The sequence below is a fragment of the Sphingobium mellinum genome (genome assembly GCF_037860795.1).
GTDB classification, from domain to species: Bacteria; Pseudomonadota; Alphaproteobacteria; order Sphingomonadales; family Sphingomonadaceae; genus Sphingobium; species Sphingobium mellinum.
The window spans coordinates 112,018-168,985 of the sequence record NZ_JBANRK010000004.1; the positions used below are offsets into that span (position 1 = coordinate 112,018).

A 56,968-nucleotide genomic window follows, 5' to 3' on the forward strand; every position below is an offset into this window, starting at 1 on the left:
CGAACACCACCGAATGGATCGCGCCGATGCGGGCGCAGGCGAGCAGAGCGAAAGCGGCCTCCGGGATCATCGGCAAGTAGATGGTGATCCGGTCGCCCTTCCTCGCTCCGGCAGATTTCAGGACGTTGGCGAAGCGGCAGACTTCCTCATGCACCTGCCTGTAGCTGTAGCGGCGCGGTTCTTCATCCGGCGAATCCGGTTCCCAGATAATCGCCGTCTGGTCGCCGCGCGTTTCCAGATGCCTGTCGATGCAGTTGGCGCTTACGTTGAGCACGCCGTCGGCGAACCACTTCACCCCGAAATCGGCCTCATGGAAGCTGCTTTCATTCGTCCGGGTCGGGAACTTCTGCCAATCCAGCCGCTGCGCGCGCTCCAGCCAGTAGGCGTCCGCATCGTCGATCGAGCGCCGGTAATTTTCCGCCCGCCCCTCCCGGTCCAACAGCGCGGACGCCGCCCAGTCAGAAGGAACCGGGAAAAAATCGTCGGACATTTGGAGCATCCTTTCCTGTGCGAAGTCTTCGCTTTGCGCGCGTTGTAGAGGCTCGGGGCGACCGCCGGAAGCCCGATCCTGCGACGGCCGCCACAGTTTCCGCCGATATCGTCGGGAGATTAAGCACCATCATCCCATTTGCCGCTTTTCGACGGCCTCCGCTGGCCGTAACAGGAAGGTATATGTGGCGACTTTTCCAATTTCCGCTCTGTCCCTTTTCCCGCAAGGTCCGTCTGCTGCTCGGCGAAAAGGGGGTGGGCTACGACCTCGTGCGCGAATCGCCGTGGGAAGCGCGCGACGAATTTCTCGACCTCAATCCCGCCGGCACCACGCCGGTGATGGTGGATGAGGAAAAAGGCGTCACCCTGATCGACAGTCAGGCGATCTGCGAATATTTCGAGGAAACGGTCGAAAAATTCCCGCTCATTTCCGGCACCGCTTTCGGGCGGGCGGAAGTACGGCGGCTGACGGCGTTTTTCGATCAGAATTTCTACGGCGACGTGGTTGGGCCGTTGCTGCACGAGCGAATGAAGAAGCGCCTGATCGAACGCGCGCCGCCGGATGCCCGCGTCCTGCGCGAAGCGATGAAACGGGCCAATGTCCATATGGACTATATGGACTATCTGCTCGACCATCGCAGCTGGATGGCGGGCGGTACGCTGAGCCTGGCCGATATCGCGGCCGCCGCGCATCTCTCCGTCGCGGACTATCTGGGCGGCATCGACTGGGCGGGGCATGAGACGGTGAAGCGCTGGTATGCCGGCTTCAAGTCGCGCCCGTCCTTCCGGCCGTTGCTGTCAGAGAGGATGGAGGTGATCACCCCTCCGCCGCATTATGAAAAGCCCGATTTCTGACGGCGGATATGCCGACTTTCCTCAGGCCGTTTCCCTTCGGAAGCGACTTGTCGTCAATCCTCTTCCGCCGCCAGATAGACCCTGTTGCGGCCATGTTCCTTGGCCAGATACAAAGCCCGGTCCGCCGCCTTCAGCGCGGCGCGGGGGTCATCATAGACAAGCACATTGGCGACGCCCGCTGAAAAGCTGACGCGCTCCATCCGTTCGCCATTGGTGCGGTTAACCAGGCTGCGCGTCGAAAGATCCGCACGGACGCCGTCGACCGCCTCGCAGGCTTCGGCGGCCGTCTTGCCGCGAAACAGCATGACAAATTCCTCGCCGCCATGACGGGCGACGTGGCACTGGTCGTCGCTGACCTTGGCCAGCATGCCGGCAACGAACTTCAGGACCCGATCCCCCGTGTCGTGGCCATGCGTGTCGTTGATCAGCTTGAAATGATCGATGTCGCAAAAAGCCACGGCAAGCGACTGTCCTTCCTTTCGGGCCAGCGCTACCTCGTCGCGCAGCGTCCCTTCGAACGCGCGACGGTTGGGCAGACCCGTCAGATGGTCATGTTCGGCCGCCCGCCGGGCGGTGGCCAGGCTGGATCTGAGTGCATGGTTCTGCTTCTGGTTCTGCCGCAGCTGGGTCTCGACCTGGCGGGTTTTTTCCACCATTGACCGTGTGAGGGCGACCAGCCGCGTCAGCACCGGCTCACTGTCGGCACCGGCGGCCAGGCCTTTGACTTCTTCCTGCAGGGCGGCGCCATAATATTTCGCCGAATTGCGTGACTCGGTCATCAGGCCGGTGAATTCGGACAGATTCTGTTCGACCTTGTCGAGCATCGTCGCCAGCGCCTCGGGCGTCACCTCGTCAGATCGCTGCTCGGCGATGATGGCCTCGACCGTGCCGTTGTTGAGCTTGCCCCGCTCGGCCAGGACAGCGGCGATCGCCTTTTCCACGCCGATATGGGCGCCCGCGAGATAGTCGTGCGCCACGCCGAAGTTGAGCGGTGTCAGGTCCAGATCATGGGCAAAGAGGAAATCGCCGATGTCATTGTACAGCTTGCGGCGACGATTGACCTCGCGATGGGCGACGCTGCCCGCGCGGGGGCGTTGCGGCCCGGCCTCCTCGCCATGTTTTTCGTCGGTGTCCTTGCCGGACAGGCCCCTGGCCCAGCGGGTCAGCCGGTCGGTCAGGCCATGTTGCGCGTTCGCGGATGATGATGCCCCAGTCATAACCCGGTATAACGGCGCGACCCAATCTCGGTTAAGAGGCTGATGAGCAAAAAAAGACAAGCTGCTCTGACGCTTGCCTTATTGGCGCATTACAGGTCGGCGGCGATCAGCCAATCCCGGAAAATTCGCACTGCCCGGGTCTGCAGAGCGCGCGGTCGGCAAACAAAGAAGTAGCGGTAAGGGCTTGCCACCTTGGTCTCCGGAAACAGGCGCACCAGCCGTGCATCCTCGGCATCCTTGAAATGGCTGGCGTGCATCACCGCCACGCCCAGGCCCTGAGCCGCTGCTTCGAGGATCAACTGGCCCGAGTCATAATTGTCGATCGCAAGCGGCTGAAGGTCGGGAACGCCCACCGCTTCCTTAAAGGCGTCGAAAGCCTGCCCCATGTCGCGGTGAAGCAATATGGTGTGATGGGCAAGGTCCACGGGCGACGTGAGCGCATGCGGTGGCTCCAGCAGCGCCTTGCGTCCGATCAGATACACCTCGTCCTGGTCGAGCTCGTGGACATATAGCGCCGGGTCGACATCCTTCGCGAGCACGATCGCGGCATCCAGGCCTTCCCCCAACCGCGCCACCGCATAAGGGGTTGTTTCGATATCAATATGAAGCTGGGGATGCCGCTGACGCAGCGCACCCAAATGAGGGAATAGTCGCTGCATCGCAAACAGGGGCATCACCGCCAGGCGCAGGCGGAGCTGGTTGCCACCACTCTGTATGTTCTCCAGCGCCTGGCTAAGCGAATCAAGCGCGGGCGCGATCTCGTCAAGCAGGCGTTGCCCGTCTGCATTGATTTCCAGCGCCTGGTGTTTGCGGTCGAACAGCGGCTTGCCGATGAACCGTTCCAGCGCCTGAACACGGCGGCTGAGCGCCGGCGTTGAAAGCGCGAGTTCTTCCGCCGCCGCCTTGACTGATCCAAGACGCGCCACCTGAACAAATGCCTCAAGGGCGGTAAGAGGGGGCAATCTGCGCATGACAGTCAGTGTCGATCAGCAGGTCCGGCGCAAAACATCATCATTGGCAACCCCTTGGCATCGGGCATTTCCTGCCCTCTGTTTACGCATCAGGACAATATATCAACTGACAAGATGCAAAAAATGCAACTCACTGGATTTTTTTTGCAGTTGCGAAGATACATGCTGCTGTGCACATAGGGAAGGCCTTTCAGGCATCCTCTCCTAAAACTTTCATGGGCTGGCCCTTTGGGTCGGCCCTTTTTTTGTTTCCGGCAACGACATGTTTCGAGCCCTTTCCATGCGCTCCAACGTTTCCTATCTCGTTATGCGGTGACGAGAATGGGGATGGCGATGGCAGAACAAGAAAGAGCGGGGCGCAGGATTCAGGTCGCGAATGCACGGCCGGAGGATGCCGGGCGCGGTTTGGCGCGGCTACCTCTCCAGGTGATGGCGGAGATGACTCTCGCCGAGGGCGACGTCATCGAGATTGTCGGGAAGCGCTCCACCCCCGCACGCGTCGTGCGCCCCTACAAGGAAGATGAAGGCCTGGACGTATTGAGGCTGGATGGCCTGCAGCGCGCCAATGCAGGCGCAGGCTCTGGCGACTTCGTCCACATACAAAAGGTTGATCCGCGTCAGGCGCAACGGGTCATCTTCGCGCCCGCACAAAATAATCTGCGTCTTCAGGGCAATCCCGAGGCGCTCAAGCGCGTATTCTTCCAGCGTCCGCTCGCGGCCGGCGATGTTGTCGCGACGGCCGGCCAGCAGCAGGTGCCGCCCAGCGACATGCCCGCGCAGTTGCGGCAGATGCTGGCTGCGCCCGCCTATGCGCTGCAGGAGATTCGGCTAGTGGTGGTGTCGACCGTGCCCAAGGGCATCGTCCTGATCGACGCCGACACCGAAATCGAATTGCGCGCGGAATATGAGGAGCCGCGGGAGTCCCGCCGCGCCGATGTCACCTATGATGATGTGGGGGGCATGGCGGAAGCTATCGACCAGCTGCGGGAGATGGTTGAACTGCCGTTGCGCTATCCCGAATTGTTCGAGCGGCTGGGCGTTGATCCGCCCAAGGGCGTGTTGCTCCACGGTCCGCCGGGAACCGGCAAGACGCGCCTTGCCCGTGCGGTCGCCAATGAATCGGAAGCGGAATTCTTCCTGATCAACGGGCCTGAGATCATGGGATCGGCCTATGGCGAATCGGAAAAGCAGCTGCGCGAGATTTTCGAGGCGGCGGCGAAGTCCGCGCCGTCCATCCTCTTCATCGACGAGATCGATTCGATCGCGCCCAAGCGGGGGCAGGTGACGGGCGAGACGGAAAAGCGCCTGGTCGCCCAGCTGCTGACGCTGATGGATGGACTGGAGCCGCGCACGAACCTGGTCGTGATTGCCGCCACCAACCGTCCCGAAGCAATCGATGAGGCGCTGCGCCGGCCCGGCCGCTTCGACCGGGAGATCGTCGTGGGCGTTCCCGACGAACGCGGTCGGCGCGAGATATTGGGTATCCACACGCGGGGCATGCCGACCGCGGAGGGCGTGGACCTGGGTGAACTCGCGCGGATGACCTACGGTTTCGTTGGCGCCGACCTTGCCGCGCTGACCCGCGAGGCGGCGATCGAGACGGTTCGTCGCTTCATGCCGCGCCTCAATCTGGAAGAAGGGACGATACCGTCCGACGTGCTGGAGGAACTGTCCGTCACGCGGGAGGACTTCATGGCCGCGATCAAGCGCGTCCAGCCTTCTGCCATGCGGGAGGTGATGGTGCAGGCGCCGAACGTCGGCTGGGCCGATATCGGCGGCCTGGACGACGCACAGATGCGCCTCAAGGAAGGGGTGGAACTGCCGCTCAAGGACCCGGACGCCTTCCGTCGCATCGGCATCCGGCCAGCCAAGGGTTTCCTGCTCTATGGTCCGCCGGGCACCGGAAAGACGCTGCTTGCGAAGGCCGTCGCGCGCGAGGCGCAGGCCAATTTCATCGCCACCAAGTCGTCGGACCTGCTGAGCAAATGGTATGGGGAGAGCGAGCAGCAGATCGCCCGCCTCTTCGCCCGCGCGAGGCAGGTTGCTCCCACGGTCGTCTTCATCGACGAACTGGACAGCCTCGTGCCGGCGCGTGGCGGTGGCCTGGGTGAACCGGCGGTGACGGAGCGGGTTGTGAACACGATCCTTGCCGAGATGGACGGGCTGGAGGAACTGCAATCGGTGGTCGTGATCGGCGCTACCAATCGGCCGACGCTGATCGATCCGGCGTTGCTGCGGCCGGGGCGTTTCGACGAACTGATCTATGTCCCAGTTCCGGATCGCGCGGGGCGGCTGCGCATCCTGAAGATCCATACCGGCAGGATGCCTCTGGCGGATGACGTCGACCTCGACATCCTGTCGGAGCGGACCGAACGGTTCACCGGCGCGGACCTTGAGGACCTGGTGCGCCGCGCCGGCCTGATCGCGCTGCGCCAGTCGCTGTCCGTCGAAAAGGTCAACCAGGCGCATTTCGAGACCGCTCTGGAGGAAACTCGCGCATCCGTCACGCCGGAGATGGAGCGTGAATATGAGCAGATCCAGGCGCAACTGAAGCAGAGCGCCATGCGCATGGATCCGATCGGCTTCGTGTCGCCCGGCATGTTGCGGGCGCGCGAGCGCGAATCCTGACGAAGGCTGGCGAACAGGCGGATGAACCCATCCGCCTGTTCGTGCGTTCGTTTGCCGGATCGAGCCTTTGGCGTTCGGTCCTTTTTGCAAAGCGGCTTGCAAGGCGGGCGGTTATTTGCAACGCCCGCAGATCAAGGCAAACAGGCGAGAGTTGATGGCCTCCATTCCCGTGAAGAAGACTGAACAAGGCCGGCGTGATAAGGATCGGTCGGCGTCATTCCTGACCCAGTGGACCATGTTCTTCCGCCAGTTCGTCAAGCATCCGGGGATGATCGGATCGGTCATCCCATCCTCGACCAGCCTGGTTGAGAGCATGCTCGACGGTGTGGATTGGCATAATACGCGCCTGTTCGTGGAATATGGCCCGGGCGTTGGCACCTTCACTCGGCCCGTTCTCGACCGGTTGCATCCGGATGCGACCCTGCTCGCCATTGACCTCAATCTTGATTTCGTCGCGTTTCTCGAAGCGCAGATCGATGATCCACGGCTTAAGGTGGTGAACGGGTCGGCGGCGGATGTGCGGCGGTTCATCGCCGAAGCGGGGCACAGGCAGGCGGATTATGTCCTGTCCGGCATTCCCTTTTCCACCCTGCCCGACGGCGTTGGCGAGCATATCTGCGGCGAGACGCGCGCGGCGCTGCGCCCCGACGGCGCTTTCCTTGTCTATCAATATTCCGCCTATGTGCGCCAGTTTCTGCTGGGCAATTTCGATGCTGTCGACCAGCGCATGGAGTGGCGCAATATCCCGCCTTGCCGCATCTTTCGCGCGGTAAAAAGGGAATCGCTGGCGCAGGCGGCCTGATCGGAGGGTTCCAACGCCAGCCGAACCGATCTGGCCGTTTCGCTGTGCATCCCTTTCATGCTAAAGGCGCGGGCGAAAGGCATTGATCCCATGAACGACCTGGCCCAGACCCCCGAAATGCTGATCGCTACGCTGGGCGCCCGCGGCCGCGCGGCCGCGCTGGTGCTGGCAACCGCGAGCGACGCGCAAAAGATTGACGCGCTGCATCGGGCGGCGCAGGCCCTGCGGGATCAGGCGCCGCAGATCATCGCCGCCAACGCGCGCGACATGGAAAATGCGGCCGCCAACGGGTTGTCGCCAGCCTTGCTCGACAGGCTGCGGCTGGACGAGGACCGGGTGCTCGCCACGGCGGCAGGCGTCGACCAGGTCGCGACGCTCGACAATCCGCTGGGCAGCGTGATCGACCGGCAGGTCCGCCCCAATGGCATGGAACTGTCGCGCGTGCGCGTGCCCTTGGGCGTGATCGGCATCATCTATGAAAGCCGTCCCAATGTGACCGCCGACGCCGCCGCCCTTTGCCTGCGCGCCGGCAATGCCGTGATCCTGCGCGGCGGCAGCGAGGCCAGGGAAAGCAATCGCGCGATCCACGCCGCCATGGTCGAAGGAATCGTCGCAGCCGGCCTGCCGGCCGATGTCGTGCAACTGGTCCCCACGACGGACCGCGCCGCGGTGGGCGCGCTGCTCAAGGCGGCCGAATATATCGACCTCATCGTGCCGCGGGGCGGCAAGAGCCTGGTCGCGCGCGTACAGGAAGAAGCGCGCGTTCCCGTGCTCGCCCATCTGGACGGAATCAACCACAGCTATGTCGACGGCGCGGCCGATTCCGACATGGCGCGCAAGCTGGTGGTCAACGCCAAGATGCGCCGCACCGGCATTTGCGGCGCCACCGAAACGGTGCTGATCGACCGGGGCTTTTCGGACGCGCCCGCGATCGTGAAGGCTCTGCTCGACGCGAAGTGCGAAGTCCGCGGCGACGACGCGGTGCAGGCGATGGACGCGCGCGTAAAGCCGGCCAGCGAGGAAGACTGGGATACCGAATATCTCGATGCCATCGTCTCGGTCCGCCAGGTCGACGGCATCGACGAAGCGCTGGCGCACATCGCAGCCCACGCCAGCCACCATACCGACGCGATTATCACCGAGGATGCGGAAAAGGCCGAGCGGTTCCTGAACGCGGTCGACAGCGCCATCGTCATGTGGAACGCCTCCACCCAGTTTGCGGACGGCGGGGAATTCGGCCTGGGGGCAGAGATTGGCATTTCCACCGGCCGGCTTCATGCGCGGGGGCCGGTCGCTCTTGAAGGCCTCACCACCTACAAGTGGCTCGTGCGCGGAACAGGCCAGACCCGGCCCTGATACAGGGCGAACGGGGAGGTGAGGGGGCTTAGCCTTTCACCGCCCCGTCGATCGCCTTCAGCTTCTCCAGCAAGGGGCCGACCCACTCCACCGGCAGCATCACCGGCCCGTCCGACGGCGCCCGGTCGGGATCGTCATGCGCCTCGGCAAAGATTGCGGCCACGCCCGCGGCCACCGCGCTGCGCGCCAACAGCGGGGCAAATTCGCGTTGCCCGCCAGAGGCTGACCCGAGCCCACCGGGTTGCTGCACCGAATGGGTGGCGTCGAACACGACCGGATAGCCGGACTGCGCCATCACCGGCAACGACCGCATGTCGCTGACCAATGTGTTGTAGCCGAAGCTGGCGCCGCGCTCGGTCAGCAATATGCGCTCATTGTCCGTGGAGGCGACCTTCTGCGCCACCGCCGCCATGTCCCAAGGCGCAAGGAACTGGCCCTTCTTCACATTGACGGCCGCGCCGGTTCGCCCTGCCGCGACCAGCAAATCAGTCTGGCGGCACAGAAAGGCCGGGATCTGCAATATGTCCACGGCCTGGGCCGCCGCCGTGACCTGCCCGGCCTCATGCACGTCGGTCAGGACAGGGCAGCCGAACGCCGCCCTTATTTCGGCCAGGATCTTCAGTCCCGCATCGATACCGATGCCCCGCTGCCCGGACACCGACGTCCGATTGGCCTTGTCGAAGGAAGATTTGAAGATGAAGGGCACGCCGGCCAGGGCCGCCATCTCCGACAGCCGCTCCGCCATCATGAAGGCGTGATCGCGGCTTTCGATCTGGCAGGGGCCGGAAATCAGCACGAAGGGCAGGTCGTTGCCGATCGTCACAGGAGCGGATTTCGGTCCGACGGTAACATGCTTGTGGGTCATGCCGCTCACTTCGGCGCTTTCGCGAAGCAGCGCAAGAGTTGTCCCCGCTACAGTCCCTTGCCGGGATGATAATTCCAGCCGCCACCGGTGACGGCCGGGTTCGAACCGAACCGACCAGCCGTCTGACGATACAGCCGAGGACGGGAATGAAGCTGATGTCTGAAGAGGTCCTGACCGCATCGCGCCCGATCCATAAACCGTAACCTTCGCGCCACGGTCAGGGCGCAAACCATCCTATTGCCTGTTCAGACCCGATTCTATCCTGTCCTACATCCGTCCGACCTGCCTATCCTCGCCCCGTATTTGAAATGTCGGAACCTTCAGGCAGACGGCTACGCGCGCCCGTGCACGCGCGCGCATATGGTGTGAACTTCGGCGCAAAATGGCGGAAAATGGCATCATTCCTTCACCCGCCCCACCATCGCCTGTCCTACAGCCTTCTGCCGTACATAGCGGCGCTTGAGCATCACGCTCGCTGTCAGCAGCGGCACGGCGGCGATCACGCCCATCGCGCCCAGCATGGGCGGCCACAATCCGAACAGGCTGTGGACATTCAGCGCGGAAGGCGCCAGCAGCAGTAGAAACCCTGCTGTCAGCAGCCACAACCCCCAGCGGCGCGGTCGCACCGCGATCATGCGCATCTCGTGGCGGTGAGCCTTGCGGCCGTCCTTCGTCGTCAGATCATGATGCTTCATCGCCGCTCATCAAGCGGAAAAGCCGCTGCTTTGTCCAGCCGTGGAAACGGGTTTCGCCGGGGCGCATAATCGGCTACACGGCTTTGCATCCCCGGGGGACCGCTCACAAGCGGTTGAGAGGCGGCTGACGTGGCCGCGACCCGCTGAACCTGATCCGGATAAGACCGGCGTAGGGAGGGACGGCTTGTGCAGGCAAACCGGGCCCCATCCTCCGCCACCGCGCCAAGAGGAGGACGGAACTGCCATGACCACCATTTCCGTCCTGACCCTGCGCCTTGCCGAAGCGATCGGCCTCTACATGATCGTCATCGGTATTGGCGGCCTCACTGCGGCCGACCGTTGGCGGGCGATGATGGACGATCTGGAACGCTCGCCGGGCCTTGTCATGGGGATGGGCTTTGCCGTCTTTGCCGTAGGCACCGCACTGGTCCTTGTCCACAGCATCTGGACGGACCCGCTCGCCATCGTCATCAGCCTGATCGCTTATGTCGCGCTGATCGAAGGCGCGCTGCTGCTCGCCGTTCCAGGTCCGCTGATCAAGATCGGCCATTGGTCGCTCCACTTCACCCGCGCCTGGGCGATCCTCTCGATCCTGCTCGGCATCCTCCTCTTCCTCGCCGGCCTTACCGGCCGCGCTACCGTCATCGCCTGAAAGGAAAGCATATGGCCGACATTCCCGCCCGCACCGAAATGCGCGTCACCACAGGCCCCATCCGGGGATCGCGCAAGATCCATGTCGGGCCGCTCAAAGTGGCCATGCGCGAAATCGATCTGGAACCCGGCAGCGGCGAACCGTCGGTGCGCGTCTATGATACCTCCGGCCCCTATTCGGACCCCGATGCCCGCATCGACATCATGGCCGGCCTGCCGGCGCTGCGCCGCGACTGGATCATTGGCCGCGGTGATGTCGAAGAATATGACGCGCGCACTATCAAGCCTGAGGATAACGGCCTGAAAGGCCCCGACCGTTCGGCCGGCGTCCAGCCCTTTCCCAACACGGTCAACCGGCCGCTTCGCGCCAGGTCGGGCATGAACGTGTCGCAGATGCATTATGCCCGTCGAGGCATCATCACGCCCGAAATGGAATATGTGGCAGAGCGCGAAAATCTGGGCCGCGCTCGCCTCGCGGAATATGTGCGCGACGGACAGGACTGGGGCGCATCGATCCCCGACTATGTGACACCGGAATTCGTTCGCGACGAAGTGGCCCGGGGCCGCGCGATCATTCCGTCAAACATCAACCATCCCGAAACCGAGCCGATGGCGATCGGCCGCAATTTCCTGGTCAAGATCAACGCGAATATCGGCAACAGCGCCGTCGCCTCCGACGTGGCGAGCGAAGTCGACAAGCTCGTCTGGTCGATCCGCTGGGGCGCGGACACAGTGATGGACCTGTCCACGGGGCGGAACATCCACGACACCCGCGAATGGATCATGCGCAATTCGCCGGTGCCGATCGGCACGGTCCCCATCTATCAGGCACTCGAAAAGGTTGGCGGCATTGCCGAAGAACTGACCTGGGACATCTTCCGCGACACCCTCATCGAACAGGCAGAACAGGGCGTCGACTATTTCACCATCCATGCCGGCGTGCGCCTGCCCTACATCCCTATGACGGCGAAGCGGGTCACCGGCATCGTGTCGCGCGGTGGGTCGATCATGGCGAAATGGTGCCTCGCGCACCACAAGGAGTCGTTCCTCTACGAGCATTTCGACGAGATCACCGAGATCATGAAGGCCTATGACATCGCCTATTCACTGGGCGACGGCCTGCGCCCCGGCTCGATCGCGGACGCCAATGACGAGGCGCAGTTCGCCGAGCTCTATACGCTGGGCGAACTGACCAAGCGCGCCTGGGAACAGGATGTACAGGTCATGATCGAGGGGCCGGGCCATGTGCCCATGCACAAGATCAAGCAGAATATGGACAAGCAACTTGAGGCGTGCGGCGAGGCGCCCTTCTATACGCTCGGGCCGCTGACCACCGACATCGCGCCGGGCTATGACCATATCACCAGCGGCATCGGCGCGGCGATGATCGGCTGGTATGGCACGGCGATGCTTTGCTACGTCACGCCCAAGGAGCATCTGGGCCTGCCCGACCGGGACGACGTGAAGGTCGGGGTCGTCACCTACAAGCTCGCCGCCCATGCCGCCGACCTTGCAAAGGGGCATCCGGCGGCGAAGGTGCGGGACGATGCGCTGAGCCGTGCCCGCTTCGAATTCCGCTGGCGCGATCAGTTCAACCTGTCGCTCGATCCGGACACGGCGGAAAAATATCACGATCAGACGCTGCCGGCCGAAGGCGCCAAGACCGCGCATTTCTGCTCGATGTGCGGCCCCAAATTCTGCTCGATGAAGATCACGCAGGAAGTGCGCGACTTCGCGGCCAAGCAGAACCAGCCGGCCGACAGCTTCATTGCGGCGGAGGATGCCGAACAAGGGATGGCCCAGATGAGCGAAATATTCCGGCAGACCGGCAGCGAGCTATATATGGGTGCTGACGGGCGAGAGCGTGACTGAAAAGGTGAGGGGCCACCGATGCTTCGGGTATCGGCCTGGCCCTGTCCGCGTCAGCCGGTCTGTCATTCAATGGATCGCCGACGCCTGCTCGGCCTCCAGACCATGCTGCCATCCACCACCCAGCGCCTTGAACAGGTCCACCCGCGCTGAGGCGAGCCGCTGCACGGAACCGGCATAGGCGCTGCGGGCGGAAAGCATGTCGGCCTGGGCAATGAGCAGGTCCAGATAGCCGATGGACCCCGCGCGGTATCGCAGGTCGGCGAGCCTGTATGCCTCGCCGGCGCGCAGCTGCGCCTCGCGCAGCGACCCGAGCCGATCCTGCTCGGTGGCGACGATCGTCAGAGCCTGCTCGACTTCCTTGAGCGCATTGAGCACGCGCCCGTCGAACGTCGCCAGCGACGCGTCGCCCTGCGCTTGTGCCTGGCGTATTCGCGCGCGCGCGACCGCGATATTGGGGAAGCTCCACGAGATGAGCGGCCCCAACGAGAAGGAGAAGGAATCTCCGCCCCTCAGCATATCGTTGCGGAAGAAGTTGCCCGACCCGCCCAGACTGACCTTGGGGTACAGATCCGCCGTCGCAACACCGATCCGCGCCGTATCGGCCGCGAGTTGCCGTTCCGCCTGACGAAGATCCGGCCGACGCCGGAGCAAGGTGGCGCCGTCTCCGACCGGCAGGATCGCCGCCGGTTCGGGCGCCTGCGAACAGGTGCGGGCAGCCTCGGGAATATCGCCCGGCGTCGTGCCGATCAGCGCCGCCAGTTCGAACAGCGCGACCTGGCGCTGGCCTTCAAGGGCCGGGATAGCCGATCGCGCCGTCGCCGCCGCCGCGCCCGCCCGTTCCACGTCGAGCTTGCCGACCGATCCGGCCCGTTCCTGCGCCGTGACGAGCCGCAAACTGTCGCTGCTGGTTTGGAAGGATTGCCGCGCGACATCGATCGCATAGGCATAGGCGCACGCATTGACATAGGCGCGCGTCGTTTCGGCCGCGACGGTCACGCGCACCGCATCGCGCGCCGCTTCGACGGCTTCGGTGTCCGCTCGCGCAGCTGCGATGGCGCGGCTGACGCGGCCGAACAGATCGACCTCCCACGCGAGCGATAGCCCACCCGATTGCGACCATTGCGCGTCGCCCTGATTGCCCGCAACGCCCGTCTGTCCCGTCCCCTGGACCCCATCGCCATAAGTGACGCCACCATTGAGCGTGGTGGACGGCAATCGCGCGGTCCGGGCTTCGCCGAGCACCGCACGCGCCCGCGCGAGGTTCGCGGCAGCGACGCGCAGATCGGCATTGGCGACCAAGGCGCGCTCGACCAAAGCGTCCAGCGCGGGGTCGCGGTACAGGCGCCACCAGTCGTCGGGCAGTTGAGCCGCCGGGTCGAAGCCGGCGCCCTTCGTCACGAACGGCGTGGCCGTGGCTGGAGCCATCTTGGGCGGTTGATAATCGGGGCCAACGGCGCAGGCGGAGGCCAGCAGCGGCGCGATCAAGCCTAGGACTGCGAACTTACGCATGAGCCAGCCCTCCTTCGGCTGTGGGCCGGTCGGTGGGCGGTGGCTGGTTTTGCGGCTTCGAGCGGTGGTCGCCGGCGAGCAGGGTGTAGACGGTCGGCAGCACGAATAGGGTGAACAGGGTGCCGACCAGCATGCCCATCACAACGACGATGCCGATCGCGAAGCGGCTGTTCGCGCCTGCGCCCGCCGCGAACAGGAGCGGCACGAGACCCGCGACCATGGCGGCGGTCGTCATGAGCACCGGACGCATGCGGACCGCGGCGGCGTGACGGATCGCTTCCGCCCGGCCCCATCCCTGCGTGTGCTGCATTTCGTTGGCGAACGAGACCATCAGGATGCCATGCTTCGAGATCAGGCCGATGAGCGTGACGAGGCCGATCTGAGTATAGATGTTGAGGGTCGTGAAGCCCAGATACAGCGGCACCAGTGCGCCGCAGACCGCCAGCGGCACCGTCACGAGGATCACCAGCGGATCGCGGAAGCTCTCAAACTGTGCGGCGAGCACCAGAAAGATCACGATCAGCGCGAAGGCGAAGGATATCGTCAGTTGATTGCCTTCGTGCACATATTGCCGGCTGTTCGACAGCCAGTCGACCGTCGTCCCCGGCGGCAGGGGCTGGCTTTTGAGGAAGTCGACGGCCTGGCCCATGGTAACGCCGGGCAGCAGCACCGCCGAAAGCGTGGCCGAGTTCATCTGGTTGAACTGCGGCAGCCGGTTGGGCTGCGACCGGATTTCGACTTTCGCGACCGTGGACAGCGGGACAAGCTTGCCCGACGCGGCCTTGACGTAGAATTCGCCCAGACTGTCTGGGGTGATGCGCTTGCCTTGCGGCACCTGGGCGATGACGTCGTAGGAGCGATCATGCCAGTTGAAGCGGTTGACGTAGTTTTCGCCGACCAGCACGGCCAGCGTGTCGGCGATCTCGGCCATGGTCACGCCCATCTCACCGGCCTTGGCCTGATCGATGCTGATGTGGGCTTCCGGGCTGTCGAAGGCGAGGTCGCTGTCGACGAAGGCGAACAGGCCGCTGCCCCAAGCAGCGCCCTTGATGGCTTCCAGGCTTTTATAGATTTCGGGAAAATCGTCGGCCGATCGGATCACCATCTGGACCGGCAGGCCGCCGCTGCCGGCGGGAAGCGGGCTGGCCTGAAAGGCGGTCGCGTAGACGCCGGTGACAGCGCCGGTGCGGCCCGTCAGTTCCGCCTGAATCTGGTCCGCATTGCGGGTGCGATCGGCCCAGTCCTTCATCACGATGACGCCGAAGCCACCATTGGCGCCCTGTTCGCCACCGGTTCCGAAGAAGCTGGCGGCATATTCAGGAAATTGGTGGAAGATTCTCTCGACCTCGGCGTTGAATCGTGCCGTGTAGCTGGCGTTCGCATATTGCGGCGCCTTGGTCTGGACGAGAACGTAACCCATGTCCTCCTGGGGCGCCAACTCGCTCTTGGAGCCGGCAAACAGCACCCCGATCGCTACGAGGACCGTGATGCCGACGATCAGCACGGCCGTGCGCGCCGCCAAGGTCTTGTCGAGCAGCCGGACATAGGTTTCGGTCGCCCGGTGCATCGTGCGCTCGACGGCCTGGGCCAGTTTTCCTTCGCCAATCTTGGGCTTGAGCAACATGCCGCTCATCATCGGCGACAGGGTGAGCGCTATCACGCCCGATACGATCACGGACCCGGCGAGTGTGAAGGCGAACTCGCGGAACAACGCCCCCGTAAGCCCTCCCATCAGGCCGATCGGTGCGTAGACGGCAGCCAGCGTGATGGTCATGGCGATCACCGGCCCGATGATCTCTCGCGCGCCGACCAGCGCCGCATCGAGCGGCGACAGGCCGTCTTCGATGTGGCGGTGGATATTTTCCACCACGACGATGGCGTCATCGACGACGAGGCCGATCGCCAGCACCATGGCGAGCAGGGTGAGCAGGTTGAGCGAAAAGCCAAAGGCCAGCATCAGCGCCGCCGTGCCGAGCAGCGACAGGGGAATCGTGACCACCGGAATGATGACGGCCCTGAAGGTGCCCAGAAACAGGAAGATCACGAAGATCACGATCAGGATCGCCTCGATCAGCGTATGTTCGACTTCCTGAATGGATGCATCGACGAACTGCGCGACGTCGAACCCGCTCGAAACCTTGAGGCCGGGGGGCGCCACGCGCTGAATGTCGGGGATCAGCGCCTTGACCGCGCGCACGATCTCCAGCGGATTGCCATCGGGCGTGGGGGATATGGCGATTGAAACGCCGGGCCGGCCCGATGAAAGGGCGCTGCCATCATAATTCTGGCCACCCAGCTCGACGGTCGCGACATCGCCGATGCGCACCACATTGTCCCGGCCGGTCTTGAGCACCATCTGGCGGAATGAATCGACGCTGCGCAGATCGGTGCCGGCCGTGATGTTGATCGCGGTGCTTTCGCTCTTGAGCTGTCCGGGCGCCGCCTGGACATTGTTCGCCCGCAGCGCATTGGCAAGGTCGCTTGCGGTCAGGCCGCGCGCGGCGAGCTTCACCGGATCGACCCAGATGCGCATCGCTAGCGGCGCGCCGCCCGTGATCGCCGCCGAAGCGACGCCGGGAACGGAGGTGATGAGAGGCTGGGCGACCCGCGTCGCGAAGTCGGCCATTTGCGACGCGGATAGCGTGTCGCTGGCGAAGGATACATATTGTATCGCCGACGCGCCGTCGGTGATCTTGGAGATCACCGGATCAGTGGTCCCCGCGGGCAGGCGGTATTTGACCTGCTGGACCTTCGCGAGGACCTCCGTCATCGAACGGTCGGCATTGGCGTTGAGGACCAGCTTGGCCCGGATCTGGCTCTTGCCCTGGCTGGAGGTCGAGGTCAGATATTCGATGCCGTTCGCCGTGGCTATCGCCTGCGAGATCGGCGTGGTGACGAAGCCGTGCATCACCTCTTGTGAAGCGCCCGGCAACGACGTGTCGATCGTGATCGTCGCGCTTTCCATGCCGGGATATTGGCGGATCGGCAGGTTGAACAGCGCGCTCAGGCCGGCGAGCAGGATCAGCAGGCTGACCACGATCGCGAGGATCGGCCGGCGAATGAAAAGGTCGGTGAACGCCATATCAGCGAACCCCTGCCGGGACGGCCCGGACGACCTTGACCGTGGTGCCTGGCTGCACGCGCAACTGGCCATCCGCGACGACGACGTCACCGGAGCGGAGGCCCTTGTCGATCACGACATCGTTACCGACGCGGCGGCCGGCCTGGACCGGCACGATCTCCGCCTTGCCGCCTGTGCGGGCGTTTTTGCCCCGGATGACGATCACGCTGTCGCCCTGCGCCGAGGCTTGGATCGCGGTTGCCGGCACGACGAGAACAGCTTGCTGCGGTGGCAGCGTGAGTCCAGCCGTCACATACATGCCGGGGCGCAGCGTCCGATCACTATTCGGCAGGATCGCCTGCACGGTGACGTTGCGCGTATCCGCGCCGACCTGTGGCTCGATGGCATTGACTCGCGCGGTGAAAGTGCGGCCCGGAAAAGCATCGCTGGTGACGGATACGGTCGATCCCGGCTTCAGACGCGCAAGTTCCTGCTGGGGAATCGCGAACTCGACATAGAGAGAGTCGAGCGCCGTCAGCGTTGCGACGGGATCACCGGGGTTGATAAACTGCCCCAGATTGACGCGGCGGATGCCGATCTCGCCCGAAAAGGGCGCGCGGACCTGCTTCTGGATCATGCGCGCATCGATTTGCCGCACCGCAGCTATCGCCTGGTCGCGCTCGGCTCGCCGCTGTTGCAGCAATTCGCGCGGCTCGGCCCCCGTCGGGGCAAGTTGCTCCGAGCGGGCCAGTTGTATGCCGCTGAACGCCGCCTTGGCTTTTGCGGCCTCGCGATCGGCGCGTTCGGGCCCATCGAACAACTGCACGAGAAGCGCCCCGGCCCGCACGTTGGAACCGGCCGAGAAGTTTATGGCCGACACCCGGCCCGCGACCTCGCTCGAGAGCGTTACCTCGCGAACCGCCGCAAGTGTGCCGACGGCGTTCAAAGACAGGGGCATGTCGCGCGGAGCAACGACCGCAACGGCGACCGGGACGGCCTGCTGTTGCCAATGCTGGGCTTGGCCGCTTTTCACCGTGCGCCAGAGAAACAGGCCACCCAGTATCGCTGCCAGAACGATGACGGTGAGAATGATGGTTTGACCTTGCGGGCGCGAGGTCGGAAGCGGAGGAGGGATATCGTGAAGCGAGTCCGTCATGCTTCGGCCTTCCCGCCTAGCGTGCTGACGACGGGTTTGGATGGTGCGGAGCCGTTCAGATCCACCTTCAAGATCCCCCTTTTTTAGAACTCTCAGCCACACTTGCGCATGCGGACAAGTTTGGATATTTTCCAACTCATGGCTTTGAAAACCAAACCGTCAAATATGTCAAGCTCCACGTTGGAATATTCAGGCTGGTCAACGCGGACGCCCGGCGACCGCATATTGATGGCTCTCAAATTGCAGGGTCGCCTCTCATCGGCTGCGATCGGCAAGAAGCTCGGGATCACCGGCGAAGCGGCTCGCCAGCAACTGATGCGCCTGGCGGAGCAGAAGCTCGTCGTTGCAACAAGCGAGGCCAGAGGCGTTGGTCGGCCGCAACAATGTTGGGACCTGACCGCCGCGGCGCAGTCGCGGTTTCCCGACACTTGCGCCAGCCTGACGGAGCAGCTGCTCGATATCATCCGCACCCACATGGGCGAGTCGGCGCTCGACATGATCATCAATGTCCGTGAGAGCGGGACGCAGCGCCGATATCTGGAGGCGCTGGGCGGCAAGCATCTGCTGCGCGACCGGGTAGCCGCTCTGGCCGCATTGCGCTCCGAGGAAGGCTATATGGCTGATTGGCGGGAGGAAGACGACGGGTCATTCCTGTTGATCGAGAACCATTGCCCGATCAGCCCGGTGGCAGCAGCTTGCGGTCGTTTCTGCAGCGCCGAACTGGAAATGTTCGGAACCGCACTCGGTCCTACCGTGTCGATCCATCGCGCGGAGCACATCATCCAGGGTGGCCGCAGATGTACTTACGTCATCCGGGAGGCGGATCTTTCCGCTGAGCAAGAGCCAGAATGAAAAAGCCCCAAAGGGCACCGGCTATGTGGGCAAGGTCAACAATGGGTCGGTTGTCGTGAGCGCTGGCCGGGCGCTAAAAATCCGGGGGTCATGATGGGGTCTGCCTTCAGGCATCGCGCTCTTGGATCGGTTCACGGCATCGGGTTTCTGCGTAGAATTCCCCATTATGAGGGGGAAGGCACCTGATATTCTGCGGAACCTTCAGCGAGCGGGGACGTCAAATCGACTGTTGGTTCTCATGAACCACCGCCGAAGACATCGATATGTTGATCTACAAGTCTCCGAGGAAAATCGTTATTCGGCGCGGCCTGCCCAACCGGGAAGGTAGGCCGCCTCCCTCGATCGCGCGAGGTTCAGCGCGGTGCCAAGGCAAGCATCGAGACCATCGCGCAGACGGGCGGGCCTTATCCGCTGCCGGAGAAAATTGGCCCAGAGAAATTCAGCGTACAGGATGTCGACCTTGGCGTAGCCCCCCGCGCGCCGTAGCTCTCCGGCAAGTGAGCGATAGGGATCGTCGGCGAGCTTGCCGATATGTTTGGGAAGCGCGTCATAGCCCTGCCGCCGCCCCTTTTCGTCAAAGGGATGGAGCCAGTTGCGATTGTCCATATAGGTCAGGAAAGCGGTGCTGCTCAGATGCCCCAGGTCGGCAACTACGCTGACCAGCACATGGATCACGCCCTCTTCATGCAGGGCGCGGGCGAGGTGATGGTGATCGACCATCCAGCGTCTGTCCTTGGGACCGATAACGACCGGGATCATGTGCCGTCCCAGGAAATCTGGCCGGTCGCGATCCGCGCGGACGCTCCATTCATGGCGTTTGCGCGCCACCTCGATCAGGCCCACGGTCATCTGTGTCGGACGCAGTTCGGCCAGCTCGACCGAATGAAGCAGGGGTTCCGGACTGTCATGCGACATCATTGTTTCTCCTGTCCCAGAGCCTTCACCGCATCATCGACGCTGTAGCTGCTTCGCGCGATCAGATTGCCCACGCCCGCAGTCTGCATCAGGTCGCGTACATGATCGCGAACCCGCGCCAGTTGTAAGCCGATGCCGCGCGCCTTCATCAGCGTGTCGAATTCGATCAGCGCGTCCAAGGCTGTGCTGTCCAGGTCGAAGCTCTCCTCAAGGCTTAGGACAAGTGCGCGTCGCTCGGGCTGCGCGGCCAGAATTTCCGCCACGCGGCCGAGTACGCGTTCGGCATTGGCGAAAAACAGCGGCTCGGCGGGGCGCACGATCATGATGCCAGGCGGACTGGCCGCGTCGGGATGACGGAGGAGGTCGACATAATCATGGCCCGACCCGAGTTGGCCCAGTTGGCTCAGCTGCGGCGCTGCCAGACGCCGGATCAGCAGCACCAGGGACAGCGCAATGGCCAAAAGCATTCCATCGAGCACACCCAGCACCAGAACGCCTACCGCCGCGCCCAGTGCCGAAACACTATCCCGGCGGATGCGCCAGAGGCGGAGCAGCGGCGTCGGATCGAGTGCATGGAGCAACGCAACCACGACTACCGCCGCCAGCACCGGTTGCGGCAGGCGTGCGACAAGTGGCATGGCAAGGAACACCAGCGCAGCAAGTGCGCCGGCCGCAGCCAGTCCGGTCCAGCGATTTTGTGCCCCAGCCGCTTCGGCGGCCGACCCGGCGGAAAAGCCTGCCCCCACGGGCATGCCCTGCACCAGGGCGGCAGAGATATTGGCCAGCCCCAGAGCAGCCATTTCGCGATTGGGTTCCACCCTGTCGCCATGGCGCAGGGCGAGGGTGCGCATCGTGCCCCAGCTTTCGGCGAAGAGGATGAGGACGATGGGAATTGCGAGCTGGATCATCCGGGACAGCTGGTCCCAGCTCGGCAGGACGATGCCCTCCCAATGCGGTATCAGGTCGATCATGCCCACGCTCGCCACCCCCCGGGCGGGCAGATCGAGCCACGCTGAGGCGCCGATTCCACCGACAAGGACAATGAAAGCGCCCGGCAGGGATGGCATGCGTCGTAGCAGTAGCAGCGCTGCCAGAGCGGCTAGCGCCGTAATGATGCTGGCGATGTCCCAGTGCGCGACGGAAGCGAACAGGGCCAGCAGCAGCGCGCCGACGCTTGACTGATGAATCGGCAGGCCGACAATGACCGGCAACTGTTTGATGATGATCGTGATCGCGAGACCAAAGGCGAAGCCCCGGAGCACCGGCCGCGATATGAAGCTGGCGAGGCCGCCCAGCCGTGCTCCCGCCAGAAGGCAGAAGATAGCGCCGACCATGGCAACGACGAGCGTCGTGGCGACGGAATGGACGCCCGCCTGCGGGGGAAGGGCTGAAAGCGCCGCCGCGAGGATCGCGGCCGAGGACGAGGTGGGGGAAATGATGGCAAAGCGGCTGCGTCCCAGAACCACATAAGCGGTCGCACCGGCGATAGCTGCCAGTATCGCGCGTTGTGGAGGCAAGCCCGCTATGCCGGCATAGGCGATCGCTTCAGGCAGCATGAGCCCCGCGAGCGACAGCCCGACGATGGCATCACGTCCCTGCATGTTCGGACATCCTCTGCAACGCGGTCCCCTGGCGTAACGGTATTTCTCGCAAGCAATGCGTCGGGCCGCAAGAGCCGCAGTTAAATCTGGGCGGAGGGCAATGGCGGGAAACGCCAGTGCAGGATCGTCTCGATCGACCAGAATGCGCCTTCTGCCTCCACCAGATGGTCGGCATGGGACAGGAGCAGGATGGCGTTGCGCGCGGCAATGCCGAGCAGCGTCACAAACCCGACCAATGCGCCGAGAGACAGTGTTCCCCGTCAGTGCGATCCGGTAAAGTGCATGCCTTCGGTCACGCGCACGATCATGGCTAGCCAAAAAAACGTATTCCAACATGGACACCAGCCAGGATTTGGGCGCGGAAATGCTAAAGGCCTGTTCCAACCAGACTATCGAGCACATCAAATGGCGTGACGCGAACCCTGACGCTCCTGTGCTCGATTTGAGTTTTCGCGAAGTGACCCAGGACGGCCCTGGCACGGTACAGAAAATCTACGACTTCCTCGGGATGGATTTCTCCGAGGCCTCGCGGGCAAATATCCAGGCGTGGGAAGATCGCAATCCGAGGGACAAGCACGGCAGGACTTGCTATTCTCCAGACGAGATCGGCATGAGTGACGAGGAAATCCGGGCGGCCTTTTCGCCTATGGAATGATCGTCGCAAGTTATTGCCGATGGATCATATTTTAGAAAAGAGCGCATCATGCTAGAGTTCTGGTTGCGATATGATCTGCGGAGTCCCCCCTTCGGGGTCGGCTCCACCGATCTGGCGCGTGCCGCCATCGAACAGGTGGAATGGGGCGACAGGCACGGCTTTCACAAGGTGGAGCTGACCGAGCATCACGGCACGCCCGACAATGTCAATCCATCGCCACTCATCATCGCCGCGGCGATGGCGAGCCGTACCTCGGTCATCCGGTTTCAGCCCTCCGCGATCATCCTGCCACTCCATGATCCGATCCGGATCGCCGAAGATTGCATCATGGTGGACATCGTCAGCAACGGACGCCTAGATGTGACGCTGGGGCTTGGCTACATGCCGTCGGAATTTGAGATGTTCGGTGTGCGCCTGAAAGATCGTGGTGACCTTATGGACCGCAAGTTGGATGCGCTTGGACGCGCCCTGAAGGGCGACACGTTCGAATATGACGGACGGAATATCCATGTTACACCACGGCCGGTGCAGGAAGGCGGTCCGAAACTGTTCATTGGCGGCGGGGTTCTGGCCACGGCGCGACGGGCTGCTAGATTCGGCGATGGTTATTATCCAATGACCTATCGGACCGACTTCGTGGAGGAATATCATCGCGCCTGCGCCGAGTTCGGCAAGGCGCCGGGCCGGGTGATCCATGGCGCAGGATCGACAGTCCTGCACATTGCCGAGGATCCCGACGAAGCTTGGGCCACGCTCGCACCTTATGCGCTTCACGAAACGAATTCCTATGCGGAAAACGCGGCGAAAACCGGTCAGACACTTCATCAGAAAGCCGCCGGATCGGCGGAGGCGCTTCGCAAATCTGGCAATTATATGGTCCTGACCCCCGACGAAGGCCTGACCTATTGCCGCGAACAACGCGACCTTGGCCGCCATATCGCATTAAATCCGCTGATCTCAGGCATCGATCCCACATTTTCTTGGCAGAGCCTCGAACTGATTGCGAACAGGATCATTCCTGCGCTCAAGGCAGACGATGCTGTCGGCTGATAACCGACGGCCGGGCGGACCTGATGGTTTGTTCACCGATGGCATCACGGATATGATCCGGTTGGATCTTCTACGCAATAAGTGGCAAGGTTCGCTCCAATTGAAGGTAAGCGGGATCGAGCGTGCTCTTCCATGCACGGCCGGTCTAATTGATCATCCTTATGGCCCGTGCAGCTACGGCCAGAATGCAAACGGTTCGGAGATCCTTGAAAGATCGGTTCCCATGTACCGACGTCAGCCCCAATGCGTCCCCGAGTTGGGACTCTGTTGCCTCTAGATGAAGGGCGCGGAACTGCGCCACGTCACGAGTACAGGGCGCCCGAAGGCGAAATCAGCTACCTTGTCAGACTGTTTGGTGCGGTCGAGAAGACTCGAACTTCCACGGCCTTTCGGCCACAACGACCTCAACGTTGCGCGTCTACCAGTTCCGCCACGACCGCACATTCAAAGGGGAACCGGCGGGGCCGGCACCTGGCAGGAGCCGGCCCTTAGCAAAGGCTTTGTTCCCATGCAACAACCTATCGTGATGCGCGTTCCTTTTGCGGGAAGACGATAGCGGGTCGTCCGACCGCGAAAGGAGTGGGCTGCGATGTCGGCGCGATTCTGGTTGTTCAGTCTGGCAAGCGCCGGCGCGGCCCTGGTCAGCGGACTGGGACTTGGCCTGTATGCCACTACGCCGCCACGCGACGCCACGCCCGACGCGGAAATATCATTCCCGGCTACGCGCGACAGCGGCGCGCCAGGCTATTCGGCCGATCTCAACGGACCCACTGAGGTCAGCTGCAACGGGTGCGGCCCTACGCTGGCACAGCGGCAGATGGCATCGATGATGGGGGGATGGGACGGGCATGATGACCCGGTGGTGAAGGAGTATATGGCTCAGGGGAAGAACAGCCCGGAAGACCTGCTGCCCGATGACTATGCCACGCCAGTTCCGCCACCAAGGCATTTGTCACCGAATGTCGAGCGGTTCGCGGCGGGCGATGCAGCGGCGCCGGAGCCTGTCCAATTGGCCCATGCTCCAGGTGGGGTAATTGACGATGTCGTCCTTCCGGCCGGAGGCTCATATTGACAAGTCGGACCGGTAGAGGCGGCGAGACTTCTCTCGCCGCCTACTGACACAGCTTATTCCGCCGCCACCATTTGCGCGGACGCATGGCTCAGCGGATGAGCCAGGCGGTCGACCATTTCCTTCGGGCAGACCTGCCAAAAATAGCGGCGCCAGCGATCCCAGTCGTCAAGGATGGTATTCGACCATTTGCTGTCGGTGGAAACGGCATGTTCGGCGATCAGCGCCTTGAGCTGCGCCTCCCAATGGGCGCTTTCTAGCCGCTGCCAGATGATGCTTTCCGGATTGGCCCGTTGCGGGAAGCTGCCATCCTCGTCAAGGATGAACGCCATGCCCCCGGTCATGCCCGCGCCAAAATTGGCGCCGGTCCGGCCGAGGATGACGGCTGTGCCGCCTGTCATATATTCACAGCCATTGGCGCCGCAGCCTTCGACCACGACCTGCGCGCCGGAGTTGCGAACGGCGAACCGCTCGCCCGCCTGGCCCGCCGCGAACAGCTTGCCTGCCGTCGCGCCATAGAGGACGGTGTTCCCGATGATCGTGTTGTCCTTGCTCGTCAGCGGCGAGGAAACGGTCGTGCGTACGACGATCTTGCCGCCCGACAGTCCCTTGCCGACATAGTCATTGGCGTCCCCGAAGACTTCCAGTGTGATGCCCTTGCACAGGAAGGCGCCCAGCGACTGGCCCGCCGAGCCGCGTAAGCGTACGGTCAGGTGTCCTTCCGCCAGCGTCGACATGCCGAAGCGATCGGTGACGGCCGCCGAAAGGCGGGTCCCGACGGCGCGATGCGTATTGCGGACCGTGTAGGTCAGCTGCATCTTCTCGCCCCGCTCGAAGACGGCCCTGGCATCGCGCATCATCTGCGCGTCGAGGCTGTCGGGCACCTCGTTGCGCCACGCGTCCAGGCTGAAACGGCGCTGATTATCGGGCGCGTCCACCTTCGCAAGGATGGGGTTGAGATCGAGGTCGTCCAGATGTTCGGCACCGCGATTGATCTGCCGCAGCAATTCTGTCCGCCCGATCACCTCGTCCAGGCTGCGATAGCCCAGGCGAGCCAGAATCTCGCGCACTTCCTCGGCGATGAAGGTCATGAGGTTGATGACCTTCTCGGGCGTGCCCGTAAACTTCTGGCGCAGACGCTCATCCTGCACGCAGATGCCGACAGGGCAGGTGTTCGAATGGCACTGGCGCACCATGATACAGCCCATCGCCACCAGCGACAGCGTGCCGATTCCATATTCTTCCGCGCCCAGGATCGCGGCGATCACGATGTCGCGCCCGGTCTTGAGCCCACCGTCGGTGCGCAGCTTGACGCGATGGCGCAGGCCGTTGAGCGTCAGCACCTGATTGGCTTCGGAAAGCCCCATTTCCCAGGGTGTGCCGGCATATTTGATAGACGTCTGGGGCGATGCGCCGGTGCCGCCGACATGGCCGGCAACCAGGATGACGTCGGCATGGGCCTTGGCCACGCCGGCCGCCACTGTGCCGATCCCGGCCTGACTGACCAGCTTTACGCAGACGCGCGCGCGGGGGTTGATCTGCTTGCAGTCGTAGATGAGCTGCGCGAGATCCTCGATCGAATAGATGTCGTGGTGCGGCGGCGGCGAGATCAGCGTCACTCCGGGCGTCGAATGGCGCAGCTTGGCGATGAACTCCGTCACCTTGAAGCCGGGCAATTGGCCGCCCTCGCCGGGCTTCGCGCCTTGCGCGACCTTGATCTCGATCTCCTCGGCCGACCCCAGATATTCGGCATGGACGCCAAAGCGGCCCGACGCGATCTGTTTGATGACCGAATTGGCATTGTCGCCATTCTCATAGGGCTTGAAGCGCGCGGCATCTTCGCCACCCTCGCCAGACACGGCCTTGGCGCCGATGCGGTTCATCGCGATCGCCAGCGTCTCATGCGCTTCGGGGCTGAGCGCGCCGAGCGACATGCCCGGCGTCACGAAGCGCTTACGGATCTCGGTGGTCGCCTCGACCTCGTCGATCGGCACTGCTTCGCGCGCGAAGTTGAACTCCAGAAGGTCGCGCAGATAGACCGGCGGCAGGTCACGCACGCCGCGCGAGAACTGCAGATAGGTCGAATAGCTGTCGGTCGCGACCGAAGTCTGGAGGAGGTGCATGAGCTGCGCGGAATAGGCATGGCTCTCCCCCCCATTACGCTGGCGGTAGAAGCCACCGATGGGCAGGCGCGCGGCCGACGCGTCATAGGCCGCGTCATGGCGCAGCTTCGCGCTGTAGTGCAGGGAGGCATAGCCTTCGCCCGAAATCTTCGCGGGCATGCCGGGGAAGAGGTCGTTCACCAGTGCGCGGGACAGTCCCACCGCTTCGAAATTATAGCCTCCCCGATAGGAGCTGACGACCGCGATGCCCATCTTGGACATGATCTTCAGCAGGCCTTCGTTGATCGCGGTGCGGAACCGCTCGAAACACTGGTCCAGTGCCAGATCGCCGAACAGGCCGCGTGCGTGGCGGTCAGCGATGCTCGCTTCGGCCAGATAGGCGTTCACGGTCGTGGCGCCGACGCCGATCAGCACCGCGAAATAATGCGTGTCGAGCGCTTCGGCGCAGCGCACGTTGATGGAGGCATAGCTGCGCAGGCCCTTGCGGACGAGATGCGTATGCACCGCCGCCGCGGCCAGCACGCCGGCAATCGCGATCCGGTCCTCGCCGACATGCTCGTCGGTCAGGAAGATTTCGGTGCGGCCTTCGCGCACTGCCTGCTCAGCTTCTTCACGGATGCGAGTGATCGCGGCGCGCAACTGTTCCTGGCCGCCTTCCGCCGGGAAGGTACAGTTGATTTCCGCGACGGCGGGGCCGAAATGGGCCTTGAGCCGCGCCCATTCCGACGATGTGAGCACCGGCGATTCGAGCACCAGAACATGGCTGTTCTGCGCGTCCTGCTCCAATATGTTGTGCAGGTTGGAAAATCGGGTGCGCAGGCTCATCACATGCCGTTCACGCAGTGAGTCGATCGGCGGGTTCGTGACCTGGCTGAAATTCTGGCGGAAGAAATGGCTCACGGTGCGCGGCTTGTCGGAAATGACGGCCAACGGGGTGTCGTCGCCCATGGAGCCGACAGCTTCCTTGGCATCTTCCACCATCGGGCTGAGGATAAGCTCCATATCCTCCAGCGTCATGTTGGCGGCGACCTGGCGGCGCGTCAGCTCTGCCTTGTCCCATGCCGGCAAGGCACTGCTGGCCTGGGGCAGGTCCTGAACCGTCATGAAATCCTTGATCAGCTCGGCATAGGGTCGCTCGCCCGCGATGCGATCCTTGATCGCGCGGTCGTCGTAGATTTCGCCTTCGTACAGATCGACAGCGATCATCTGGCCCGGACCCATGCGACCCTTCCTGACGATCGTGGTCTCCGGGACGACGACCATGCCGGTTTCCGATCCGACGATCAGCAGGTTGTCGCCGGTCAGGGTGTAGCGCAGCGGACGCAGGGCATTCCGGTCGACGCCGGCCACGACCCAGCGGCCGTCCGTCATCGCAAGTGCGGCCGGGCCGTCCCACGGTTCCATCACGGAGGCGAGATATTCATACATGTCGACATGGGCCTGCGGCGTTTCGTTTGCCGCCTGTGATGCCTCTGGCACCAGCATCAGCTTCGCGGTCGGCGCGTCGCGGCCAGACCGGCAGATCGCCTCGAACACGGCGTCAAGCGCGGCGGTGTCGGACGCGCCCGCCGGGATCACAGGCTTGATGTCCTCCGAATAATCGCCAAAGGCCAGCGAGGCCATCTTGATCTCGTGGCTCTTCATCCAGTTCTTGTTGCCCCGGATGGTATTGATCTCACCATTATGCGCGAGCGTGCGGAAGGGCTGTGCCAGCCACCATTGCGGGAAGGTGTTGGTCGAATAGCGCTGGTGGAAGATGGCGACGCGGCTCTCGAACCTGTCATCCTGAAGGTCGGGATAAAAGACCGACAGCGATTCGGCCAGGAACAGGCCCTTGTAGATGATCGAACGGCACGACAGCGAGCAGATGTAGAAATCCTGGATCTGCGCGGCGATCACCTTCTTTTCGATCCGGCGGCGGATGAGATAAAGGTCCTTTTCGAACTCGGCCTGATCGCGCTCCTCCGGCATTGGCCCGGCGATCATGATCTGCTCGATCTCGGGGCGCGTACGCTGCGCCTTCTCGCCGATGACGGAGACGTCGACCGGCACCTGCCGCCAGCCATAGATGGTGTAGCCCGCGTCGATGATCTCGCTCTCGACGATGGTGCGGCAGGTTTCCTGCGCCGAAAGATCTGTGCGCGGCAGGAAGATCATGCCGACGGCAAGGCGATTGGGCAGCGGCTTGTGGCCCGAATCAGCGATGGCGTCGTCAAAGAAGCGCACCGGCAGGTCGACATGGATTCCCGCGCCGTCACCGGTCTTGCCGTCGGCATCGACCGCGCCACGATGCCACACCGCCTTGAGCGCATCGATCGCGCTGGCGACGACGCGGCGGCTCGGGCGGCCATCGGTCGCGGCGACCAAGCCTACGCCACAGGCGTCGCCTTCCATTTCGGGGTGATACATGCCCTCGGCGGCAAGGCGCGCGCGCTCTTGGGGGCTCGCCATATAAGATGTGCTGGCCATGAATGCCTCCTCGTCGTTCCGTTCGGGTCGAGCTTGCCGAGAATGCCTGCGCCCCGTTCTCGACAAGCTCGAACTGAACGGGTGGGAATGGGCCGGTGTCCTAGGCGGCGACCTGCTGGCCTGCCGCTGCCTTGGCCTTCGCTTTCAAATAGCGGTGCATATGTTCGGTCACGTCGCGGCCGTCGCGGATCGCCCAGACGACCAGCGAAGCGCCGCGGACGATGTCGCCGGCGGCGAACACGCCGTCCACTGACGTCATCATCGTCTTGTGATCGACCCGCAGGGTGCCCCAGCGCGTGACGGACAGATCTTCCGCGCCGAACAGCCTGGGCAGTTCCTCCGGATCATAGCCCAGCGCCTTGATGACCAGGTCTGCCTCCAGCGTGAATTCGCTGCCCGGATCGGATTCGGGCGCGCGGCGACCAGACGCGTCGGGCTGACCCAGGCGCATCTTCGTGACCTTGACGCCCGTCACCTGTTCCGTGCCGTCGAAGGCAATGGGCGCGGAGAGCCAGACGAACTCGACGCCTTCCTCCTCGGCATTGGCGACTTCTCGCTGCGAACCTGGCATATTTTCCCGGTCGCGGCGGTAGAGGCACTTCACCGAAGTCGCGCCCTGGCGGATGGCGGTGCGGACGCAGTCCATCGCCGTGTCGCCGCCGCCGATGACGACGACTTTCTTGCCATTGGCGTGCAGCGACCCGTCCTCATGCTCGGGCACGACATCCCCGAAACCAGCCTTGTTTGAAGCCGTGAGGAAATCCAGCGCCTTGACCACGCCCCTGGCGCCGACCCCAGGGGCCTTGATGTCGCGCGGCTTGTAGACGCCGGTCGCTATCAGGACAGCGTCATGCCTCGCGCGCAGATCATCCAGGCTGGCGTCACGGCCGATCTCGAAATTGTCATGGAAGATGATGCCGCCGTCCTTGAGCCGCTGGACACGGCGCATGACGATATCCTTTTCCAGTTTGAAGCCGGGTATGCCGTAGGTCAGCAACCCGCCCGCGCGATCATGCCGGTCATAGACATGGACGTCATAGCCCGCCACGCGGAGATATTCCGCGGTTGTCAGGCCCGCTGGTCCCGACCCGATGACGCCGACTGACTGGCCGCGCGGCTGGCCGGGCACCAGCGGTTCCACCCAGCCTTCGCTCCAGGCGGTGTCGGTGATGAACTTTTCGACGCTGCCGATGGTGACGGCGCCGTGGCCGGAAAATTCGATGACGCAGTTGCCCTCGCACAAGCGGTCCTGCGGGCAGATGCGGCCGCAGATTTCCGGCATCGTGCTGGTCAGGTTCGACAGTTCATAGGCTTCGCGCAGCCGGCCCTCCGCCGTCAGGCGCAGCCAGTCCGGGATATGGTTGTGGAGCGGGCAATGGGTCGAGCAATAGGGCACGCCGCACTGCGAGCAGCGCGAGGCCTGCTCCTCCGCCCTTTCCAGCAGGAAGCTGCGGCTGATTTCGAGAAAGTCGTCAGCGCGATCGTCGGCGGCCCGCTTGTCCGGATAGGCCTGGCCGGTCCCCACGAATTTCAGCATCGGATTGTCAGCCATGAACGAACTCCCCAATTGAAGAGGAAATTTCCATAGCAGAAAAACCGGCCGAGTCACGGGGATTCGGACAGATAGGTTATATAGGGTGACCTATATTCGGACTATTTTTGCAACGCCTTGGCGATAGCGGCAGCAAAAGGGCGAAATAAAGGGCCGATACGGCCTTATCTCAGCGAAAGCCACAGTAGGGCGCCGAGTCCCGCGACGATTCGATACCAGGCGAAGGGCACGAAGCCGTGCCTGGAGACGAGACCCACGAACCATCGAATCACGATCAGCGCGACGATGAATGCGACGACGAACCCCAGCGCGATGCTGCTCCACCCGACCGTTGCGGAGGTGATCTGGTCACCCTTCTTCAGAAGCTCCAGCGTCGTCGCGCCCAGCATGGTCGGGATCGCGAGGAAGAAGCTGAACTCGGCGGCGGTGCGCCGTTCCACCCCCAACGTCAGCGCGCCCATGATTGTCGCGCCCGAGCGGCTGACGCCCGGAATCATGGCAAGGCATTGGATCAGGCCGATGCCGATGGCGCGGAAGAGCGGGATGTCGGCAATGCCATGGAAGCGGTTTTCCTTGACCATGCGCTCGACCGCCAGGATCGCCACACCGCCCACGATCAGCGCCCAGGCCACGACCTTGGGCGCGCCAAGCAGCTCCTCAATATATTTGTGCAGCGCGAGGCCAATGACAGCCGCCGGAATGAAGGCGACAAGGAGATTGCGCAGGAAGCGCCAGCTCGTCGGCTCGTTTCGCAGCAGCCCCATGCCGACCGCCCAGAAGGTCCGCCAGTAGAGCACCACCACCGCCAGGATCGCGCCCAGCTGGATGACGACGTTGAACATCGACCAGGTGGCCGCATCATAGCCGAGCAGTTCGCTCGCGAGGATCAGGTGGCCGGTCGACGATACAGGCAGGAATTCGGTCAGCCCCTCGACGATGCCGAGCAGGATGACCGTGAGATAATGCAGGTCCATGGGCGTTGCAGTCCTCGCATAAGGAAAAGGCCCGCCCCGAACGGGCAAGGCCTGGGCTGGCCGCGCCTATTGAGCAGATGCGAAAGAGCGGCGCAATGCGGGAGAGGGCACGGGCAGTCGCAGGCGTCTGTCGCCCTGCCGCCTCATGCGGTTCAGGCCTTCACCCGACCGGCGAAGCGGCCGTGCCGGCGATACCGCACCAGCCAGCTTTCCGCGACGGCCTCCATCGGCGTGGGCGCGACGCCGAGGTCGGTCAGACCCAACGCGCCCGGCGCCACGACATTGTGCTGCTGAAGCATGTCATACTGGTCGCGGGTAATCGGCGCGCCCGGCAGCCAGCCAAAACTGGCGATCAGGGATGCGAGGGAGCCGGGCACCGCCACCATGCTGCGTTCACGGCCGATGGCGCGCGCGATCCAGGCGTTGAGCTCCATCATGCTGAGCTGCCTGGGACCGCCCAGTTCGTAGGTCTTGCCCCCGTGACTGTCCGGGTTCGCCGCCGCTTCCGCGATCGCCTTCGCCACGTCGGCGACATAGACGGGCTGGAACTTCGTGTCGGCGCTTATCACCGGCACCACCGGCAGGCGGGCGATCATTTCGGCGAAACGGTTGAGGAAGCGGTCTTCCGGCCCGAAGATGATGGACGGGCGGATGATCGTCGCGGTGGGGAAGGCCGCCACGACGGCCGCCTCGCCCGCCGCCTTCGACCGGCCATAGCCCGAGGCGCTGCGAGCGTCCGCGCCGATGGCGGAGACATGCACCAGCGCCCTGGCGCCCGCCTCTGCCGCAGCCCGTGCAACATTGGCCGCGCCTTCCCGGTGCGTGCCGTCAAAGTCGCCGTTCAGCACCCCGACAAGATTGATGACGATGTCGCTGCCGGCCACCGCGCGAGCGACGCTCTGCGGCTTGCGGACGTCGGCGGCGACCAGCTGCTTCTGGCCCAGGGCGCCCAGCGGCTGCACGCGCACCGCCGATGCCAGGTCGCGTTGGGCCACGCGCACCCGCGCGCCGCGCTCCATCAACTCCTGCGCCACCTGGCGGCCCAGGAATCCGCCGCCGCCGAACACCGTTACCAGACTGTTCTTCATCACGCGATCCATGCCTGTCCTGCTTGGGGAATGTCGTGCCATCCCCTTGCAACAGCCGCCGCCCGCTGGCAACCGCTCCAGCGGCGGCAACGGTCCTTTTTAGCCGATCCACCCCTGGAGATCGGCGATCATCCACAGGCCAAGACCCAGGAAAAGCAATGCCGCGCCGACCTGAAGCGCCCGCATCGGCACCTTCCGGGCCAGCGCCTCGCCGAACAGCACGGCAGGAACATTGGCGATCATCATGCCCAGCGTGGTGCCGGCGGTCACCGCGAAGACATTGTCGAACCGGGCGCCCAGGGCCACCGTGGCTATCTGGGTCTTGTCGCCCATTTCCACCAGGAAGAAGGCAACAAGCGTCGTCACGAACACGCCGGCCCTGGTTGGCGCCCTGAGCGGTTCATCCTCGTCGAACCTATCGGGTATCAACGTCCAGCAGGCCATGGCGATGAAGCTGGCCGCCACGGCATAGCGGAACCAGCCTTGCGTCAGAACCCCGGCGATCGAATGACCAACGAGCGCGGCCAGGAAATGATTGGCCATGGTCGCGACAAATATGCCCAGGATGATCGGCAACGGCTTGCGGAAGCGGGTAGCGAGCAACATCGCGAGCAATTGCGTCTTGTCGCCCATTTCGGCGAGCGCGACCAGGGCGGTGGAGGTAAGAAGAGCTTCCATGCGGCAATCCGGGGGCCGGGCGAAGGGTTGAAGACGCAATGCCACCGCCTTCTCGCGCCCGGCCGGACAACGAAAAGCCGGTGCCATTGGTCTCGCCTGACGGAAAGTGCGCGCATGACGCACAGTTCCGATCCCGCATGCCACGACCTCTCGGCCAATTATGTTGACATGCGGCCCGCCCGTTTCATGCGGACGGCTGGCTACTCCCCAGATGACGAGCGGCGTCTAGGCCCGACTGATCCGGAACACAAGGGGGGAAAAGGCGCCGGGCGGCGTGGTGCTTCAACGGCGGGGGAGGCGGGGCGAACATCGCCCCGCCCTGTGCCTTCTTTCAGGGTCTGGCGGTCTTGCGCGCCGGGGTATCGGCCTGCGCGACAATCGCCCCGGGCTTGCCGGCCAGTCGCGCGATCGTCTTCAACGCATAGTCCAGCTGGAAATCCTCAATCCCCTTCTTCTTCAATTCCTCAGCCGTCATGGTGAAGCGCGGATCGTCCTTCACGTCCTCTTCCAGCGCCGCATTGTCGGTCTTGATCTCATTGATGAGGTGCCGGCGCAGATCGCTTTCGCGGAATTTGGGGCGGTTCTTGTAGTCCGGATCGGACAACTGCGGCACCTTGACGTCAGGATCGATACCGCCTTCCTGCACCGATCGGCCCGAGGGCGTATAATAGCGGGCAGTGGTCAGCTTGAGCGCGGTCGTGTTGGTGAGCGGCAGCATGGTCTGCACGCTGCCCTTGCCGAAGCTGCGCTCGCCCATCACCAGCGCGCGATGCTGGTCCTGCAACGCGCCCGCGACGATTTCGGATGCGGAAGCCGACCCCGCGTCCACCAGCACGATCAGCGGCAGGCCCTTCGCGTCGTCGCCGGGCTTGGCATAATAGCGTTCGACATCGCCCTTGTTGCGGCCGCGCTGCGACACGATCTCGCCGCGTTCCAGGAAGCTGTCGCTGACCGACACGGCTTCGTCGAGGAGGCCGCCGGGATTGGAACGCAGGTCCAGTATATAGCCGACCGGCTTGTGGCCGAGGCTCTTGTCGATGCTGCGGATCGCCTGCCGCAGATCAGCGCCGGTATTGGCGGAAAAGCTGACGATGGTAATCACGCCGACATTGTTCTTCACTTCCCACTTCACCGGCTTGAGCTGGATGATCTCGCGGGTGAGGGTCAGGTCGATCGGCTTGTCGCGGCCGGGCCGGACGACCGTCAGCTTGATGACGGTGCCAGGCGCCCCGCGCATCTTGTCGACCGCTTCGTCGAGCGTGCCGCCATAGATGAGCTGACCGTCGATATGCGTGATATAGTCGCCGGACTTGATGCCCGCGCGCCAGGCGGGCGTGTCCTGTGTCGGGGCGATCACCTTGACCGCGCCATCCTCCTGCGTCACGGACAGGCCAAGGCCGCCATAGCTGCCCTCTGTCTGGGTGCGCAGATTGGCGAAGTCGCGCGCGTCGAGGAAGCTGGAATGCGGGTCAAGGCTGGCGAGCATGCCGTCGATGGCGCCCTTGATCAGCTTTTCATCGTCGACCTTTTCGACATAGTCGCTGCGGACTTTCTGGAACACGTCCATGAATTCGTCGAGCGCCTTGTAGCTGCTTGCTTCCCCGTCGGCGAGGGCAGCGGTGGTGGCGGGGATGAGCGCGAGCGCGCCAAGGGCAACGGCGCCCCGGAAGAAATTGGAAGTCATCGCTGTCCTGAGTCCTGGCATCTAGCTTTCTGTATAGGCGCAACGTCGGGGATAAGCAAAAGGGGCGGGGCGAGAATCCTGTCCCCCTTCAAAGCCCGGCGAGGGGCACGATATCGACCGGCCGGCCGTTGCGCCGCAATTCGATGGTGATGCTGGGACGGCCCGGCCCGGCATTGCCCAGCGGATCGCCCTGCCGGACCGTCTCGCCTACCGCCGCGCTCAAGCGCAGCAGGCCGGTGATCAATGTCGTCCAGCCGCCGCCGTGATCGATGATGAGGATCTGGCCATAGCCGCGATAGGGCCCGGCAAAGACGATCCGGCCCGCGGTCGGCGCCACCGCAAGCGCGCCTGCCTGCGTGACGATCGTGAGACCGCGCGAGCGCACGCCGCTGTCCGACAGCTCGCCCATGCCGGTGACCAGCTGACCCATCACCGGCATGCGATAGGCAGGCGTGCCGATCGCGTCGCGTTCTGGCGTGGGAGGTGGTGCGGCGGCCAGGTCGGGACGCGCCGGCCGCAGCACCGGGCCGGGCAATTGCGCCAGCTCGTCGCGCAGGTCGCCCGCCTGTTCCAGACGGTCCATCAGGTCGACAATGTCGCGCGCCCGTTCGCCCAATGCCAGCGCGCGTTCGCTTTCAAGGTCCGCATTGGCGCGATAGCCCCGTTCGGCAACGCGCTTTTGCGTCTCCAGCCGCGCCAGGGCGGTTTGCCGGTTCCGCAGGTCGGCCTGTCCCTGCGCCAGCGAGGCGGCGGCCTGTTCGGCGCTGTGGCGCAGGGCGCGGCTGCGATCCAGATCGGCGCGCATGCCGGCGGTGCGCTGCTCGATCACGGGCAGCACCTGCCCCAGCACCGCGCGCATGTGGACCGCGTCGCTGACGCTGCCGGGCTGCACCAGGGCGAGCGCCAGCGGGCGGCGCGCGATCATTTGCAGGGCGGCGGTGAGGCGCACGACCGGCTCCTGCTTCGCGGCAAGGCGCGCGGCCTGCGCGCTTTGCAGTCGGGCGATGATGGCGATTCGCGCCTGCGCCGCCTGTATCTCCGCTTCCGACTGCTGGATGCGCGCGGCGAGGGCGGCGGCGCGGCGGCGCGCCTGTTCGGCCTCATCCCGCGCGGCGGTCGCCTGCTGTTCCAGCCTTTCCGACCGGTCGCGCGCGCGTTCGGATTGCAGCCGCGCGGCCTTGAGCGCGGCCTGCTCCTGCTGGAGGCTCGTGCCGCCGGTTCCCAGGATCGCGCCCGGACCATCAGCGGCGGGCAGGCGGCTGCCGCAGAGGACTGCCAGTCCCCCCACAATCGCCACGCTGATCGCAATCCGCCTCACGCTGATCCCCCGTCGGCCGGCGCCTTGGCCCGCCTTGTCCTGACTAGGCGGAAATGGGCGTGAGTGTCGAGCATGGACCGGACGCCGGCGCGCGTGCTCATCCTTCGCGATGATAGGGGTGGCCCGCCAGGATCGAGCAGGCGCGCCAGAGCTGTTCCGCCAGCATCGCGCGCGCCATCATGTGCGGCCAGGTCATGGCGCCAAAGGCGATGAGCAGGTCGGCGTCAGCGCGCGCGTCGTCATCGAAGCCGTCGGCCGCGCCGATGAGGAAGCGACATTCGCGGATGCCGCTGTCGCGCCACCCTTCGATCCGCTTCGCGAAATCCATGGAATTGAGCTGCCGCCCCTTTTCGTCCAGCATTGCCGTCACCGTGCCGGGCGCGGCGGGGGGCAGTTTGCCGCCTCTGTCAGGCAGCTCGGTGACGCGGTGCGGCATGGTGAGCCGCTTCATGTAACGCTCGACCAGCTCCGATTCGGCCGATCGGCCGATCTTCCCGCGCGCGATGATGTGGAGGAGCACGTCACTCTCCGTTCGCCTCAAGCCGTGGCCCAGACAGGTTTCAGATGCACTCGTCAGCCGCCACGGGTCGCGCGCTGGCCCGAACCCGGCGGTGGCGGGTCAGGCGGTTCCGGCGACCGGCGCGTCCACAAAGCCCCACATCCGCTCCAGATTGTAGAAGCTGCGCACTTCCGGACGGAACAGGTGGACGATCACGTCGCCGGCATCGATCAACACCCAGTCGGCCACCGGCAGGCCTTCGACCCGCGCGGAGCGGCCGGTCGCGGCCTTGATCCTGTCAGCGAGCTTCTGCGCCATCGAGGCGACCTGGCGCGACGAACGGCCGCTGGCGATCACCATGTGGTCGGCGATGCTGCTCTTGCCTTCGAGGGGGATGGAGATGGTTTCCTGCGCCTGGTCGTCGTCGAGCGACTGGAGGACAAGGGCATGCAGGGCGGCAACGCTTTCGGCACCAGGGGCCGTGTCGTTGGCGGGGTTGGGTCTGGTCAAAGATGCTCCATTCTAGACAGTCAGCCGGCGCGTGAGCGGGTCGCGCACACGCACATGTTCATATTCGCGATGCCAGAGGGGAATAGCCTGCCGCAGCAGGGTTGCCGATCTCGGATCAGGGCGAAAGCGCAAAAGCACAAGCGCCGGCGGTCTCCAATCCGTCCAGTCAGCACTCTGGCGCGCGGGCCGGACGAAACGCCGCAGCCAGGCCATGGCCCCAGAGCCACGGGCAGAGTCATCATAACCGGGCCGGGCAATCACGGCAATGGGGATTCGCCGCGCGATGCCGCGCCAGTCCTTCCACTGGCCGAACTGCGCCAGATTGTCGGCGCCCATGAGCCAGATAAAGCGGTTGTGCGGGAAGCGCGCCTGGATCGCGGTGATCGTGTCGACGCTATAGCGCGTCCGCAGATGCTGTTCGATCGCGGTCGCGCGAATCGGCGCGCGCCGGGCGACGTGGCGCGCCCGCGCCAGCCGGCTACCGAGCGGCGCCATGCCTGCCCGGGGCTTCAGTGGATTGCCGGGGGACACCAGCCACCAGACCTCGTCGAGCCGTAAAGCCTTGGCCGCGAACAATGAAATGGCGCGATGCCCGCCATGCGCCGGATTGAAGGAGCCGCCGAGGAGGCCGATGCGTGCCATGGCATGCGCATGCCAGTTGCCATTGCGCCGCGCAATGCCGCAGTTCCGGCTCCATGATAGTTAGCCAACTAACAAGGCCGGCGTGTCACCCGAAGTGGGAAGGGGCCAAGCTCTACTCAGCTGCTTCGGAGATCGCGCCGGGCAGAATCCGGAGCGCTTCGGGCGAGGCGGGTTCGCGAACGAGGGCTTCGACCGGTTCCAGTTGCTCTAGTTCGCGCCCGCCGGTTTCGATATTGAGGTCGCGCAGTTTGCGGCCGGTCACCAGCACCCGGCCTTCGAAGCTGCCGACGAAGCTGTTATAGTCGCTGACCGCACCGTTCAGCCGATTGCCAAGCTTCTTGAGCGAGGCCGCCGCCGCCGCCAGGCGCTCGTACAACTCCTTGCCCAGCGCCCCGATGCGCTTGGCCTCGTCCGCCATTTTTTCCTGACGCCATACCGCCGCGACCGTGCGGGCGATCGCGATGAGATTGGTCGGGGTCGCCAGCAAGACGCGCTTGCCAAAGGCATGGTCCCAGAGCTGCGGATCATGTTCCAGCGCGGCCGACAGGAAATGTTCGCCGGGCACGAACATGATGACATAGTCGGGCGCGTCTTCGAACTGGTCGGCATAGGCCTTGCGTCCCAGGGTTTCGACATGCGCCCGCATCGCCGCGGCATGAGCCGACAGGAGACGCTTGCGGTCCTCGTCCCCTTCTGCGCCATAGGCATCCTGATAGGTGTTCAGTGACACCTTGGCGTCAATCACGAGCGATCGGCCGCCCGGCACCCGCAGGATCGCGTCCGGGCGCAGCCTGCCATCCTCGCCTTCGACACTGACCTCAGTGTGGAAATCGACATATTCGCTGAGGCCGCACGTCTCCAGCACGTTGCGCAGCTGCTGTTCCCCCCAGCGTCCGCGCGCCTTGGGGGCATGGCGCAGCGAGTCCACCAGCCGCTGCGCCTCGGCGCGCACCGCTTCCTGGCCGCTCTTCATCGATTCGATCTCGCCGCGCAGGATGCCATAGGCTTCGGTGCGCTGCTGTTCGATCTGGGTGATCTTCTGGTCGTAGCGCTGGATCGTCTCGTTCACCGGATGCAGCAGCTGCTTGAGCTGCGCCTCGCTTTTCTCATGCGCCTGCGACAGGCGCTGGTCGGCCCTTTCCAGGAAATGGGCCTGCGCCTGATGGAGCAATTTGCCGCCAATCTCGCTGAATTGGGCGGAAAGCTGTTCCTTCGCGTCCTTAAGAGCAGCGATCTGCGCCTCAAAAGCCTCGGCACGCGCCCGCGTGTCGGAACGCAGCGCCGCCAGTTCGCGAACGGCCAGTTCGCGAGCGGCACGCTCATCCTCCAGCCGTTGCGACAACTGACCGGCCTGAGCCGCGCGCTCCTGCGCCACGACAAGTTCCTGGAGCGCCCCGTTGCGCTGGTTCGTGACGCCTTCGAGGCGGGAGAGCAGGTCGGCCCGTTCGGCGGCGAGCGATGCCAGCGCCCTGCCCCTTAGCAGCCAACCGACACCGATCCCGGCAAGCAGCGATATCAGGATGAGAATGACGGCCAAATTGTCCATCGCTGCCCCTTTCAAGAACGAAAGGTGAATCTAGCCGCCCGGCGCCAGCGTCGCAACCCTCGTCACGTCAGTGTGGCGCGGAAAGCGACAAGGCGCGCGACCGCGTCGTCCAGGACGCTGTCCGCCTTCGTGAAACACAGCCTTACCAGATGCCGCACCGAATGGTCCGGATAGAAGGCGGAAACGGGGATTGCCGCCACGCCCGCTTCTTCGAGGAGGCGGTCGCAGAAGGTCACATCATCGAGCGCAATCGCCGAAGCTGAAAGGTCGATGATAACGAACCATGTGCCGCCGCCTTCCCGAACCACGAAGCCGCCGGACCGCAACCCGTTCACCAGCCGATCGCGCGATGCCTGATAGTGGGCGCGCATGGCGGCGAACCAGTCACCGGGCAGCGCCAGCCCTTCCGTCACGGCCCATTGAAGATTGGGCGGGGTCGTGAAGGTCAGGAACTGGTGCGCCCGTCCGAGCAGCTTCGCGAGGGGCTCTGTCGCGCACATCCATCCGATTTTCCAGCCCGTGAGGGCGAAGATCTTGCCCGCCGAGCCGATCTTGACCGTCCGATCGCGCATCCCCGGAACGGTGATGAGCGGCCGGTGTGTGATGCCGTCGAAGGTGACATGTTCCCAGACTTCGTCGCAGATGGCGATCAGGTTCCGTTCGACGCAAAATTCCGCGATCAGCCGAAGATCTTCGGCCGGCATGACCGTGCCGGTCGGGTTCAGGGGATTGTTGAGTAGCAGGAAGCGTGTCGCCGGTGTGGCCGCCCTGTCCAGATCATCCTTGGAGATGCGCCACGAAGGGGGCGCCAAGGCTATCACACGCGCGACGCCGCCGGCGCGTTCTATGAGCGGCAGATAGGCATCGTAGAGCGGCGCGAACAGGATCACCTCGTCACCCGGCCGGATCAAGGCGAGCAGGCTGGCGGCGATCGCCTCCGTCGCGCCCGAGGTGACGATGACTTCGTCGGGCTGGAAGTCGATTTGCTGATGGTCGCGATAATGCCGCGCCGCCGCCGCCCGCAGTTCGGGTATTCCGCCACTGGGGGGATATTGGTTGGACCTGTGGATCAACGCGTCGGCCGCAGCGCGCAAAAGCGGCTCTGGGCCTTGCGCGTCGGGGAAACCCTGGCCCAGATTGATTGCGCCGCTTTGCCGCGCGCGGGCCGACATGCTTTCAAAGATCGTGGGCGGCATGTCCCGATAGACCGGGTGGCCGAAAGGGGCGGTGATCATGCACAAGCGCGTATCCCGCAGAGCGCCCCGAGTACAGCCCCCCTGATTATCCGACAGTGGCCGGCGGGAACGGAACGCCGTTCGCGCAAGGCCAGGCCGCCGTCATTCCCACTCGATCGTGCCGGGCGGCTTTGACGTATAGTCGTAGACGACGCGGTTGATGCCCTTGACCTCGTTGATGATGCGCGTGGCCACCCGGCTGAGGAAGGCGGCGTCAAAGGGGTAGATGTCGGCGGTCATGCCGTCGGTCGACGTTACCGCGCGCAGGGCGCAGACGCTGTCATAGGTCCGGTGGTCGCCCATCACGCCTACGGTACGGACGGGGAGCAGCACCGCAAAGGCCTGCCAGATCGCATCATAAAGGCCGGCGGTGCGGATTTCCTCCAGATAGATGGCGTCGGCCTTGCGCAGGATGTCGCAGCGTTCCTTGCTGACCTCGCCGGGGATGCGGATCGCGAGGCCAGGGCCAGGGAAGGGATGGCGTCCGACAAATACCTCTGGCAGGCCAAGTTCCCGGCCCAGCGCGCGAACCTCATCCTTGAACAGTTCGCGCAGCGGCTCGACCAGCTTCATGTTCATCCGCTCGGGCAGCCCGCCAACATTGTGGTGGCTCTTGATCGTCACGGACGGCCCGCCGGTGAAGCTGACGCTTTCGATCACGTCGGGATAGAGCGTGCCCTGCGCCAGGAAGGCCGCGCCGCCAATCTTCCTGGCTTCGGCCTCGAATACGTCGATGAAGGTCTTGCCGATGAACTTGCGCTTGGCCTCGGGATCGGTGACGCCTTCCAGCCCCTTCATGAACAGCGTTTCGGCGTTCACATGGACAAGCGGAATATTGTAGCTGCCCCGGAACAGCGAGACGACTTGTTCCGCCTCGCCGCTGCGCATCAGGCCATGATCGACGAAGACGCAGGTCAGCTGTTCGCCGATCGCTTCATGGATCAGCACGGCGGCGACCGCGCTGTCTACCCCGCCCGACAGGCCGCAGATCACCCTGCCGCTGCCCACCTGTTCCCGGATCTCGGCGATCTTGGTCGCGCGGAACTCCGCCATGGTCCAGTCACCCTTGAGGCCACAGACATGACGTACGAAATTGGCGAGCAGCTTGGCGCCATCGGGCGTGTGGACGACCTCGGGATGGAATTGGGTCGCGTAGAAGCGCTTGGCTTCATTGGCGGTCACCGCGAAGGGCGCGCCCTCGCTCACCGCGACCACTTCGAACCCCGGCGCGAGTTTCGTCACCTTGTCGCCATGGCTCATCCAGACCTGGTGACGCTCACCTTCGGACCAGAGACCGTCGAACAGGGCGCAGCGCTTCTTCACTTCGATGAAGGCGCGGCCGAACTCGCCGCTTTCGCCGCCTTCGACATGGCCGCCCATCTGCTGCATCATCGTCTGCTGGCCGTAGCAGATGCCCAGGATCGGAATGCCCGCGTCGAAGAAATGCTGCGGCGCGCGCGGGCTGTCCTCCCACATCACCGAGGAAGGGCCTCCCGACAAAATGATGCCCCGGGGCTTGAGCCGCTCATAGGCTTCGGCGGCGCTGTTGAACGGCGCGATTTCCGAATAGACCCCAGCCTCCCGGACGCGGCGCGCGATCAGCTGCGTCACCTGGCTGCCGAAATCCACGATGAGAATGGAATCCTGAAGGGGCAGCGTCATCGAATCGCCTTTATGAGCCAGAAGAAGAGGGATGGGGCGCGGTTAGTCGCAGCGCCGGGATATGTCCAGTTTGGCTTGGGACGCCACCGCCTCACAGCACTGCCTCCCCCTGCGGTTCGCGCTCCGCCGCCCAGCCGAGCAGCGCCGCCCCTGCCAAGACGGCGGCCGCGATCAGAAAGGCGCTGCCGACGAGAGGCAGAAGGGGGTGGTCGCCCACCGACATTGAATAGATGGCGCCGAAGAAGAGCGGGGAGATGATGCCAGCGATCGACCCGACGCTGTTGTTCGCACCCTGCAACTGTCCCTGTTCGGATTCCGACACGCGCGCCGTCATCAACGACTGGATGGTGGGCATGGCCAGGCCCCAGAGCGCATTGGGGAGCATCGCCGCGACGAACAGCCAGCCGTTGGGCGCGAGACCCATTGCGGCGATACCTACTGCGCCGAAAGTGAGTCCTGTCACCATCGTCCGGCGATCGCCCAGCCGTTTGACCACTGGCCCCACCAGCAACCCCTGCACGCCCATGTCCATGAGGCCGACCAGCGCCAACAGCGTGCCGACCTGCCACGCACCCCAGCCATAGCGGTCGCCGGCGTAGAGGACGAACACGGCTGAAAAGAGGTGATGCGCGAAATAGAGCAGGAAATTGACGATCGAAAGGCTCGACAATTCTGGGTGCGAGCGCAGCAGCTTCAGCGCGCCGAAGGGATTGGCCCGCTTCCACGAAAAGGCCATGCGCTTGGCGGGTTCAAGCGATTCCGGCAGCACCAGCAGCCCGTAGAGAAAGGCAAGAGCGGAGAGCCCTGCCGCTGCCCAGAAAGGCGCGCGCAGCGAGATTTCGCCCAGCACCCCGCCCAGCAGTGGCCCGGCCACGAAGCCGCCGCTGAATGCCGCGCCGACCAGGCCATAGCCGCGCGCCCTGCCTTCGGGCGGGGTTATGTCGGCCATGTAGGCGAAGGTCGAGGTGAAGCTTGACGATGTAACCCCCGCCAGCATGCGCCCGACCGCCAGCCACCAGAGATTGGGCGCCAGCGCCATCAGCAGGAAGTCGAGCGCGAGTCCGGCGACGGATATCAGGATCACAGGCCGCCGGCCGAAGCGGTCGGACAAGGAGCCGATGACCGGCGAACAGAGGAACTGCATGCCTGCCCACAAGGCGACGAACAGGCCATTCCACAGGCCCGCCGCGGTCGTCGACCCGGCAAGCTGCTCGATGAGTTGCGGCAGGACCGGGATGATGATCCCCATCGACATGACATCGAGCAGCGCGGTCACCAGGATGAACGCGACAGCAGCGGTGCGACGACGGGGAAAGGGCAGGGACATGGTGGCGGGAGCGCTCCTGATCGGCGCTCCTGCCTAAAGCCTCTCGGAAGCAAGGAGAAGCGCGGAAATCAAACCTTTATGGCGTGATGCCGCATCATGCCTGCCGGGCGGATCGGAAAAACAGGGTGAACGTCAGCGGTCCGCCCGATCCCGCCGGAAATAGACTTCCTGGATGCGCCCGTTGACGACGGTGCAGGTGAAATGGCGCAACCGCCCATCCTGAGCGCGCCAGCTGCTGCGTCGTTCGACATCGCCATCGATACTGAAACCGCTGCGTGTTTCACGGGGCGATTCCATCTGGCGTATCTCGGCATAGCCGCCGTTGCGCTCCGCCTCTTCGCGGGCCGCGATCGCGCAATCGTTCGTCAGCGCGTCGTTTTCGTCGTTGCCGGCGAGCGGCGGTCTCGCCCGGTCGCCGTCGTCGGTCGGGAGAGGCGGCTGCCGGTCCTGCTCGGCGCCGAGGACGTCGGAAAAATCATCCTCCGCCCGCGTCCGTCCGGATGGCCTGGCCTGGCTGTCCTGATCGGGTCGCGCCAGATCCTCATCATGATAGGCATCATCGTCGCCCTGGCCCGTTCCCACGGGCGGGGCATCGTAGCGCGGCTGCGTCTGTGCCATCGCACCGCCGCCCATCAGCAGCATCATGCCCAGCAGCGATCCCCTCATCCATGGCGAATTGCCCATCATGCCTTCCAGCTCCTCATCCAATCGGGCGCGTTCGATACGCGCGTCCGGCTGTCGCGGGGCTGAACGCGCCTTACGGTTCGTCGCGAACCTTGAGGCCCGTGTAGCGGGCGGCGAAGGCATAGCGGTCGGCATATTCGTCGATCAGCTGGTCGACCGGCTTGCCAGATCCATGGCCCGCACGCGTGTCGACCCGGATGAGGCGGGGTTTGGCGCCCAGATCGGCCGCCTGCAACGCGGCGGCATATTTGAAGCTGTGGGCCGGCACCACGCGATCATCGGTGTCGCCGGTGCTGACCAGGACGGCGGGATAATCCCGCCCCGGGCGGATATTGTGATAGGGGGAATAGGCGAGCAGGCGCTGAAAGTCCTCCTTCTTGTCCGGCGATCCATAATCGTCGATCCAGTAGCGGCCGGCAGTGAAGCGGTCGAACCGCACCATGTCCATCACGCCTACCGCGGGCAGCGCTGCGGCGAAGAGGGCGGGTCGCTGGTTCACCACCACGCCTACCAGGAGTCCGCCATTGGACTGCCCCTCGATCGCGAGGCCGTCCTTGCTGGTATAGCCCTGCGCCTTGAGCCACTCGCCAGCGGCGATGAAATCGTCGAATACATTCTGCTTGTTGGCGAGCCGGCCGGCGTCATGCCAGGCGCGGCCATATTCACCACCACCGCGCAGATTGGCGATCGCATAGACGCCGCCCTGTTCCAGCCAGGCGACCCGCGGCGGCGAATAGCCTGGGGTCAGGGAGATGTTGAAGCCGCCATAGCCATAGAGGATGGTCGGGGCGGGCGCTTTCGCAAGCGCCAGCGACCGTTTGCGGATGATCGTCATCGGGATCATCGTCCCGTCTTTCGACGGGTAGCTCACCTCTTCGATGCCGAACTGTTCGGGGTCGAACGGCAGGTCGGGGCGCGCGAACAGCCTGAAGCTGAGCGTTGCCGTGTCAAAACGGTAGATATTTGCGGGACTGACGAAGCCCGAAAAGCTGAAGAAGGTTTCCGGGTCGCCGCTTCGTCCGGCAAAGCCCGCCGCCGCGCCGATGCCGGGCAGCGGCACCTCACCGACGCGCCGGCCGTCCAGCTCGGTGAGTTCGGCGACGGTTTGCCCGTCGATCGCATAGGCGAGGATCAGCCGGTTGCCGACCAGCGCGCCGCCGGCGAGGGGGGCGGGTCGCTCGGCGATGACCTGCCGCCACCCCCGGCGCGGTCCGTGCGCGTCTATCGCGACCACGCGCAGATTGGGTGCGCCCCAGTCGGTGATGAAGTAGAGCGTCGATCCCTGATTGCCGATCAGCTGCCAGTCAAAGGAGATGCCCTTGACCAGCGTTCGCACGCGCACGCCGGCTCCGGTCAGTTCGGCGACATGCAGCTCCCGGCGGGGATTGGTCCCCTGGAAGGAACTGATCAGCAGCCAGCGGCCGTCGCCGGTGACCTGGGCCATATGGCCGAGCTTCGGCCGGCCCGGTGTCGCGTAGATCAGCTGGTCCTGGGCCTGTGGCTGACCCAGGCGGTGATAATATATCTGCTGGTCCACCGCGCTCGTCTGGAATGTCTGGCCTTCGGTCGGCGCGGCGAAGCGGCCGTAGAAAAAGCCCTCGCCACGCCCGTCCCAGGCGAGCTGGGAAAATTTCACCCACTCAATCCGGTCCTGGAGGAGGCGGCCGCTGTCGACGTCGAGCAGCCGCAACGTGCGCCAGTCGCTTCCCGCCTCCTGCACGGCATAGAGCAGAAGGCGACCATCGGGCGACGGCGCCCATTGGGCCAGCGCGGCGCTGCCATCCTTTGCCCAGTCATTGGGATCGATCAGCAGCCGCTGCGAACCGTTCAGCCCGTCCCGGACATAGAGGGGAGTCTGGTTCTGGAGTCCTGAATTATAGCCGTAGAAATAGCGGCCGCCCGCCTTGCGGGGCAGGGTGTAGCGGCCGTGAGCGAACAGCGCCTGCATCCGCTTGCGCAGGATTTCGCGCGCGGGAAGAGCATCAAGCACGCGGCGGGTGAGGGCGTTTTCACGCTCGACCCAGTCGCGCACCTGGGCATCGGCGCGAATGTCCTTTTCCAGCCAGCGATAGGGATCGGCGACCTTGATCCCGAAATGATCCTCGACCAGGTCGAGACGCGGCGCAGGCGGGTAATGCCGGGCCGTTTCGACCGCTTCCTGCGGGTGCGGCGCCCCGTTGCCGGGCTGGGCGGGCGCGGGACCCCCGGCCAGCAACAGAAGCCCTGCCAGAACCAGGCGAAAAACACGCATCCTCTGCCAGCTCATTATCCGGAAATGGAAACAGGCTGCGGCTTCGCGATGAAGCCGCAGCCTGTCAGTTCATGCAGGAGACCGCCCTGGCACAGACGGTCCAGCCGATCAGGCCGCTTCCAGCTCGTCCGCGTCGGCGCCCTGGACCGGACCTGAATCCTTGCCCTTGGCATCGACGTCGCGGTCGACCAGTTCGATGATCGCGATCGGAGCCGCGTCCGACGCGCGGATGCCGGCCTTGATCACACGGGTGTAGCCGCCGTTGCGACCGGCATAACGATCGGCCAGCACGTCGAACAGCTTGGCGAGCTGCGCGTCGTCCTGCAGGCGCGAATGGGCCAGGCGACGGTTCGACAGGCCACCCTTCTTGGCGAGGGTGATCAGCTTTTCCACGTAGGGACGCAGTTCCTTGGCCTTGGGCGTGGTGGTGAGGATCTGCTCGTGCTTGATGAGCGATGCTGCGAGGTTGCGGAGCAGCGAGTTGCGATGCCCGGCGCTGCGCTGCAGCTTGCGATGACCGACCTTGTGACGCATGTTCGTTTCCTTCGTTCGTTAAGGGCCCGTGTAAGGTAGCCCAGACCAGGCGGTGTTTAGGGCCACCGCCCCATAGCCCGTGCCCTGAAAGAGGGCGAAGTTCACACCGTTAAAGAGCACGCAAATCCGCGCCCTTTCAGCGTCCGCCGCCCCTCCGGCCGAAACCGGAAGGGCAGGGGGATCAGCCCAGCAGCTCCTGTTCGAGCTTCTTGGCCATTTCCTCGATATTTTCCGGCGGCCAGCCGGGGATGTCCATGCCCAGGCGCAGGCCCATGGACGACAGCACTTCCTTGATTTCGTTCAGCGACTTGCGGCCGAAATTGGGGGTGCGCAGCATCTCGGCCTCGGTCTTCTGGACCAGGTCGCCGATATAGATGATGTTGTCGTTCTTGAGGCAGTTCGCCGAACGGACCGACAGTTCCAGCTCGTCCACCTTCTTGAGAAGATAGCGGTTGATCTGGTTGGTGTCGCTCTCGCCGTCGGCAGCCGAGGTGCCGGCGGTGGCGCCCGTGGCGGGTGCCGCGACGGGCAGCGCGTCCTCGAAGTGGACGAACAGCTGCAACTGGTCCTGCAGGATGCGCGCGGCATAGGCGACCGCGTCTTCCGGCGTGACGGTGCCGTCAGTCTCGACGGTCAGCGACAGCTTGTCATAGTCCAGTTCCTGGCCCACGCGGGTGTTGTCGACCTTGTAGGCGACCTGGCGCACCGGCGAGTAGAGCGCGTCGATCGGGATCAGGCCGATCGGGGCGTCGGCCGGACGGTTGGCGACGGCGGGGACATAGCCCTTACCGATGTCAGCGGTCAGTTCCATGTTCAGCGTCGCGCCCTGGTCAAGGTGGCAGATCACCAGATCGGGGTTCATCACTTCGATGTCGCCCACGGTCATGATGTCGCCGGCCTTCACTTCGGCTGGGCCGGTGGCGGCGAGCTGGAGACGGCGGGGACCGTCGCCTTCCATCTTGAGCGCGACCTGCTTGATGTTGAGGACGATGTCCGTGACATCCTCGCGCACGCCGGCGAGAGACGAGAATTCGTGGAGGACGTTCTCGATCTTGATCGAGGTGACCGCCGCGCCCTGAAGCGAGGAGAGAAGAACGCGGCGCAGTGCGTTGCCGAGCGTCAGGCCGAAACCGCGCTCCAGCGGCTCGGCGACGAAGGTCGCCTTGCGTCTGCCGTCGCCCGCCACCTTGATCTCAAGGCCGTTGGGCTTCTTCAATTCCTGCCAGTTCTTCATGTTGACAGTCATGTATTTCCCCTGGGGATGAGGCCGAAACGCTGATAGCCCTGTTCCCAACAGGACGTTCCGGCCGATGCAGATGGGTAAACGGGCGACGCGTCCGTCGCCCGCACGTCACTGGCGGCCGGTTTAGACGCGGCGGCGCTTGGACGGACGCACGCCGTTGTGCGGGATCGGCGTCACGTCGCGGATCGAGGTGATGTGGAAGCCCACGGCCTGCAGCGCGCGAAGGGCCGATTCGCGGCCCGAACCGGGGCCCTTCACTTCGACTTCGAGGGTGCGCACGCCATGTTCGGCAGCCTTGCGGCCAGCGTCTTCAGCGCAGACCTGCGCCGCGTACGGCGTCGATTTGCGGCTGCCCTTGAAGCCCATCATGCCGGCCGAGGACCAGCTGATCGCGTTGCCCTGGGCGTCGGTGATGGTCACCATGGTGTTGTTGAAGCTGGCGTTGACGTGCGCGACGCCGGCCGAGATGTTCTTGCGTTCGCGGCGCTTGATGCGCTGGGGTTCGCGTGCCATTTTGCTCTATCCTACTGAAACTTGTGATGCTGGAGGCGTCTTCCTTCGAGGAGAGCTGCCTCCGGCGGCGTAATCCGTCCCCCGGACGAATTACTTCTTCTTGCCAGCGATCGGCTTTGCCTTGCCCTTGCGGGTGCGCGCATTGGTGTGCGTGCGCTGGCCACGAACCGGCAGGCCCTTGCGGTGACGCAGGCCGCGATAGCAGGCGAGGTCCATCAGGCGCTTGATGTTCATCGCCGTTTCGCGACGCAGGTCACCTTCAACGGTGAGGTCGGCGTCGATGGCTTCGCGGATCTGCAGGACTTCGGCGTCCGACAGGTCCTGAACGCGGCGGCTGTGGTCGATGCCCAGCTTGTCGGCAAGATCGGCGGCAGTCTTGCGGCCGATGCCGTGGATGTAGGTGAGCGCGATGATCACGCGCTTGTTGGTCGGGATATTGACACCCGCGATACGTGCCATGGTATTCTTTACTCCTGCTCCACAGGGCGGTTGGCGCCACCCCATCTCAAAGCGTACGGGCCGGGAGCCCTGGCAGGGCATCGGCCGATTCGATCAGCCCCTCGACGCAAAAAAGACGGCCAGTGCCATGCACTGCCGCTCACCAGCGTGTCGGGATGGCTGTGCCCCTAGCGATTCGGCCGAAAACTGTCAAGGAGCCGCGGGCCCCCCGTTCCGCCGCCCGGCTCCCCCCTTTTCGGTTGAAGCTGCCCCCCCGCGTCGGGCATGGAGGCGGGATGCGACTTCATCCTGCCCTTGCCGCGCTTGCGCCGTTACTGCTGCCATCCTGCGTCGGCGCGCCTGAACAGCCGCGGTCGCCCGCGCCGGTTTCCGCCCGCCCGCCTGTGCCTGCGCCGACGCCCCCGCCGCCACCCGCTCCGGCGGGGTGGCAGGATAGGACGGCGACGCCGGGCAACTGGACCTACCGCGCCGAAGGAAACGGCTCAATCGCGACCTTCGCCGGTCCAGCGGGCGGACCGATGCTGACGGTGCGCTGCGATCCGTCCGCGGGTCGCGTGAGCTTCGCCCGCGCCGGCGCGGCGCAGGGCGCGATGACGGTACGCACCACCTACGGCGCCGTCAGCTGGCCGATGGCGGTGGACGGTGCGGGACGCCTGGTCGCGTCCAGGGCGGTCGCCGATGGGGTGCTCGACCAGATCGCCTACAGTCGGGGACATTTCGCGGTGGAGGTGGCGGGCCTGGAAACGCTCATCCTTCCGGCCTGGGCCGAGGTCGCGCGGGTGATCGAGGACTGCCGTCGCTGACCGCCATTATCTGTCCGCTCGCCATATCTTGTGGCGGATCAGAGTCTCACGCCCCAGATGCGGGCCAGGTACGGGTGCGCAGCGGACGAACAAGTATGATTCGAAAAAAGATTTTTACAAGTCTTGATCGTTCGACCTGTCTGATTCACAGTCCCTCTCGTGGTCCTCTCTCGGACAGGTTCCTGGACAGGGTCGCGCGGGGCTCAAACTAGCGAAAGGAGGTGATCCGATGTCTCATGGTTCAGCAATGGGGTCGGTCAAGTCCATTCGGGAAACGCGCCGCTGAGCGACGCCTGACGTCGATTTCGGGACAATTGGGCATGGTGTGGCGCTCCGGCGCGACGCGGGCCCTCGTCTTCCCGAAATAGCGCGAAAAACGTTTCCTTTTGGGCGGCACTTCCGGCCGCTGACCATGTCAATGATGGGCCGTCGGGATCTATCTGCCCGACGGCCCCTCTCATTTTTGGCGATGTCGTTATCCCGTTCGGGGTGGGTCGGAGCGGTCGAGCGTCCTTATCGCTCCACGCCCCTGACCTTCCCCCAGGTCCGTGCCGCCGTGTAGCCAAGATAGCCCGTTCCGAACAAGGCATAGAGCGGTTCGGGCAGCGCCTCGAAATAGGCGCGCATCGACCGGATGATCGCCGCCGCCATGTCGGGCCACACGCCGCCGATCAGGCCGAGCGGCACCGACCAGAGCAACAGCGCATACATCACCAGCAGAAAAGCCGACCGCGCCCTGGGTGCCAAAAGATCGCGCCCGCTTCGCGTCGTCGTCATGGCTGCCCTCCCTGGCCGATCCGGTTGGCGAGCCAGCCATAGAGAAAGGCTTCGTTGGCTGGCCGCCGTTCGGCCAGCGCCAGATAGCGTTCGCCCTGCAACGCCTCTATCGCGCGGAGCAGCACCGTTTCGCCCGATTTTCCACGCAGCGCCAGGAAAGCCGAGAGCGCGTTGAGCGTCTTGGCGCCGATCTGCCGATCGACCTTGATGTCGGCATAGTCCCGCTGGTTGCGATTGAGGGCGTTGAGCGCGCGCTGGAGAAAGCCGGTCGCAATGGACGGGCCCATGTTGACGGCGGTGTCGAACAGTTCCGCCGCGATCGCCGGCGCGATGTCTCCTATAAAGGCATATCCCGGCTGTTCCCAATATAGCCGGCGGTAGATCGCCTCGGCGGTGGAGCGGGGCAGGCCGCGCATTTCCCCGGGATAGCCATGGGCGCGGGCGACCGCCTGGGTGATGCCGAAGCGGGTCGGGCCGCCGCGATCCGCGGGGTGATGGATGAAATCGCCTTCGCGCGCGATCAATTCGTCGATCAAGCCGGAAATGTCCATGAAACGCCTTCCTTGTCCAGTGAAGGCGGACCACTTATCCCATTTGGTTCGCTGTAGGACAGCAAAAACCGCCCTGAATGGCGATGTGTCAAAGGAAAGATGGGGAAAATCAGTCACGGGCCGTCGGCGGTGCCGGGCCTTGGACCATTTGGTCGGGACGAGAGGATTCGAACCTCCGACCCCCACACCCCCAGCCCGCCTTTTTGATGGTTCCTAATGCTCCGAAATTAAACGATAAACCTTGAAAAATGGGGTCTTTTCTGCCAGTCTGCTGACATCTCTGGTGGTGCAGATTGTCCCGTTATGTTCCGCTCTGTTGCAGCAAGTTGCACCACCAGTGCACCACCAGAACGATGCGATTCGGGATCAAATTTTTGGCAGACGAGGCCGGAATAATGCGAACTGCTTTGACACAATCCATGGTCGATAAGTTTCCCATATCGGTTAAAGTCAAAGATTATAGGGATGCCCGGCTTAAAGGCTTGATCCTGCGCATAACGCCCGCCGGGGTGAAGTCTTTCTATTGCGAATATGCGCGGGGCAAGCGGGTGTGGCTGGGCAGGGCCGATGCGGTGGGTTTGTCCGAGGCCCGGGAGAGCGCCCGGGTCATTCTTTCCGAAGTCTATCGCGGCATTGATCCCATCGAAGCGCGCAAGCCCAAGCGGGAGGTGCCGACCTTCCGCGCCTTCCTCGATGGCGACTATGGGCTTTGGGCCAAGGCAAATCAAAAAGCGCATAAGCAAAACCTCAACCGGCTTGCGACTGCGTTCAAGGTCCTGCTGGACAAGCGCCTCGATGCAATCACCGCTCTGGATGTCGAACGCTGGCGTGGAGGCGAGGTGGAACGCGGGTTGAGCCTCGAAACCATTAACCGGGATATTTCCTCAATCAAGGCCGCGTTCAACCGCGCGGTGGAATGGGAATTGCTTGGGACCAATCCACTCGCCAAGGTCAAGAAATCGCGCACCGACAATTGCCCCAAAGTTCGCTATCTCTCCTACGACGAAGAGGGCCGCTTGCGAGCGGCCCTCGATGCTCGCGAAGAGCGCCGCTGCGCCGAGCGCGATTCGGCTAACCGTTGGCGGAGCGAACGCGGGTATGAATTGTTGCCGAGCCTGCGGCAGTTGGCCTTTACCGACCATGTGAAGCCGCTGATTCTGCTCTCGATCAACACGGGCTGCCGTCGCGGCGAACTTTTCGATCTCACCTGGGCTAATGTCGATCTCGACCGGCGTATTCTGACCGTGACGGGTGCGACCGCGAAATCGCGGCGAACGCGCCATATTCCGCTCAATCGCGAGGCCATGTTCGTTTTGCAGGGCTGGCGCGCGCAAGTGGAAAGCACCGACGGGCTGGTTTTTGTCAACGACGCGGGCCAGCGGTTTGATCGCGTCAATTTCTCGTGGCGACATTTGCTCAAGGATGCGGGCATCACCGCCTTCCGCTGGCACGACATGCGCCACCATTTCGCCTCGCGGCTGGTAATGGGCGGGGTCGATCTCAACACCGTGCGCGAACTGCTTGGGCATAGCGATTATGCGATGACGCTGCGCTATGCCCATCTCGCGCCCGAACATAAGCTGAAAGCCGTGGAAGTGCTGGTCAGCACCTCGCCATTTGCAGCGGCAGCATGATCCTGCACGCGGATTGACCTTGTTGGCAGATTTGACTACACATGGCGAAATCACGTAACACGCTCCGCACTGTCTCTTGGATCAAGGCGGCGCGAAGAGATTTTGAGGCGTTCCCTGCGCGTGCCATGGATCGGGCATTGGATGCCCTGACCGTGGTCGCCGATGGCGGAACGCCGGACATTGCCAAGCCGCTTACTGGTCTGGGTGCCGGTGTGTGGGAATTGGCGATCAAAGAGCGCGGCGACGCCTTTAGGGTCGTCTATGCGCTGCAAATGGGCGATGACATTTGGGTGGTTCATGCCTTCCAGAAGAAATCGACCAAGGGAATTGCGACGCCGCGCCACGAGATTGATCTCGTGCGCGAGCGGATCAAGCGGCTGAAGGAGATGCTCAATGGCTGACCATGATGACGATTTCGAACTGGTTCGCGGTTCGGGCAATGTCTTTGCCGACTTCGATCAGCCCGATGCCAGCATTCGCCAGTTTCGTGCGATCCTTGCCGCTGAAATCGTCAAAACGCTCGATGCCGAGCGGCTGACGGTTCGGGATGCCGAAGCGCGCACCGGTATATCGGCCGCCGATTTTTCGCGTATCCGCCAGGTCAAACTGGAGCGATTCACCATCGACCGGCTGTTACGGATTCTCGACCGGCTCAACCGGGACGTTCGGGTGAAGATTTCCGTCGCGCCGCGTGCGGGTGGAAAGCGGGCTTCGATATCAACGCTTGCTGCCTGAAACCAATTAGCCGCGATCGAAGGGAGCGGCCGCGCATAGGGTCGATGGGTGGGAAAAGCGAAGGGGCCGCCCCTTCTTGGGGCGGCCTCATCAAAATAATCTACGCCGCTTTCTCGATCGCTTCTGTGGCCGCCAGTTGGTGCAGATAGGCAACGGCGCGTTCGGCATGGGCGGCGGCTTGCACGACGGCGCGGGTGTCGTTTTGCAGCACCTTGATCCAGCTTGCGATATAGCTGGCATGATCGGGGCGCGGCTCGATACAAAGCCCAAGATCGGCGGCCAGGAAGGCAGCGCCTAGTTCCGCCACTAATTCCTCCCGTGCATACCCTTCATCGCCCCACTTCTCGCGCCCGAATGAGCGATCAAGGCGGCTCTTGTGCCGAGTCCAGTGGACAGTTTCATGCCCCCTAGTGGCGTAATAGCCGTGGACATCATGGAAGGCGGCGAAAGGTGGAAGCTGGATGCGGTCGGCTGATGGGATGTAATAGGCCTTGTCGCCGCCATGGTTCACGGTTGCGGGGATGCTGGCAAAGAATGTCTCGGCGGCTTCGATGCGCTCCATCTCCGGCGCGGGCTCCGGTATGATATGGAACCGTTCGGGCAAGCCGTCGATCTGCGCCACGTTGAACACGGTATAGGTCTTCAGAAAACGGAAGCCCTGTTCCCGATCCTCCCCCCTGGCATCGTCATGCACGGTCTTGGTGCCGTCGCCATAATACACCACGGTCGCACCATGCTCCCCCTTGCGCACCTGCGCGCCCAAGGCTTGCGCCTGCTTGTAGGTCATCCATGACGGGCTGACGAAACCGGATGCCTGCGCCTCGATCCACAAGAGAAGCACGTTGATCCCACGGTAGGGCTGGCCGGTGGCGCGCAAGGGGCGAGCCTGACCGGACTTGGCGATGTCGCCGCCGCTCCACGGTTTCATCCAGGGGCGGGTGCCTTGTTCAAGCTCGGCCAGGATGCGGTCGGTGATACGGCTGTGAGGGTCTTGCTTGCCGGTGTTCTGGGTCATTGCTGTTACTCCCTTCCAATCCGCGCAGCGGGTCATGCCGCGCATGACCCCTGCCGACCCGGCGAGGGGCGGAGAGAGTGGGGGCAAGGTCCGGTGCCGGGGGTGGTGCGGGCGCAGCGCAGCGAGCCACGGCCCCAAAGCGGCACCTTGCAGGGAGAGAGAGGCAGAGCCTCTTTCTCCCTCCAGAACTGTGGCAAGATTGCGCCGCTGGCGGCGCTCAATCGCCAGCCTAGGAAGCCATTCTACAATCGATGCACAGAAGCCGTCCTGCGGCACCGTGCCAGGGCGCGCGTCATATGATATTCGACGCCACCGTAGCCGATGCCGACCTGCTCGGAGATCTCCGCATAGGTCATGCATTTCAGCCGGTGCATCAGGAAGATGCGGCGGGTCTTGCGAGGCATGGCCAACAGTGTCCGCCGATAGACCCTCCGGATGTCTCCCTCCTCGATTCTCCACGTCTGCTCAGGAGGCGCCGGTGCATCCCGACCCTCGTCGATCGGACAGGTGACGATGTGTGCCGACACCCTACGACGCGCACGGCTGATAAGAAGGTTGCGCGCGCATCGGGTGAGATAGGCTGGCGGATTTTCGATATGTTCGACAACGCCCGCAGCGAACAGCTTCACGAAAACTTCCTGCGCGAGATCGGGGGCATCGTCCCCTCCCACCCGCTTTCGGAAGAAACGCAGAACCCGTGCATATTCTGCCCGGTAAAGTGCCTCGAAGGCTGCCGTAGAACGGGAGGGGCTCATTGCCTTGCCTCCCGACGTTCGCGTTCATTCAACGGTGCGTCGCGCGAGGCGCGGTAGAGCGTGATGCCCGCCTCGATGCGATCAAGGATGAAGGTGTCGCGCTCGATCCTGGCGATGCGGATGTCGGCCTTGGCGTAGATATCGATATCGACCGCGCATCGATTGCCCAATTCGCTGTCGATGACAGCGCGCACCTGCTGCCAGCAGCGCTCATCCTTGAAGGCAGGGTGGTTGACGACGATCCAGAATTCAAAATCCGAGAACTGGATCGTATGCCGGTCTTCATACCAGGACCGGCGCGCATAGGGGCCGATCAGGATGATCCGCCTGATTTTCCCCGGCTGGGGTGCCTGGACCTTCTCGGGCTCAAAGCAGGTGCGAATGATACGCGCGATGCGTTCGATCTCGTTCTGTTTGCGCCGGACCAAATGATTGACGCGCGCCATCACGACTTCGCGCGCGTAAACGTCGGTAGGGGGTGTCATTTGCAGCTCGCACACCGGCGGTCCGCGCATTCGGGCGCGGATCGTGCAAGCAGTGTCCACTGTGCGCCGCCATCGCGGCTTCCAGCAACTGCCCGACCGGAGTGGCCGGACCTACATGATGCCTGGCAGGGTTATCCCCGGGATGGCCGCCAGTTCTTCCATCCCGTGCCGCCGAATATGCCAGACAGGAGGAATCCGGGCAAGCTGTCTGGCGAGATCGCTATTTACCAGCGACTGCGCTTTCCAGTTCGGTAATCCGTTCCGAACAGACCTGATGGACGACGCGGCCCAGTTCCTCGACGCGTTCACCGAGCCACGCCAGTTCTTCGGCGCTGATCCGGTAGTGCCGGGAATAGCGGGCCTTGGTGTAGGCTTCCTTCAGCTTCTGGAACATGGCGCGTTCGCGGCGCGTGGTTTCTGGCCAGATTCCGTAGAGGCGGCGATCCAGCCCTTCGGCCAGCGACCGCAGGAAGGCGATGTTGTGGTTGTATGGGGTGTAGTAGGTCAGGGTAAGGAGCAGCCCCTGATAGAGGCTCTCAGTCGCCTGATGGAGCAGGAAAGCAGCTCGTTTCCAATCCCCTTCGGCCATGCAGAAGCGAAATACCTTTTGGAAACCAGCCGCATTCGGCAGCCATTCCTCAAAATATTCTTTTGCTGAGTCGAACGCCTGCTGGGGCGTCTTCGGCTTGGGCGTCGCCAGTTCGCTGCCGTCCGTCTCGTAGAGCGCAATCCCGTCCTTGGCGACTTCCATGAAGAAGACGCGGCCATGGGCAAGGCCGTCGTTCACCTCGTGCAGCGAATGGACGATGAAATTGACCGGCGTGCGCAGCGTCTTCTCGATCGTGTAGGCGCGGATCAGCCGCTCCTCGGCCTTCGCCCAGTAAGCCGCCCGATCGGTCAGCTCCTTCTGACTGACGATAATGAGGATATCGTAGTCGGACTTGTACTGGTTT

Annotated in this window: 50 protein-coding genes, 1 tRNA gene, 1 pseudogene and 2 riboswitches (2 of these 54 running past the window's edge); of the genes and pseudogenes, 14 read left to right on the forward strand and 38 right to left on the reverse strand. The window is 64.0% G+C overall.

Annotation, left to right across the window (positions count from 1 at the left end; translation table 11 throughout):
- Positions 1-490: the 5' end (the start) of an acetate--CoA ligase gene (gene acs, locus AAC640_RS08425; RefSeq protein WP_340265673.1), read on the reverse strand. It extends 1,454 nt beyond the left edge of the window; 490 of the gene's 1,944 nt are visible here — the first part of the coding sequence; its start codon is at positions 488-490; its stop codon lies off the left edge, out of view.
- 182 nt (positions 491-672) lie between these two features.
- Between acs and AAC640_RS08430 the strand changes: the two genes are divergently transcribed.
- A complete protein-coding gene (locus tag AAC640_RS08430; protein WP_340265674.1) occupies positions 673-1,344 on the forward strand; it encodes a glutathione S-transferase family protein in 672 nt (223 codons plus the stop codon).
- Positions 1,345-1,397: 53 nt separating this feature from the next.
- On the opposite strand, the gene AAC640_RS08435 is transcribed toward AAC640_RS08430, so the two are convergent.
- Both AAC640_RS08435 and AAC640_RS08440 read right to left on the reverse strand, forming a co-directional pair.
- Complete coding sequence (locus AAC640_RS08435; protein ID WP_340265675.1) at positions 1,398-2,561, reverse strand: GGDEF domain-containing protein; 1,164 nt, start codon at positions 2,559-2,561, stop codon at positions 1,398-1,400.
- An 89-nt stretch (positions 2,562-2,650) separates the two neighbouring features.
- Positions 2,651-3,532, reverse strand: coding sequence for a LysR substrate-binding domain-containing protein (locus tag AAC640_RS08440; protein WP_340265676.1), 882 nt, complete (start codon positions 3,530-3,532; stop codon positions 2,651-2,653).
- Between the two features lie 333 nt (positions 3,533-3,865).
- Here AAC640_RS08440 and AAC640_RS08445 point away from each other — a divergent pair, with 333 nt between their 5' ends.
- From AAC640_RS08445 to AAC640_RS08455, 3 genes are all read left to right on the forward strand, one after another.
- Positions 3,866-6,160: a CDC48 family AAA ATPase gene (locus AAC640_RS08445; protein WP_340265677.1), complete on the forward strand. Its 2,295-nt coding sequence runs from the start codon at positions 3,866-3,868 to the stop codon at positions 6,158-6,160.
- Between the two features lie 154 nt (positions 6,161-6,314).
- Positions 6,315-6,962: a class I SAM-dependent methyltransferase gene (locus AAC640_RS08450; RefSeq protein WP_340265678.1), complete on the forward strand. Its 648-nt coding sequence runs from the start codon at positions 6,315-6,317 to the stop codon at positions 6,960-6,962.
- A gap of 90 nt (positions 6,963-7,052) precedes the next feature.
- Positions 7,053-8,318: a glutamate-5-semialdehyde dehydrogenase gene (locus AAC640_RS08455; protein ID WP_340265679.1), complete on the forward strand. Its 1,266-nt coding sequence runs from the start codon at positions 7,053-7,055 to the stop codon at positions 8,316-8,318.
- A gap of 28 nt (positions 8,319-8,346) precedes the next feature.
- Here AAC640_RS08455 and kdsA read toward each other — a convergent pair whose 3' ends face one another.
- Both kdsA and AAC640_RS08465 read right to left on the reverse strand, forming a co-directional pair.
- Positions 8,347-9,183 (reverse strand): 3-deoxy-8-phosphooctulonate synthase, encoded by an 837-nt coding sequence (gene kdsA / locus AAC640_RS08460; protein WP_340265680.1) that lies wholly within the window; start codon positions 9,181-9,183, stop codon positions 8,347-8,349.
- Between the two features lie 398 nt (positions 9,184-9,581).
- Positions 9,582-9,878: a hypothetical protein gene (locus AAC640_RS08465; protein ID WP_340265681.1), complete on the reverse strand. Its 297-nt coding sequence runs from the start codon at positions 9,876-9,878 to the stop codon at positions 9,582-9,584.
- An 82-nt stretch (positions 9,879-9,960) separates the two neighbouring features.
- Positions 9,961-10,071, forward strand: a riboswitch (TPP riboswitch).
- A gap of 51 nt (positions 10,072-10,122) precedes the next feature.
- Here AAC640_RS08465 and AAC640_RS08470 point away from each other — a divergent pair.
- Together AAC640_RS08470 and thiC are read left to right on the forward strand one after the other, a co-directional pair.
- A complete protein-coding gene (locus tag AAC640_RS08470; protein ID WP_340265682.1) occupies positions 10,123-10,530 on the forward strand; it encodes a DUF2065 family protein in 408 nt (135 codons plus the stop codon).
- Between the two features lie 11 nt (positions 10,531-10,541).
- A complete protein-coding gene (thiC, locus tag AAC640_RS08475) occupies positions 10,542-12,401 on the forward strand; it encodes a phosphomethylpyrimidine synthase ThiC (protein ID WP_340265683.1) in 1,860 nt (619 codons plus the stop codon).
- A 66-nt stretch (positions 12,402-12,467) separates the two neighbouring features.
- On the opposite strand, the gene AAC640_RS08480 is transcribed toward thiC, so the two are convergent.
- The 3 genes from AAC640_RS08480 to AAC640_RS08490 are packed head-to-tail and all read right to left on the reverse strand — an operon-like array spanning position 12,468 to position 18,127.
- Positions 12,468-13,910 carry an efflux transporter outer membrane subunit gene (locus tag AAC640_RS08480; RefSeq protein WP_340265684.1) on the reverse strand — a complete coding sequence of 481 codons (1,443 nt, stop codon included), beginning with the start codon at positions 13,908-13,910 and terminating at the stop codon, positions 12,468-12,470.
- Positions 13,903-16,992 (reverse strand): efflux RND transporter permease subunit, encoded by a 3,090-nt coding sequence (locus AAC640_RS08485; RefSeq protein WP_340265685.1) that lies wholly within the window; start codon positions 16,990-16,992, stop codon positions 13,903-13,905. The genes AAC640_RS08480 and AAC640_RS08485 overlap by 8 nt, the downstream gene beginning before the upstream one ends.
- Before the next feature lies 1 nt (position 16,993).
- Positions 16,994-18,127 (reverse strand): efflux RND transporter periplasmic adaptor subunit, encoded by a 1,134-nt coding sequence (locus AAC640_RS08490; RefSeq protein ID WP_340265686.1) that lies wholly within the window; start codon positions 18,125-18,127, stop codon positions 16,994-16,996.
- 165 nt (positions 18,128-18,292) lie between these two features.
- Here AAC640_RS08490 and AAC640_RS08495 point away from each other — a divergent pair, with 165 nt between their 5' ends.
- Positions 18,293-18,979 carry a helix-turn-helix transcriptional regulator gene (locus AAC640_RS08495; protein WP_340265687.1) on the forward strand — a complete coding sequence of 229 codons (687 nt, stop codon included), beginning with the start codon at positions 18,293-18,295 and terminating at the stop codon, positions 18,977-18,979.
- 294 nt (positions 18,980-19,273) lie between these two features.
- Here the strand turns inward: AAC640_RS08495 and AAC640_RS08500 are convergent, their stop codons facing one another.
- The 3 genes from AAC640_RS08500 to AAC640_RS08510 all read right to left on the reverse strand — a co-directional run bounded on the left by AAC640_RS08500 (position 19,274) and on the right by AAC640_RS08510 (position 21,719).
- A complete protein-coding gene (locus tag AAC640_RS08500; protein ID WP_340265688.1) occupies positions 19,274-19,894 on the reverse strand; it encodes a ParB-like protein in 621 nt (206 codons plus the stop codon).
- On the reverse strand, positions 19,894-21,495 hold the full coding sequence (locus tag AAC640_RS08505; protein ID WP_340265689.1) for a SulP family inorganic anion transporter: 1,602 nt from the start codon (positions 21,493-21,495) through the stop codon (positions 19,894-19,896). Before AAC640_RS08505 ends, AAC640_RS08500 begins: the two co-directional genes overlap by 1 nt.
- Before the next feature lie 80 nt (positions 21,496-21,575).
- On the reverse strand, positions 21,576-21,719 hold the full coding sequence (locus AAC640_RS08510) for a hypothetical protein (protein ID WP_340265690.1): 144 nt from the start codon (positions 21,717-21,719) through the stop codon (positions 21,576-21,578).
- A gap of 95 nt (positions 21,720-21,814) precedes the next feature.
- Between AAC640_RS08510 and AAC640_RS08515 the strand changes: the two are divergent.
- Together AAC640_RS08515 and AAC640_RS08520 are read left to right on the forward strand one after the other, a co-directional pair.
- Positions 21,815-22,150, forward strand: a pseudogene (locus AAC640_RS08515) (hypothetical protein); the annotation flags it as partial.
- Positions 22,151-22,198: 48 nt separating this feature from the next.
- Entirely contained in the window at positions 22,199-23,200 is a 1,002-nt protein-coding gene (locus AAC640_RS08520) for an LLM class flavin-dependent oxidoreductase (protein WP_340265691.1), read from the forward strand.
- Between the two features lie 353 nt (positions 23,201-23,553).
- Here the strand turns inward: AAC640_RS08520 and AAC640_RS08525 are convergent.
- Positions 23,554-23,640: transfer RNA gene (locus tag AAC640_RS08525), tRNA-Leu, on the reverse strand.
- A gap of 149 nt (positions 23,641-23,789) precedes the next feature.
- Here AAC640_RS08525 and AAC640_RS08530 point away from each other — a divergent pair.
- Positions 23,790-24,272, forward strand: a complete 483-nt coding sequence (locus tag AAC640_RS08530) for a hypothetical protein (protein WP_340265692.1) — start codon at positions 23,790-23,792, stop codon at positions 24,270-24,272.
- A 53-nt stretch (positions 24,273-24,325) separates the two neighbouring features.
- On the opposite strand, the gene gltB is transcribed toward AAC640_RS08530, so the two are convergent.
- The 20 genes from gltB to rpsM form a co-directional block, all read right to left on the reverse strand.
- Entirely contained in the window at positions 24,326-28,861 is a 4,536-nt protein-coding gene (gene gltB, locus AAC640_RS08535; RefSeq protein ID WP_340265693.1) for a glutamate synthase large subunit, read from the reverse strand.
- A 100-nt stretch (positions 28,862-28,961) separates the two neighbouring features.
- On the reverse strand, positions 28,962-30,413 hold the full coding sequence (locus tag AAC640_RS08540; RefSeq protein ID WP_340265694.1) for an NAD(P)-dependent oxidoreductase: 1,452 nt from the start codon (positions 30,411-30,413) through the stop codon (positions 28,962-28,964).
- Between the two features lie 164 nt (positions 30,414-30,577).
- The gene (locus AAC640_RS08545; protein WP_340265695.1) at positions 30,578-31,387 is read right to left on the reverse strand and encodes an undecaprenyl-diphosphate phosphatase; all 810 of its coding nucleotides are present in this window, start codon (positions 31,385-31,387) and stop codon (positions 30,578-30,580) included.
- Positions 31,388-31,539: 152 nt separating this feature from the next.
- Complete coding sequence (locus AAC640_RS08550) at positions 31,540-32,475, reverse strand: complex I NDUFA9 subunit family protein (protein ID WP_340265696.1); 936 nt, start codon at positions 32,473-32,475, stop codon at positions 31,540-31,542.
- Positions 32,476-32,574: 99 nt separating this feature from the next.
- The gene (locus AAC640_RS08555; RefSeq protein ID WP_340265697.1) at positions 32,575-33,153 is read right to left on the reverse strand and encodes a TMEM165/GDT1 family protein; all 579 of its coding nucleotides are present in this window, start codon (positions 33,151-33,153) and stop codon (positions 32,575-32,577) included.
- Positions 33,154-33,207: 54 nt separating this feature from the next.
- Positions 33,208-33,375: riboswitch (yybP-ykoY riboswitch) on the reverse strand.
- A 109-nt stretch (positions 33,376-33,484) separates the two neighbouring features.
- Positions 33,485-34,837 (reverse strand): S41 family peptidase, encoded by a 1,353-nt coding sequence (locus AAC640_RS08560; RefSeq protein WP_340265698.1) that lies wholly within the window; start codon positions 34,835-34,837, stop codon positions 33,485-33,487.
- A gap of 88 nt (positions 34,838-34,925) precedes the next feature.
- Entirely contained in the window at positions 34,926-36,155 is a 1,230-nt protein-coding gene (locus AAC640_RS08565) for a murein hydrolase activator EnvC family protein (protein WP_340265699.1), read from the reverse strand.
- Positions 36,156-36,252: 97 nt separating this feature from the next.
- Entirely contained in the window at positions 36,253-36,675 is a 423-nt protein-coding gene (locus tag AAC640_RS08570; protein WP_340265700.1) for a 23S rRNA (pseudouridine(1915)-N(3))-methyltransferase RlmH, read from the reverse strand.
- A gap of 99 nt (positions 36,676-36,774) precedes the next feature.
- Entirely contained in the window at positions 36,775-37,164 is a 390-nt protein-coding gene (gene rsfS, locus AAC640_RS08575) for a ribosome silencing factor (protein ID WP_340265701.1), read from the reverse strand.
- Positions 37,165-37,176: 12 nt separating this feature from the next.
- On the reverse strand, positions 37,177-37,842 hold the full coding sequence (locus AAC640_RS08580; RefSeq protein WP_340265729.1) for a nicotinate-nucleotide adenylyltransferase: 666 nt from the start codon (positions 37,840-37,842) through the stop codon (positions 37,177-37,179).
- A 76-nt stretch (positions 37,843-37,918) separates the two neighbouring features.
- Positions 37,919-39,352 carry a DNA recombination protein RmuC gene (locus tag AAC640_RS08585; RefSeq protein ID WP_340265702.1) on the reverse strand — a complete coding sequence of 478 codons (1,434 nt, stop codon included), beginning with the start codon at positions 39,350-39,352 and terminating at the stop codon, positions 37,919-37,921.
- A gap of 62 nt (positions 39,353-39,414) precedes the next feature.
- A complete protein-coding gene (locus AAC640_RS08590) occupies positions 39,415-40,587 on the reverse strand; it encodes an aminotransferase (protein ID WP_340265703.1) in 1,173 nt (390 codons plus the stop codon).
- A gap of 102 nt (positions 40,588-40,689) precedes the next feature.
- Positions 40,690-42,249: a glutamine-hydrolyzing GMP synthase gene (gene guaA / locus AAC640_RS08595; RefSeq protein WP_340265704.1), complete on the reverse strand. Its 1,560-nt coding sequence runs from the start codon at positions 42,247-42,249 to the stop codon at positions 40,690-40,692.
- A 91-nt stretch (positions 42,250-42,340) separates the two neighbouring features.
- Positions 42,341-43,576 carry a TCR/Tet family MFS transporter gene (locus tag AAC640_RS08600; protein WP_340265705.1) on the reverse strand — a complete coding sequence of 412 codons (1,236 nt, stop codon included), beginning with the start codon at positions 43,574-43,576 and terminating at the stop codon, positions 42,341-42,343.
- Positions 43,577-43,708: 132 nt separating this feature from the next.
- Entirely contained in the window at positions 43,709-44,263 is a 555-nt protein-coding gene (locus tag AAC640_RS08605) for a hypothetical protein (RefSeq protein ID WP_340265706.1), read from the reverse strand.
- 70 nt (positions 44,264-44,333) lie between these two features.
- Entirely contained in the window at positions 44,334-46,511 is a 2,178-nt protein-coding gene (locus tag AAC640_RS08610) for a prolyl oligopeptidase family serine peptidase (protein ID WP_340265707.1), read from the reverse strand.
- 108 nt (positions 46,512-46,619) lie between these two features.
- Positions 46,620-47,045 carry a 50S ribosomal protein L17 gene (gene rplQ, locus AAC640_RS08615; RefSeq protein WP_340265708.1) on the reverse strand — a complete coding sequence of 142 codons (426 nt, stop codon included), beginning with the start codon at positions 47,043-47,045 and terminating at the stop codon, positions 46,620-46,622.
- A 181-nt stretch (positions 47,046-47,226) separates the two neighbouring features.
- A complete protein-coding gene (locus AAC640_RS08620; RefSeq protein ID WP_340265709.1) occupies positions 47,227-48,291 on the reverse strand; it encodes a DNA-directed RNA polymerase subunit alpha in 1,065 nt (354 codons plus the stop codon).
- Between the two features lie 120 nt (positions 48,292-48,411).
- The gene (rpsK, locus tag AAC640_RS08625) at positions 48,412-48,801 is read right to left on the reverse strand and encodes a 30S ribosomal protein S11 (protein WP_004208752.1); all 390 of its coding nucleotides are present in this window, start codon (positions 48,799-48,801) and stop codon (positions 48,412-48,414) included.
- A gap of 90 nt (positions 48,802-48,891) precedes the next feature.
- Positions 48,892-49,260 carry a 30S ribosomal protein S13 gene (gene rpsM / locus AAC640_RS08630; RefSeq protein WP_340265710.1) on the reverse strand — a complete coding sequence of 123 codons (369 nt, stop codon included), beginning with the start codon at positions 49,258-49,260 and terminating at the stop codon, positions 48,892-48,894.
- Between the two features lie 275 nt (positions 49,261-49,535).
- Here rpsM and AAC640_RS08635 point away from each other — a divergent pair, with 275 nt between their 5' ends.
- The gene (locus AAC640_RS08635) at positions 49,536-50,063 is read left to right on the forward strand and encodes a hypothetical protein (protein ID WP_340265711.1); all 528 of its coding nucleotides are present in this window, start codon (positions 49,536-49,538) and stop codon (positions 50,061-50,063) included.
- Between the two features lie 513 nt (positions 50,064-50,576).
- Here AAC640_RS08635 and AAC640_RS08640 read toward each other — a convergent pair.
- Together AAC640_RS08640 and AAC640_RS08645 are read right to left on the reverse strand one after the other, a co-directional pair.
- Positions 50,577-50,840, reverse strand: a complete 264-nt coding sequence (locus tag AAC640_RS08640; RefSeq protein ID WP_340265712.1) for a 3TM-type holin — start codon at positions 50,838-50,840, stop codon at positions 50,577-50,579.
- Positions 50,837-51,391: a glycoside hydrolase family 108 protein gene (locus tag AAC640_RS08645; RefSeq protein ID WP_340265713.1), complete on the reverse strand. Its 555-nt coding sequence runs from the start codon at positions 51,389-51,391 to the stop codon at positions 50,837-50,839. Before AAC640_RS08645 ends, AAC640_RS08640 begins: the two co-directional genes overlap by 4 nt.
- Positions 51,392-51,810: 419 nt before the next feature.
- Between AAC640_RS08645 and AAC640_RS08650 the strand changes: the two genes are divergently transcribed.
- From AAC640_RS08650 to AAC640_RS08660, 3 genes are read left to right on the forward strand one after another with little or no spacing between them, the layout of a single operon-like run.
- A complete protein-coding gene (locus AAC640_RS08650; RefSeq protein ID WP_340265714.1) occupies positions 51,811-53,025 on the forward strand; it encodes a tyrosine-type recombinase/integrase in 1,215 nt (404 codons plus the stop codon).
- Between the two features lie 41 nt (positions 53,026-53,066).
- The gene (locus tag AAC640_RS08655; RefSeq protein ID WP_340265715.1) at positions 53,067-53,426 is read left to right on the forward strand and encodes a type II toxin-antitoxin system RelE/ParE family toxin; all 360 of its coding nucleotides are present in this window, start codon (positions 53,067-53,069) and stop codon (positions 53,424-53,426) included.
- The gene (locus AAC640_RS08660) at positions 53,419-53,760 is read left to right on the forward strand and encodes a helix-turn-helix domain-containing protein (protein WP_044661285.1); all 342 of its coding nucleotides are present in this window, start codon (positions 53,419-53,421) and stop codon (positions 53,758-53,760) included. The genes AAC640_RS08655 and AAC640_RS08660 overlap by 8 nt, the downstream gene beginning before the upstream one ends.
- Positions 53,761-53,860: 100 nt before the next feature.
- Here the strand turns inward: AAC640_RS08660 and AAC640_RS08665 are convergent, their stop codons facing one another.
- The 4 genes from AAC640_RS08665 to AAC640_RS08680 form a co-directional block, all read right to left on the reverse strand.
- Positions 53,861-54,775 carry an ArdC family protein gene (locus AAC640_RS08665; RefSeq protein WP_340265716.1) on the reverse strand — a complete coding sequence of 305 codons (915 nt, stop codon included), beginning with the start codon at positions 54,773-54,775 and terminating at the stop codon, positions 53,861-53,863.
- Positions 54,776-55,017: 242 nt separating this feature from the next.
- A complete protein-coding gene (locus tag AAC640_RS08670) occupies positions 55,018-55,530 on the reverse strand; it encodes a sigma-70 family RNA polymerase sigma factor (RefSeq protein ID WP_340265717.1) in 513 nt (170 codons plus the stop codon).
- On the reverse strand, positions 55,527-56,015 hold the full coding sequence (locus AAC640_RS08675; RefSeq protein ID WP_340265718.1) for a hypothetical protein: 489 nt from the start codon (positions 56,013-56,015) through the stop codon (positions 55,527-55,529). The genes AAC640_RS08670 and AAC640_RS08675 overlap by 4 nt, the downstream gene beginning before the upstream one ends.
- Before the next feature lie 220 nt (positions 56,016-56,235).
- Positions 56,236-56,968, reverse strand: partial view of a HEPN domain-containing protein gene (locus AAC640_RS08680; protein ID WP_340265719.1) — the 3' portion only. The gene runs 191 nt beyond the window's last position; the window shows 733 of its 924 coding nt (coding positions 192-924); its start codon lies off the right edge, out of view; the stop codon is at positions 56,236-56,238.

Bases quoted from the DNA above. Each gene is read 5' to 3' on its own strand.
- AAC640_RS08485 (WP_340265685.1), bottom strand. From the start codon at position 16,992: ATGGCGTTCACCGACCTTTTCATTCGCCGGCCGATCCTCGCGATCGTG.
- AAC640_RS08480 (WP_340265684.1), bottom strand. From the start codon at position 13,910: ATGCGTAAGTTCGCAGTCCTAGGCTTGATCGCGCCGCTGCTGGCCTCC.
- AAC640_RS08550 (WP_340265696.1), bottom strand. From the start codon at position 32,475: ATGAAGAACAGTCTGGTAACGGTGTTCGGCGGCGGCGGATTCCTGGGC.
- rplQ (WP_340265708.1), bottom strand. From the start codon at position 47,045: ATGCGTCACAAGGTCGGTCATCGCAAGCTGCAGCGCAGCGCCGGGCAT.
- AAC640_RS08440 (WP_340265676.1), bottom strand. From the start codon at position 3,532: ATGCGCAGATTGCCCCCTCTTACCGCCCTTGAGGCATTTGTTCAGGTG.
- AAC640_RS08655 (WP_340265715.1), top strand. From the start codon at position 53,067: ATGGCGAAATCACGTAACACGCTCCGCACTGTCTCTTGGATCAAGGCG.
- AAC640_RS08610 (WP_340265707.1), bottom strand. From the start codon at position 46,511: ATGCGTGTTTTTCGCCTGGTTCTGGCAGGGCTTCTGTTGCTGGCCGGG.
- kdsA (WP_340265680.1), bottom strand. From the start codon at position 9,183: ATGACCCACAAGCATGTTACCGTCGGACCGAAATCCGCTCCTGTGACG.
- thiC (WP_340265683.1), top strand. From the start codon at position 10,542: ATGGCCGACATTCCCGCCCGCACCGAAATGCGCGTCACCACAGGCCCC.
- AAC640_RS08465 (WP_340265681.1), bottom strand. From the start codon at position 9,878: ATGAAGCATCATGATCTGACGACGAAGGACGGCCGCAAGGCTCACCGC.
- AAC640_RS08500 (WP_340265688.1), bottom strand. From the start codon at position 19,894: ATGTCGCATGACAGTCCGGAACCCCTGCTTCATTCGGTCGAGCTGGCC.
- rpsK (WP_004208752.1), bottom strand. From the start codon at position 48,801: ATGGCACGCGAACCCCAGCGCATCAAGCGCCGCGAACGCAAGAACATC.
- AAC640_RS08635 (WP_340265711.1), top strand. From the start codon at position 49,536: ATGCGACTTCATCCTGCCCTTGCCGCGCTTGCGCCGTTACTGCTGCCA.
- AAC640_RS08665 (WP_340265716.1), bottom strand. From the start codon at position 54,775: ATGACCCAGAACACCGGCAAGCAAGACCCTCACAGCCGTATCACCGAC.
- AAC640_RS08600 (WP_340265705.1), bottom strand. From the start codon at position 43,576: ATGTCCCTGCCCTTTCCCCGTCGTCGCACCGCTGCTGTCGCGTTCATC.
- AAC640_RS08555 (WP_340265697.1), bottom strand. From the start codon at position 33,153: ATGGAAGCTCTTCTTACCTCCACCGCCCTGGTCGCGCTCGCCGAAATG.
- AAC640_RS08470 (WP_340265682.1), top strand. From the start codon at position 10,123: ATGACCACCATTTCCGTCCTGACCCTGCGCCTTGCCGAAGCGATCGGC.
- rpsM (WP_340265710.1), bottom strand. From the start codon at position 49,260: ATGGCACGTATCGCGGGTGTCAATATCCCGACCAACAAGCGCGTGATC.
- AAC640_RS08645 (WP_340265713.1), bottom strand. From the start codon at position 51,391: ATGGACATTTCCGGCTTGATCGACGAATTGATCGCGCGCGAAGGCGAT.
- AAC640_RS08650 (WP_340265714.1), top strand. From the start codon at position 51,811: ATGGTCGATAAGTTTCCCATATCGGTTAAAGTCAAAGATTATAGGGAT.
- AAC640_RS08640 (WP_340265712.1), bottom strand. From the start codon at position 50,840: ATGACGACGACGCGAAGCGGGCGCGATCTTTTGGCACCCAGGGCGCGG.
- AAC640_RS08530 (WP_340265692.1), top strand. From the start codon at position 23,790: ATGTCGGCGCGATTCTGGTTGTTCAGTCTGGCAAGCGCCGGCGCGGCC.
- guaA (WP_340265704.1), bottom strand. From the start codon at position 42,249: ATGACGCTGCCCCTTCAGGATTCCATTCTCATCGTGGATTTCGGCAGC.
- AAC640_RS08545 (WP_340265695.1), bottom strand. From the start codon at position 31,387: ATGGACCTGCATTATCTCACGGTCATCCTGCTCGGCATCGTCGAGGGG.
- AAC640_RS08435 (WP_340265675.1), bottom strand. From the start codon at position 2,561: ATGACTGGGGCATCATCATCCGCGAACGCGCAACATGGCCTGACCGAC.
- AAC640_RS08660 (WP_044661285.1), top strand. From the start codon at position 53,419: ATGGCTGACCATGATGACGATTTCGAACTGGTTCGCGGTTCGGGCAAT.
- gltB (WP_340265693.1), bottom strand. From the start codon at position 28,861: ATGGCCAGCACATCTTATATGGCGAGCCCCCAAGAGCGCGCGCGCCTT.
- AAC640_RS08430 (WP_340265674.1), top strand. From the start codon at position 673: ATGTGGCGACTTTTCCAATTTCCGCTCTGTCCCTTTTCCCGCAAGGTC.
- AAC640_RS08675 (WP_340265718.1), bottom strand. From the start codon at position 56,015: ATGACACCCCCTACCGACGTTTACGCGCGCGAAGTCGTGATGGCGCGC.
- AAC640_RS08560 (WP_340265698.1), bottom strand. From the start codon at position 34,837: ATGACTTCCAATTTCTTCCGGGGCGCCGTTGCCCTTGGCGCGCTCGCG.
- AAC640_RS08455 (WP_340265679.1), top strand. From the start codon at position 7,053: ATGAACGACCTGGCCCAGACCCCCGAAATGCTGATCGCTACGCTGGGC.
- AAC640_RS08450 (WP_340265678.1), top strand. From the start codon at position 6,315: ATGGCCTCCATTCCCGTGAAGAAGACTGAACAAGGCCGGCGTGATAAG.
- AAC640_RS08585 (WP_340265702.1), bottom strand. From the start codon at position 39,352: ATGGACAATTTGGCCGTCATTCTCATCCTGATATCGCTGCTTGCCGGG.
- AAC640_RS08540 (WP_340265694.1), bottom strand. From the start codon at position 30,413: ATGGCTGACAATCCGATGCTGAAATTCGTGGGGACCGGCCAGGCCTAT.
- AAC640_RS08490 (WP_340265686.1), bottom strand. From the start codon at position 18,127: ATGACGGACTCGCTTCACGATATCCCTCCTCCGCTTCCGACCTCGCGC.
- AAC640_RS08605 (WP_340265706.1), bottom strand. From the start codon at position 44,263: ATGATGGGCAATTCGCCATGGATGAGGGGATCGCTGCTGGGCATGATG.
- AAC640_RS08590 (WP_340265703.1), bottom strand. From the start codon at position 40,587: ATGATCACCGCCCCTTTCGGCCACCCGGTCTATCGGGACATGCCGCCC.
- AAC640_RS08620 (WP_340265709.1), bottom strand. From the start codon at position 48,291: ATGACTGTCAACATGAAGAACTGGCAGGAATTGAAGAAGCCCAACGGC.
- AAC640_RS08670 (WP_340265717.1), bottom strand. From the start codon at position 55,530: ATGAGCCCCTCCCGTTCTACGGCAGCCTTCGAGGCACTTTACCGGGCA.
- AAC640_RS08520 (WP_340265691.1), top strand. From the start codon at position 22,199: ATGCTAGAGTTCTGGTTGCGATATGATCTGCGGAGTCCCCCCTTCGGG.
- AAC640_RS08445 (WP_340265677.1), top strand. From the start codon at position 3,866: ATGGCAGAACAAGAAAGAGCGGGGCGCAGGATTCAGGTCGCGAATGCA.
- AAC640_RS08505 (WP_340265689.1), bottom strand. From the start codon at position 21,495: ATGCAGGGACGTGATGCCATCGTCGGGCTGTCGCTCGCGGGGCTCATG.
- AAC640_RS08495 (WP_340265687.1), top strand. From the start codon at position 18,293: ATGTCAAGCTCCACGTTGGAATATTCAGGCTGGTCAACGCGGACGCCC.